Below are 57,671 nucleotides of genomic sequence, written 5' to 3'. Positions count from 1 at the left end.
GCGATGCAGACTACGCTCAACCGGCGCTACGGGGTTGAGGTCACCGGTCGACTGCTGCTGAAAAAAGACAGTCATCTGCCCATCTCTGGCTCCATCAAGGCGCGAGGCGGTATCTACGAGGTGCTGACTCACGCCGAACAGTTGGCGATCAAGGCTGGTCTGCTGCGGGAAGAGGATGACTACCGCAAACTGTTCAGCAACGAGTTTCGCCAGTTCTTCAGCCAGTACAGCATCGCAGTGGGCTCCACAGGCAACCTTGGAATGTCCATCGGCATCATGAGCGCCAAGCTCGGCTTTACCGTCACCGTCCACATGTCAGCCGATGCGCGGGAGTGGAAGAAGCGCAAGCTGCGTGAACACGGCGTCATCGTGGTCGAATATGCCGAAGATTACGGGGTGGCGGTGGAGCAGGGGCGCAAAGAGGCCGAGCGCGATCCCAACTGCTTCTTCATCGACGACGAGAACTCCTGCACCCTGTTCCTCGGCTACTCGGTGGCGGGCGAGCGGGTGAAAACGCAGTTCGACCAGATGGGTATCAAGGTGGATGCCGACCACCCGCTGTTTGTCTACCTCCCTTGCGGCGTGGGTGGCGGCCCGGGCGGCGTGGCCTTTGGTCTCAAGCTCGCGTTCGGAGACAACGTCCACTGCTTCTTCGCCGAGCCCACTCACTCCCCCTGCATGTTGCTGGGGGTCCACACCGGATTGCACGATGCCATTGCGGTGCAGGATCTGGGCATCGATAACCTCACCGCAGCCGACGGCCTCGCGGTAGGTCGCGCCTCCGGCTTCGTCGGCCGCGCCATGGAGCGGTTACTGGCGGGCTTCTACACCCTGAGCGATCAGGAGATGTATGACCTGCTGGGGCTGCTGGCGCGCGATGAACAGATCACACTCGAGCCCTCCGCTCTGGCTGGTATGGCCGGCCCGTGGCGGGTGGCAGCCAATCCCGAGTGGCTAACCGGGCGCGGTTGCGATGCCGCAACCATGGCACAGGCCACCCATCTGGTGTGGGCCACCGGCGGTGGCATGGTGCCCGCCGAAGAGATGGCAAAGTACCTGGCCAGCGCCAAGATCTAGGCTGTTTTGCCACTTTTATCTGCAAATCAACCCGCCATCACGGCGGGTTTTCTGTTGTGGGAACAAGGGGATGGGGCCGTTCTGTCGCAATCCATGGCGACAATTTCCCCAAATTGGTCAGTTTGTGCTAAAATGGCGCTCATTTTTTGACATCTCGCGTCACGTTCGCCGCCAGATGGCCCATCGGGCTCTCTGCCCGGGTCGTGACTTTGCACCATCATGCCTGATGATGTTCCCCCTAGGATGAGCCGACAGGCTTCCGTCAAGGTGGGCACCCTCAAGGGCACATGAGATAAGGAGATCGGGTAATGAAACAATATCAAAGCTGGCTGGGAGATTATCTGATGAGTCGACGTGACGGAGATCACGCGATGGCTTCGGAACTTGCCAACACCATCTGCGCCTTCTGGAAGGCCCAGGGTGATGAAGCAGAAACCAGCAAATGGCAGCAACGCTATCAGCAACACGTAGAGCAGGCGCAATAAGCCCCTTCACTCTTTCGCGATAAAAAAACCGGCGCACATGGCGCCGGTTTTGCGTTTCTGGCAAGCAGCAGATTACATCTGGTCGATCATGTCCTGAGCAAACTGGGAGCAGGAGCGCAGGGTGGCCCCTTCCATCAGACGCTCGAAGTCATAGGTGACGGTCTTGTTGCGGATCGCCGCTTCCATCCCCTTGATGATGAGATCGGCCGCTTCAACCCAACCCATGTGGCGCAGCATCATCTCGGCGGAGAGGATGAGGGAGCCCGGGTTGACCTTGTCCTGACCGGCATACTTAGGTGCAGTGCCGTGGGTCGCTTCAAACAGGGCCACGCCGTCACCGATGTTGGCACCTGGGGCGATGCCGATACCACCAACCTGAGCGGCCAGCGCGTCGGAGATGTAGTCGCCGTTGAGGTTCATACAGGCGATGACGTCATACTCGGCCGGACGCAGCAGGATCTGCTGCAGGAAGGCGTCGGCGATGACATCCTTGATGACGATGGTCTTGCCGGTTTTCGGGTTCTTGAAGGAGCACCATGGGCCGCCATCGATCAGCTGGGCACCGTACTCGTTCTGGGCCAGAGCATAGCCCCAATCCTTGAAGGCACCTTCGGTGAACTTCATGATGTTGCCCTTGTGCACCAGAGTCACGGAGTCGCGATCGTTGTCGATGGCATACTCGATGGCGGCACGCACCAGACGCTCGGTACCGGCCTTGGACATCGGCTTGATGCCGATCCCGCAGGATTCGGGGAAGCGAATTTTCTTCACGCCCATCTCGTTTTGCAGGAAGGCGATCACCTTGTTCGCTTCGGCGCTGTCAGCCTTCCACTCGATACCGGCGTAGATGTCTTCGGCGTTTTCGCGGAAGATCACCATGTCGGTCAGATCAGGACGCTTCACCGGACTCGGGGTGCCATCGTAGTAACGTACTGGGCGCAGGCAGATGTAGAGATCCAGCTCCTGACGCAGGGCCACGTTGAGAGAGCGGATACCGCCGCCGACCGGCGTGGTCAGCGGGCCCTTGATGGCCACGCAGTATTCGCGAATGAAATCCAGGGTTTCGGCCGGCAGCCAGGCACCTTCACCATAAACATGAGTCGATTTCTCGCCGGTGTAGATCTCCATCCAGGCGATCTTGCGCTCGCCCTTGTAGGCTTTCTCGACCGCAGCATTCACCACATTCAACATGGCCGGGGTCACGTCAACACCGATGCCATCCCCTTCGATAAACGGAATGATCGGATGGTTGGGAACCTGCAGCTTGCCGTTAGCATCGACTGTGATTTTCTGGCCCTGGGTCGGGATAACTACTTTGCTTTCCATCGGCATCTCCTAACTTCCGTTTGTTATCAACTTGTTTGTTGCGCGCGGCCATCTTAGCCCATTCATTTTCATAATAAAACGACAAGAAAGCATGTCAGACCAAAGAGGTAGCCACCCGCCAGTGCGCCATCACAACGTCTTGCCGACCGCGCCCCGTTATCCCTCCAGCTCGCTGGCCGCCGCCTGCGGCTGACTCAGGGAACGGTATTGGGAAGGGGTCAAGCCGGTCTTCTGTTTGAACACCCGGCAGAAGTAGTTCACGTCGGTAAACCCGCAGCGATTGGCGACCTCTTCGAGACGGAAGCGATACTTTTTCAGCATGAACTTGGCCCGCTCCAGCCGCACCCAGCTGATGTAATCGGCAAGGCGCATATGACCCTGCTCGCGGAACAGGTGGGAGAGATGGCTGGCCGAGACGTTGAAACGATGGGCGATGGAGTCACGGGTGATGGAGCGGTGAAAGTTCTCCTGGATATAGATGCAGATCCCGTGAAAGAGCTCTGCCCCCCGTGGCCGATCCGTGGCGGACTCCAGCAACAGCTGACGGGCACTCGCCAGCAGAGCCTGCAGCAGGTGATCATCGGTGGGGGAGCGACCGGGATCCTCGGTCAGTACGTTCAGCGCCGCCAAAATGTGTTCGATCACATGGCCCGCCCGCGCCATGATGCTGTGCTTTTGCACATCGAAAAAGTCCGGATCTTCACGGCGCTTGCTCACCAGACTGAACCCCAGCTGGCGTTTGCCAAAGAGCAGGCTCAGCACCGAGCAGTCGGTGGTCCAGAGCGGCTTGTTCCAGCCGTTGGGGGGAATATAGAGCGCCTGCCCTGGTAACACGCTGATCTCTCTGACCCCCTCCTCCCTGTCCCAGATCTGGTTGAGATACTCGCCACTAAAGACCAGCTCGAGGCGGGGAAAGTTGACCTGATAGCTGAAACTGGGTGGCACCCCCTGTTCACTGGCAAACCAGATTTGGTCAAATGGAACCTGTTCGCTCAGGGCTCCGTCGAGCAGTTGGCTGAAGATGAGAGACATGGTGATCCTGATCAAGAGAGAGGCAAGCGGTTGCGGCGCGCACGACCGCCCATGTTATAGTCCGGTCCACAGCAGTAATGCCACCCTTTTCTGCACCCGATTTTCTTCAAACTAGACGAGGCGTCCCTTATGAGCAGTAGCGATCTGCCCTCCTTTCTGTTGATGCAAAACCCGATTCAAGGCTATGACTGGGGCAGTCATGACTCCCTCACCACCCTGTTTGGCATTCCCAACCCGCAAGGCAAACCCCAGGCCGAGCTCTGGATGGGCGCCCATCCCAACGGCTGCTCCGAGGTAACGCTGGCGGGTAGTGTGCAAAAGCTCTCTTCGGTGATCGACAGGGCTCCGGCCGCAGCGCTGGGTGAGGCCACCTTCGCCCGTTTTGGCAGCCTGCCGTTCCTGTTCAAGGTGTTGTGTGCCGAGAAGGCTCTCTCCATTCAGGTGCACCCGAGCAAGGCTCAGGCAGAAGCGGGCTTTGCCAAAGAGGAGGCCGCAGGCATCGATATCAAGGCGAGCAATCGCAACTACAAGGACCCGAACCATAAGCCGGAGCTGGTCTTTGCCCTCACCCCCTATCAGGCGATGAACGGCTTTCGCGCCATCCCGGCCATTCTGGCGCTGTTCGAGCGGGTCAATCTGGCGGTCATCGCCGATCTGACCGCAGCCCTTGCCGCCAGCCAGAATGAAGCGGGCCTGCAGCACTTCTTCCACCAGCTGCTGGTACTGGAAGGGGCGCGCAAGGAGGAGGCGCTGGCGGGGCTGCTGGCCTATGCCGCCGCCCATCAGGATGAGGAGACGTTTGCCCTCATCACCAGTCTGGCGGCCCAGTACCCGGGAGATGTGGGCCTCTTCTCGCCGCTGCTGCTCAACGTGGTGACGCTTGAGCCAGGTCAGGCGATGTTCCTCGATGCCTGTACCCCGCACGCCTATGTACGCGGCACGGGTCTCGAGATCATGGCCAACTCCGACAACGTGCTGCGCGCCGGCCTCACCCCCAAATACATCGACGTGGCAGAGCTCTTGGACTGCACGCGCTGCCAGGCCAAACCGGATGACCAGATCCTGCTAGCCCCCCGCTGTGATGGTGCGGTACAGCACTTCGACGTGCCGGTACCTGACTTCACTTTCAGCGTCTACCCGGCTGGCGATCACCAGCTCACCACTGCCAGCGCCGAGATCCTGTTTGCCATCGATGACACTGTGACTCTCAAGCAGGGCGAACAGTCACTGCGTCTGGAAAAGGGGCAATCTGCCTTTATTCCTGCAGCGACTGGCCGTTATCAACTGCTGGCCGAAGGGCGGGTCGCTCGCGCCGGCAACCGCTGCTAATCAGCATAAGAGTCGACTCTCGTTGGAGGGGGAATATGCCTCCCCCTCCCAACAGAGCAATATGGCCTACCAATCAAGTCCGTCTGTATCTCTACTGCTCTCTTATGCCTACCTTCCTTCAGGCATCTCGCTCTGAAGTCCATCCCTGACTGCATCCTGCCCACAACCAGCTCCACAGGTTTGTCGCCTGAGCTTGGCGCTTCCCCGATGCAGATGACTGGGTCTGCTGGAACGAAGAAAATTCCAGCCTGCACAAGCAACAGCGACACTCTGAGTATCCGAATAAAATGGAGGCACTAAAAATAACAACTCTACTCTCTACTATTTTCACCCCCTGATGAAAACTAAAACAGCACATAGATGCATCGCCATTAAACCTTTCCCAGGCCATCATCATTCGGTCTGTAAACATTTAGCAGCCGTAGTCATACAGAACCATTAATAATGCAAACGAAAGGGATCTCTTTTGAATTTTCGAGATGCGGCCCTATTTTTTAGTCGTTCTATAATTTAATTCCAAGCAGACCATTCGATCTTTGTCGAAAATAACAACTTTAAAAAAACAATAAGAACCTGATATGTAACACATTTTACCTTACACCACACCTTCACTTGACGTAATCCGTAAAAAAAGCCAGGACGCATGAACTGACAATTAAATCAATTTAAACGCAGGGTAATGAGAGATTTAATATTTATTTTTTGATATGCCAACCAAACCTCATTGCAGTAAAGAAATAGACCTTAAATACCCTCTGTGATTAAGATCTCTTTTATTTGATTTATTTTTAAGGTATCACATCTATTCGCCGATATAAATTTCACACAAAGATCCCCTGACAAAAATAGATAAAAGAGGATATATGCTGACAAAAATGACAATTGGGCAAAAGCTGACCATGGCGTTTACCACTCTCGCTTTGTTGATGCTGGGTTTTGCCTGGTTTGCCACTTTACAACTCTCCAATATTTACCGTGACGCCAGTGAGGTCAGCGACAATATCGTTCCCTCCATCCGGGCATCCAGCCAGATGCATGTGTCCTTGCTGGACGCGCGCCGTGCCGAACTGAACATGGTGATAGATGCACTGGGCAAGGATCCCGACTCCCTCAACAGCAGCACACAGTCTTTCGAAGCGGCAAAGAGTCAGTACATGGCTGCCGAGCAACGGTATGGATCTATGCCTTTTGTGTCGGAGCGAGATCGCAACATGTTTGCAGAGCTGAAAACTGCTGCAGCCAAATATTTTTCAGCCCATGGTGACTTGGAAACAGCCATACGGCAGGGAGATATTGCCAAGGTGCAGTCGCTGATCAAAAACGAATCTCGTGCAGCCCTCGAGCAGGCAGGACAGGATGGTCTGGAGCTTCGCAAGGAGAACGATCGGGTCGCCAACCTGCTGACCAAGCAGAGTGAGGCCTCCTATGAACGGGCAAAACTGCTGAGTACTACAGTCGGTACGCTAACCTTGCTGTTCGTCGTTATTGTGGCCTGGCTGCTGATCCGGCAGATCCGCAATCCAGTGATGACCCTGCTGGAGCAGACACGCCAGGTGGCGGCAGGCAACCTCACCAGCCAACTCGACATGAAGCAATTCTCCCATGACGAACTGGGTAAGCTGGCTCAAGGGTTCAACGAGATGCAATCCAATCTGCGCATGCTGGTCAACGAGGTCTCCGGCTCGGTAGTGCAGTTGGGCGCGGCCGCCGAAGAGATCAGCGCGGTGGCACAGCAATCGGCCAACAACATGGGCGCCCAGCAGCATGAGCTCAATCAGCTGGCCACAGCCATGAACGAGATGCAAGCCACGGTACAGGAGGTGGCCCGCAACACCAACGACGCCGCCAGCGCAGCAACGTCGGCCAGCGACACAGCCGCACAAGGCAGCGAGACCGTCAATGACTCAATCGGCAGGATTGAAAAGGTGGCTACCGCCATCGAAGATACTGCTCTGGTGATCCGCCAGCTGGGTGATGACAGCCGAAATATCGGCATGGTGCTTGAAGTCATTCAGGGAATTGCCGAGCAAACCAACCTGCTGGCACTGAATGCGGCAATCGAGGCAGCCCGAGCCGGTGAACAAGGTCGTGGTTTCGCCGTGGTAGCAGATGAAGTCCGCACTCTGGCCAAACGAACCCAAGACTCCACTTCCCAGATCAACCACATCATCTCCGAACTGCAGCAGCGCGCTAACGAAGCGGGCGTCACCATGCAACAGAGTCAGGATATGATGTCCGAGACGGTCCACACAGCTCGCGAAGCGGGAGCCTCTATAGCCGAAATAAGCAGCTCGGTTAACAGTATCTCCCACATGAATATTCAGATTGCCACCGCAACCGAAGAGCAAGGCGCGGTAAGCGAGGAGCTCAATCGCAATGTAGTCAACATCAGCAATGCCTCGGAAGAAGTGGCGACCGGAGCCAAACAAATGGCTCAGGCTTGCAACGACCTCAACCTGTTGGCAACACAACTGCAGGAGGTTGTACGCAAGTTTCGGACATAACGCCCGATTCTCCTCCCCTCATTAATCAGCTCAATAAGGCTGAAGCACTAAACAGCCCGCCATCCATAAAAGTGGCGGGCTTTGTTAAATAAGGGCTCATGCAAAACCCAAGGACACAGATGATGAACATAACAAGTGATCAGTAGATGGATTAACTCACATCAAGAGCAGCCCTCCCTCTTTCTGATTGTTCTCTCAACGCGTTTTGCCAGCACCTTCACATTTTCCGCCCTCAAAGCAGCACACAAATCTCCATACCTCCGAAGGCAAAACCTTTTCGACGCACTCATGCAAGTAGCAAGATGCATTCACAATCAATTGTTTTTATTTAAAAAAATAAAAATATCGGTATGAATTGGCTTTCATGATGATATGCGAGCTGAGTCACATGGTGACTTGCACAGCACAAAAATCCAGTAAACGGCACATTTGTCCGATTTCGGCACAGCGCCAACGGGAGAACAATATCCAGGTCAATTGTTCCCCCCATCATGTGGCTCGGCAACGGAGCCAGGAGTGTAATATGTTACCCACCATGACCAACGGCAGACTCATCTGCCTGGAGTTGAAGGCCACCAGCAAGGAGGCTCTATTCGACGAGATGGCACTGATGCTGGCGCGCGATGGCGCCGTGTCTGATCAACAGCAATTCGTCAAGGATATCTGGGCCCGCGAACAGCTGGACTGCACCGGCTTCGAGCAGGGTGTCGCCCTGCCCCACGCCAAGAGCAAGGCGGTCAGTCGTCCGGCCATTGCCATCGGTGTCAGCCGTCAGGGTATCGAGTACGGCGCCGAAGATGGCAAGCCGACCCAGCTGATCTTCATGATCGCCTCCCCGGATGGCGGTGCCAACCACCACATCGAAGTGCTGGCCGAGCTCTCCACCCGTCTGCTGGAGCCGGGCTTTATCGAGCAGATGAAAGCGGCCACTACCGTTGAGCAAGCGCTGACCCTGCTCAAGCAAGGCCCGAAAGCGGAAAAACCGGCGCCAGCCACCAAACCGGCGGCCACTGCTCCGGTTGAACCCACCGATCGCACCTTCAAGGATCGCCTCAATACCATGAAGCAGCACCTGCTGTTTGGTACCTCCCACATGATCCCCTTTATCGTGGCGGGCGGGGTATTGCTGTCGCTGTCGGTGATGCTGAGCGGCAAGGGCGCCGTGCCGGAAGCGGGCTTCCTCAAAGACATGGCCACCATGGGTATCGCCGGTCTGACTCTGTTTACTGCCGTACTGGGTGGCTACATCGCCTACTCGCTGGCTGACAAGCCGGGCCTGGCCCCGGGCATGATCGGCTCCTGGATTGCCGTTCAGCACTATCAAACCGGTTTCCTCGGCGCCATTCTGGTGGGCTTTATCGCAGGTTTCGTGGTCAATCAGCTCAAACGGATCAAGCTGCCTGACTCAATGACCTCCCTTGGTTCCATCTTCATCTATCCGCTGATCGGTACCTTCCTGGTGTGTGGCATCGTGATGTGGGGGATCGGTGCCCCGATCGCCTCCATGATGGAAGGGATGAACCACTGGCTCTCCAGCATGGCGGGCTCAGGTAAAGTGATGCTGGGTGCCATTCTGGGTGGTATGACCGCCTTCGATATGGGCGGCCCGGTCAACAAGGTTGCGACCCTGTTTGCCCAGACTCAGGTCAACACCCAGCCCTGGCTGATGGGCGGCGTCGGTATCGCCATCTGTGTACCGCCGCTCGGTATGGCGCTGGCGACCTTCATGTCTCCGAAGCGTTACAAGAAAGAAGAGCGTGAATCCGGTAAAGCAGCCGCCATCATGGGCATGATCGGTATCAGTGAAGGTGCCATCCCGTTTGCCGCCGCTGACCCCATGCGCGTTATCCCGGCCATCGTCGCAGGCGGTATCGTCGGCAACATCACCGGCTTTATGATGCACAGTATCAACCACGCCCCCTGGGGGGGCTGGATTGTCCTGCCGGTTGTTGAAGGCAAGATGGGCTACATCCTGGGTACCATCCTCGGCGCCCTGACCACCGCCATCATCGTCAACCTGCTGAAGAAGCCGGTGAGCGAAGAAGATGACGTGACCGCCACCCAAACCAGCTTCGAAGTCATTGAAGCGGAAGGAGAAGCGGACGTACTGGCCATCACTGCCTGCCCGTCTGGCGTAGCCCACACCTTCCTCGCCGCCAAGAGCCTGCAGAAGGCCGCTGCCCAGCAGGGGATCAAGATCAAGGTCGAGACCCAGGGCGCCAACGGCATCATCAACCGCATCACCGCCAAGGATGTCGCAAACGCCCGCTGCGTCATCTTCGCCCACGACGTGGCTATCAAGAACCGCGAGCGCTTCACCGATATCGAGGTCATCGACGTGAAGACCAAGGAGGCGATCCACAATCCGGAAGCACTGCTGGCCCGCACTCAGGGCAACAAGGCAAACGCCGCCTGATAGCAGTCAGACCAACCAGTACAAGGGGCCCATCGCGGGCCCTTTTTCGTTGTCTGCCGAGTAACCGCATATCATCCCACCAACCAAGCCACTGATTTAAAACATATTAACCTGTCACATCACGGATCTTGGCGAGCCGTCACAGAACGGTGACGTGTAAAAAAACAGCAATTGAAGCGCTGGTCAGATCTCATGTCAAATGGCTCCGCCTACTAAACTGGAGCATCACAAAAATGATAAAAATCAATAAATTGGTTCTGGCTGTTACCCTTACCCTCACTACTACCCCCTTGCTGGCGGCCCACTGGACGTGTGGCGAGCACGTGCGCTTTGGTCTGCCCTCCGAATCGGATCAGAAGCTCTGCCGTGAAGGGTATGCGGTCGGCTACAACTACGACTACAAGGTGGCGGACTGGGTCTCCTACCGAATGACCGCCCAGAGCGCACAGGGCACAGTGCCGCGCAAGGATGCCTTCGCCGAGGACAGGGAGATCCCGGTTGCCTACCGCGCCACCCTCTCCGATTACAAGGGCTCGGGCTACGACCGTGGCCATCAGGCCCCGGCGGGGGACATGAAATCGAACAAGAACACCATGAAAGAGAGCTTCCTGCTGAGCAACATGACGCCGCAGATCGGGGTGCTCAACCAGAAGGCGTGGCGCGTGCTGGAGGACAAGGTGAACAAGTGGGCGGTCTCCCGCAAGGATGTGCAGGTGATCACCGGCCCCATCTTTACCGGCTCTGAAGAGTCCATCGGTCAGGGTGTGGCGATCCCGAGCGCCTACTACAAGATCGTGATGGACCCGGCCAGACTGCAGGCCATCGCCTTTATCATGCCGCAGGAAGAGGTGCCCATCAGCCAGATCGCCGACTACCGGGTCTCGGTACGCGAGGTGGAAGAGCAAACCCAGCTCAACTTCTTCAGCGATATGCCCGAAGAGCAGCAAGAGACGCTGGAAGCCCGCATCTCCCCGATGTGGAACTGACTGCAAACACTCGCCAACAGATGGATTGACACCCCATCTCTCTTGAATCGCGATAGAGGAAGGGGCCCGCGCCCCTCCCAGCAGGGGGAGTCACGCCCCCCTGCCCTTTTCAGATGGCAACTGATCCGTTGCGGCCATTTTTGCGGCCACTAGTGTGGCATAACCCGACGACCCGCCCCGACTCACAGTTTGCCGCACCGTTAACTGGTATATTGCCCTCTCTTTGGCACTAACAGACTGAATTGACGCATATTTGCCTTATCCCATCGGCCCACACGCCGGCGCACCACGGCGCGATTCAGCCCGACAGAGGACCTTTGATGAAACAGACCCTTCTTGCCCTCACCCTCGGCGGCCTGCTGGCCCTCTCGCCCCTCGCCCTGCAAGCGGCCGAGAGTTCGATGCAAATGGAGCACGACCTCAATTCCCTGGTCAGCAAGCGCCAGGCGGTGGACATGCTGCTCGGCGAAGCGCTGCAGATCTACAAGTCGCCTGCCAAGATCTCCCACGCCGGTTTTACCGCCAAGATGCCGAGCAATATGGAGCTGGTGACCGAGCGGCTGCTGGCCGCCTACCAGCTGGAACCCTACCGCACCGACCTGCTCATCTCGGCAGCCAACGCCCAGATCTACAACGGCAACCTGAGCCGCGCCATCACCTTGCTGGAGCAGGCGCAGGCCGTCGCCCCCGATGATCTCGACATCAACAGCTATCTCGCCATCTGGCAGTTGGTGAAGGGTAACAAGGAGGCTTCCCGCAGCTATCTGGCGAAAGTGGCGGATCGCAACAGTGGCCGCGCTGCCGATCTGGAGGAGATCATCGCCCGGGTGCAGCGGATCACCGCCGCCCCGCTGCAGACCGAACTGACCGAGGATCAGGTCAAAGCCACAAGGGAGGGCAAACGCGCCATCGTCACCCTGGGCTACGCCCTCAATCCCGACGGCAGCATGGACAAGATCCTGCTGGGCCGTCTGCAAACCACCCTTGAGCTGGCCAAAGCCGACCCGGAAGTGCTGATCATCCTGACTGGCGGCGTGCCCCAGAACCGCCAGACCGAGGGCAAGCTGATGGCCGACTGGCTGGCCAACCACGGCATCGACCGCAGCCGCCTGATTGAAGAGAACTACGCCACCAGCACGGTGGATAACGCCCTCTACAGCGCCTATGCCCTCGCCCGCCACCAGATTGACTATGCGGTGCTGGTAAGCTCCGCCAGCCATGTACGCCGCGGGCAGACGGTGCTGGAAATCGCCTGCGACCAGATTGGCCCGGCCAACATCAAGGTGGCGAGCGTCAGCTACCCCGACAAGCCTCTCAAAGAGCTGGCCACCCCGAGCGAGAGCGAGCTGCTCGGCATCTACCGCGACGCCCTGCGCACCTACGGCATGTGGAGCTACCGCTCCGCCCCGCTGATCGAGCGTTGATCGGCCATCAACACGAAAAAGAGAGGGAGGCGTGATGCCTCCCTCTCTTTTATTGACCGATGATTGGCCAAGCCGCGCCCGTTAACTGACGATAAAGCCCTGCGAGGGGGCCGCTTTGGGATCGTCACCGAAGCGGTTTGGCCCCTGCTGACCGTTGCAAACCATAAAGTAGATAAGCACCAGGGTGCCGATAATGGGGATGAGCCCGAGCAGCAGCCACCAAGCGCTGCGGTCGGTGTCGTGCAGGCGACGGGCCGCTACCGCCAGCGATGGCAGCAGCACCGCCAGCGAATAGATGGAGCTTATCAGCTCATTGTCGCCGCCAATCAGCTTGTCCACCATGCCGAGCAGCAGCATAACGATGACGTTGCACAGCACGAACATCCAGTATTCGGTGCGACGGGCCCGCCCGCTGAATACCGCATATTGCTTGAGGACCGAGATGTACCAGTTCATTGCGCCTCCTGAGTGGCCTTTATGCCTATGAATAAAAAGAGAGTCGATAAAACAAGTAGTTAAGAGCTTAGCGCGATCATCCCCCCGAGTCGACAATGATGCCCGAACGCCTCCCAAACTAATCAGCTGCGGCAATCATTGACCGACCGAGCCGAGAGTTAATTTGCCCTGCAACAGGGCAAATCCCCCCCATCAGCGCATCACTCTCGTCACAAGCAGGAAAATGGTGCTTAATAATCCATTAGCAATCGTATGGACTCAGCGTGAGGATAGCGGTAGATTCGGCGCCCAATCCTGAACAGGATCTGTGTCTCCCTCCCATAATGAATCCACTTATTCATTACTTCTCCTAACACAGGGATAGCCATGAGTATTACACGCAGAGATTTTCTCAACGGCGTTGCCATCACCATTGCGGCAGGCGTCGCCCCCATCAATCTGCTCAAGGCTGCCGAAGGCGGCAGCACGCTGGCGGATAAAACCCTGGCCTACCCGCCCGCCCTCACCGGCCTGCGCGGTAACCACCCGGGCTCTTTCGAACCGGCCCACAGCATCGCCCGTGACGGCAAGCAGTATGACTTCGCCAATATTCCCCTTGAGGGGGAGTACGATCTGGTGATCGTCGGCGCCGGGATCAGCGGCCTGGCCGCCGCCTGCTTCTATCAGCAACTGCTCGGCGCGGATAAGAAGATCCTGCTGCTCGACAACCACGATGACTTCGGTGGCCACGCCAAGCGCAACGAGTTCACCACCCCCGATGGCCTGCGTCTGGGTTACGGCGGCAGTGAGTCCCTGCAATCACCGCGTTCGGTCTACAGCCCGGTGGCGCTCGGTCTGCTCAAGGCGCTGGAGGTCAACATCGACGAGCTGGCCGCCGGTTTCCAGCAGACCTTCTATCCGGATCTGGGGCTGAGCCGCGGCGTCTATTTCGACGAGAAGCACTTTGGCGTCAACAAGATAGTGAACGGGGATCCGGGACACAACGTGGCGGATGACATCCCCCGCGATCGCCTGAACGGCCGGCCGCTGGCAGAGTTTATCGGTGACTTCCCCCTCGATGATGCCGACAAGGCCGCCCTGTTGGCCCTGCACGAATCGAAAATCGACTACCTGAGCGGCATGACCCGCGAGCAGCAGGACGAGTGGGTGACCCGCAACAGCTACACCACCTTCCTGCGCGATAAAGTGGGTCTCAGCGAGCGGGCGATCACTTACTTCCAGCAGCGCACCAACGACTTCCAGGCGGTCGGCATCGACGCCACCGCCTGCGCCGATGCGCGCCTCTGCGCCTTGCCGGGGTTCGACGGCCTCAATCTGACGCCGCTGGATGCCGAGGAGCAGGCGGAGCTGGACGATCCCTACATCTTCCACTTCCCCGATGGCAACGCCGGTCTCACCCGCCTGATGGTGCGCAAGCTCATTCCGCAGGTGGCACCGGGTCACACCATGCAGGATGTGGTGCTGGCCAAGTTTGACTACAGCAAGCTCGACCTGCCGGAGCACAAGGTGCAACTGCGCCTTGGCAGCACGGCGTTGCAGGCCAAAAACGTGCGCCTCGCCGACGGCAAGCTGGCGGTGGATGTCACCTACATCAAGGAGGGGAAACTGCATCGGGTACGGGCCAAGCAGTCGATCATGGCTGGCTACAACATGATGATCCCCTACATGGTGCCCGAGATGCCGGAGCCCCAGAAGGAGGCGCTGCGCCAAAATGCCAAGGCGCCGCTGGTCTACACCAAAGTGGTGATCAAGAACTGGCAAGCCTTCGTCAAGCTGGGGGTGCACGAGGTCTACTCCCCCGCCGCACCCTACAGCCGGGTCAAGCTCGACTATCCGGTCAGCATGGGTGGCTACGAGCATCCCAAGAGCCCGGATCAGCCGATGTGCCTGCACATGGTCTATGTGCCGACCCTGCCGGGCAGCGGCCTCTCGGCCCGCGAACAGTCCCGCAAGGGGCGCGCCATGATCCTCGGCATGCCGTTCGAGCAGCATGAGCAGATGATCCGCGAGCAGTTGCAGGGGATGCTCGGCAGCGCCGGTTTCAACCATGAGCAGGATATCCTCGCCATCACGGTCAACCGCTGGTCTCACGGTTACTCCTATGTCACCAACACCCTGTTTGATGACGAAGCGCAGTGCGAAAAATGGATTGAACTGGGTCGCCAGCCGATCGGCAACATCACCATCGCCAACTCGGATGCTGGCTGGAGCCCCTACGCCCACGCCGCCATCGACGAAGCGTGGCGCGCCGTCAACGAGCTGGTTGCCATGAGCAAGGGAGGTGCCCAATGAGCCGCGTCCTGTCACTGACCGCCAGCGCCCTGCTGCTGGCCCTGCCCGCCCTTGCCGCCAACGCAGCCCCCGCCATGTCTGCGGGGGAATACGTGGCCAAGCTCGGCGATTGCGCTGCCTGTCACACCAGCGAAACCAGCAAGCCGCTGGCGGGCGGCAAAGGGTTCCCGACCCCCATCGGTACCGTATTTGCCACCAACATCACCCCCGACAAGACCCACGGTATCGGCAACTACAGCCTGCCGGAGTTCATCAAGGTGATGCGTGAAGGGGTGGCCCGCGATGGCCATCGCCTCTATCCGGCCATGCCCTACACCGCCTACGCCAAGATGAGCGATAAGGATCTCGAAGATCTCTATCACTATCTGATGAAGGAGGTACAGCCGCTGGCCATCGCCAACAAGGAAAGTGACATCCCCTGGCCGCTCAACATGCGCTGGCCGCTGATGGGCTGGAACTGGGTCTATCACGATGACAGCCGCTTCACCCCGGTCGCAGGCAAGAGCGAAGAGTGGAACCGCGGCGCCTATCTGGTGCAGGGTGCCGGTCACTGCGGCAGCTGCCACACCCCACGCGGATTGGGGATGCAGGAGAAAGCGCTGACCGAGGCGGATCCCGTCTACCTGAGCGGTGCCGCGCTGGATGGCTGGTATGCCCCCGACATTCGCGGCAGCCGTTACAGCAAGCAGGCGCTGATCGATCTGCTGAAAACCGGCCGCAGCCAGCATGAAGCGGTCGTGGGCCCCATGGGGGAAGTGATCACTCACAGCAGCCAGTATTTCAGCGACGCCGATCTGGCCAGCATCGCCACCTATCTGACCGCTCTGAAAGATGAACCGGTGGCGGAGAAAGGGGCCCGCGCCTACGCCAGTGCCAGCGGCAAGGCGGACTACGCCATGTACTGCTCCACCTGTCACGGGGTCAACGGCCAGGGCAATGACCACGTCATCCCCTCGCTGGTCAACAACCGCACCGTGCTGGCGAGCGATCCGTCGAGCCTGATCAACGTGCTGCTGCACGGCGCCGAAACACCGGTCACCCACGACCATCTGGGTTACCACATGCCGGGCTATGGCTGGACCATGGATGACGAGCGGCTCGCCGAGCTGGTCAACACCCTGCGCGCTTCCTGGGGCAATGAAGGCACCGCCGTCAAGGCGGCGGCGGTCAAGGCCCAGCGCGAGCTGCACGGCAAGGAGTAAGGGCGGTCAGCTCTCTCTTGACCAAGTGTCATAAGAAAACGGGCATCCACTGGAGGCCCGTTTGCTATTGATGAACCAGGTTCCGGTACTTAGAGCCGCTAACAAAACCGTTCAACAAAGCGTAGGCAGATAACGGCGCAAGCCAGCGTCAACAAGGCGAGATGGATATCCAACCGTCGCTCGAAACGTATTCGTAGCTTCCCAAAGCCTGCTAGCCAACCATGAGTGCGTTCTACAACCCAGCGATGACAACCCAATCGCTCATTGCTATCGATGCCTCGCCGGGCAATACGAACCTTGATACCCCGTCGCCTCAGATAATCTCGACAACGGCGAAAATCATACCCTTTGTCTGCGTGTAGCTTGTCAGGTCGACATCGTGGTCGCCCTCTCTTACCTGCTAACGCCGGAAGTGCATCCAACAAGGGCTCAAACATTATCGAGTCATGGCGATTGGCGCCTGATACAAGCACTGCGAGCGGTATGCCCTGACGGTCCACCACTATGTGTCGTTTACTGCCCAGCTTGCCTCTGTCTGTCGGGTTACGTCCTGTTTCCTGGCCCCCCGGGGGCTGGCTACGCTCGCGCCATCGAGGCTTGTTCTACTCCAGTCGATGTGGCCAGCTTGATGTAGCTGGCTCAGGAGCGCCACGTGAAGTCGCTGCCAGATGCCTTGAGCTTGCCAATCACGTAGGCGACGCCAGCACGTCATTCCGCTGCCAAAACCCAAAGACTGGGGTAAGTCCTCCCACGGGATCCCGGTAGTAAGGACAAACAGAATACCGTTGAGAACGGCATAGTCATCGAGGCGTGGACGGCCACCCCGTGGCGAAGGCTGGTGAGGTGGCAGAAGTGGCTGCAAGGACTTCCATAGCTGGTTACTGATGATTTTTCGTGTCATGCCGGCTATGTGGGGACTGGTATCGTTCGAATCAACTTAGTTTTGTTAGCGGCTATTATCCCTTGCGGGATTTTGGCCCCGGCAGTGGCGCCGTTGGCTGGCGGTAATCGCCATAGGGGAAGATATTGCGAAACCGCTGGGCCACCGGCTCGGGGATGGATCGGGAGAAGATCAGCTTGACGCCATCGCCATCGCGCTGCCCCACAATGCGACCGCGCACCGTGTCGTGGCGCAGGATCTGCTTGGCATGCTCAATAAAGGCGGGTGACACCTTGCCCTGCTTGACCACCACCTTGCCGGGGGCAAGGCGGATTTCGAACAGGGCACCACGCCCCAGCTTCATCAACCACCAGATCAGGGCTATCGCCACTATCAAGGAAATCCAGGCCATCTTCATCCCTCCCAAGCTCTTGATATAAGGCAGTATAAGCGGCCGTGCGCTCCGATTGTTTGGCGCCGATCACAGCCCCCGCGTCAGCGCAATAGCGCCTCTTAGCTCAGCAATCCTTGCCCCAGCCCACCAGCGTCTCGCGATAGAGCGCCAGCAAGGCTTCATCGCGCACCGCCACCCCGACCTGCTGCGGACGATAGGCTGCCCAATCATCGTGGGAGTGGCGTTTGCCATCGAACTTTTGCAGGGTGTGGCCGATGGCCGGGCCGCTGGTAATCACCCGCACCGGCCCCTCGCGCAGGGTAAAGAGGGTCGGGTCAATGACATAGGCGATGGCGGACGGGTCGTGGACATGGCAACCGGAGAGCCCCAGCTTCTCGGAGTAGAAGCGCAGATAGAAGCGGCTGACATCCCACAGGAACTGGCCCGGCTCCCCCGCCTCGTCGCGCAGCGCATCGAGATAGTCGCCGCTGAAGAAGCTCTGCTGGGTCACGTCCAGCCCGATGATCACCACAGGCCAATCGGCGGTAAAGACCCGGTCGGCGGCATCGGGATCATCGTGAATATTGGCCTCGGCATAGGGGGTCACGTTGCCACGATGGCCGTTGACGCCAAAGGCGCCGCCCATCACTACCACCTGTTTCACCAGCGAGACAATCTCGGGCGCCTGCTGTAGCGCCAGCGCCAGATTGGTCAGCGGGCCGATAGTGACGAGGGTGATCTCCCCCGGCGCGGCTTTCACCGCCTCGACAATATATTGCCAAGCGGGGCGAGGATCCGGAGCAATAGTCACCTCCCCCGCCTCCATGTCGCCAAAGCCGCTCGGGCCGTGGACTATGGTGGTGGGGCCGACCGGCTCGCGCAGCAGCGGGGCTGCAGCGCCTTTGGCCACATCCGCCTTCATGCCGTACTTCTGCTTGAGCCAGAGGGCGTTGCGGGTGCCATTGTCGATGGTGGCGTTACCAAAAACTGTGGTGATGGCGAGCAGCTCGATGGCGGGGTGGGCCTCGGCAAACAGGATAGCCATGGCATCGTCGATACCCGGATCGGTATCCAGAATGATTTTATGGGTCATGAGAAATTCCTACGGTGACAAACCCTGCGACAAAAGGGGGAGTCTACCCGGCTGACGCTCCCATATCCCGGCATGGGATCACAGAGCGGGCCTTTGCTCCCGGCAGCGGGGGCGCTGCTGGCGACAATCTTCACAAAAAACGGCGCGGCCCTGTTGCCGGCGCCGCGCCCTTTATCGTTGTTCATTATCTGCTGTCTGGCACCGATCTGCATGACTACGCTCCTCAGTGCTTGCGATGCCAGCGCGGTGAGGTCGCCTTCTCCCCCCAGGGGGTGACGCAGGGGAGCAGCGCCCCTTCAATCACCATCTCGCTGCCCGCCAGCGCTTCGGCGATCTTCTGGTGCAGCACCCGCAGTATCTTGCCCTCGTGTTCGGCCAGAGAGTGGCCCGCGGCAAAGAACTCCGGCTGATATTGCAGCGCAAGCTTCTGGGCAAATTCGTAAGTGTTGAAGCAATCCGGCATCCGCTCAACCACATCTTCAAGCCGGGCCAACAAGCTGTTCAGTTCCCTGGTCATAGTGCTCTCTCCGTGTAGGTTAATAGCCAAAAACTACCCCTTATTAGATAAGCCACCAACGAGCAAACCACAAAAGTGTGGGGAGACACACAGTTCTCTCTTGCGTCCAGCTCGTGGTGAACGGCAGACAGCTTGCCAGCTTTACATTCCGGTAACAAACAGCTAGATTTAGACCGACTAATCAGTCGGTTATTTTTCATGCGGAGAACAACATGGGTGCGGCGCAGCTTCAACACACTCCTGAGGATATCCTCGCCATCAAATTGTCCCTGCCGGATCAGCTGGCGCGGCTCAAGCGGGCGAGTCTGGCTCACCCCATGCCTACCCTGGCCGAGCGCCGGGCGCAGCTGACCAAACTCAAACAGGCGTTGCTCGCCCACAAGGGACAGCTGTGCAAGGCGCTGGCGGCAGATTATGGTCAGCGCAGCCACTACGACAGCCTGATCGCCGATGTGCTGCCCTGCATCATGCAGATCAACTACACCCAGAAGCGGCTCAAACGCTGGATGCAGCCCCACCGCCGTCACACCGGCCTGCTGCTGGCCCCCGCCAAAGTGGAGGTGCACTTCCAGCCGCTCGGGGTAGTCGGCATTATCGTGCCGTGGAACTTTCCGGTGATGCTGAGCCTTGGCCCCCTTATCACCGCCATCGCGGCGGGCAACCGGGCGATGCTGAAACTCTCCGAGTTCACCCCTCATACCAACGCCGTGCTGCGCACCATGCTCACCAGCGTGTTTGACGAAAACGAGATCGCCATCATCGAGGGAGATGCCCAGATGGCGGCGGCGTTCAGCTCACTGCCGTTCGATCACCTGCTCTTTACCGGCTCCACCATGGTGGGCAAGCTGGTGATGGCGGCCGCCGCGCCCCAGCTCACCCCCCTCACCCTTGAGCTGGGTGGCAAGAGCCCCTGTCTCATCGCCCCCGACATGCCGGTCGCCACCGCGGTCGAGCGGATGATCTTCGGCAAGAGCCTCAACGCCGGGCAGATCTGCGTCGCCCCCGACTATGTGCTGCTGCCCCGCAGCGAGGTGGATAACTTTATCGCCGCCTATCGCCGCCACTTCAGCAAGCTCTACCCGCAGGGGCTCAATAGCGTCGACTACGGCGCCATCATCAACGACCGCCAGTATCAACGTCTCGTCAGCTGGCTCGATGAAGCCGAGCAGGCGGGTGCCCAGCTCCATCCCTGTGGCAGCCCGGCCCGCGACGACCAGCGTCGCCTGCTGGTGCCCCATCTGCTGACCGGGGTGCCGGGTCAGTGTCAGGTAATGCAGCAGGAGATCTTCGGGCCGCTGCTGCCGCTCATTCCCTACGACACCCTGGAGGAGGCGCTCGCCTATGTGGCCGAGCGGCCGCGCCCGCTGGCCCTCTATCTGATGAGCTTCGATCCCGAGTTGCAGGCGCGAGTGACCCGGGAGACCCACTCCGGCGGCATGGCGATCAACGAGAGCCTGTTTCAGGTGGCTGCCGACGATGTGCCGTTTGGCGGCATCGGCGCCTCCGGCATGGGCCACTACCACGGCCACGAGGGGTTTCTTACCTTCTCCAAGGCGAAAACCGTGCTGACCCGCGGCAAGTTCACCACCGGCTCCCTGATCCATCCGCCCTACCACAGCTGGATCCAGAAGCTGATGATGGCCTTCTTCCTGCGCTGATGGAGATGACCATGAACCAGGCTATCCCGCAGCCACAAACCATGACCGACAAGCGCCGCCAGATCCTGGATGCCGCCCTTGCCCTCTGCGCCGAAGATGGCCTGCAGGGGGCCGCCACCGCCCGTATCGCCAAGGCGGCCGGGGTGGCCAACGGCACTCTGTTCCACCACTTTCCGAGCAAGGAGGCGCTGATCCTCGCCCTCTATCAGGATGTAAAGACCCGAATGGGGAGCGCCATCCATGAAGCAGATCCCACCCTTCCGCTGTACGACCAGACCCGCCACTACTGGCAGCTGGCGATGGAGTGGATGCAGGCTAACCCCAATGAGCTCAAATTTGTGCTGGGTTTCTTTCACTCTCCGCTGCTGGCCAGACCGGCCCGCAGCCAGATCCTGAACGATGCCCTGCGCTTTCTGCCTGCCCTGCTGGCAAAGGGGCAGGCCAGCGGCGAGCTGATGCAGGCCCCCGCGCCACTGTTGCTGGAGGTGTGTCAGGGCCAGTTCCTCGCCTGCGCATCACTGTTTGTCGATCAACCGGAGCTGGGAGAGGACGACTACTGGCAAGCCAGTGCGTTCGCCCTCTTCTGGTCAGCCATCTCAGGAGCCAATCCCCATGCAAACAAGGATGTTTGAACCTGCGGCCGCCCTTGGTCGCCGCCTCTGGATCACCACTCTGCTCTGGGTGGTGGGTCGCACCCTCTGCCGCGCCGCCCGCACCGATGAGGCGGTACGCCGCGAATTGGCGCCGTTGCCGGACGGGTTGGCAATCCGCCTCGAAGTGGGCGGCATCGGCTATGCCATGAACATGCACAAGCAGGGTGGGCGCTGGTATCCCGGTGCGCCAGCCGCCCCTCATGCCACCATCCATCCGCTGCGGGTACGCTTCAAACACCCCAATATCGCCTTTCGCGCCCTGAGTTTTCGGCTCGGGGTCAATCAGGCATTTGGCGAAAACCGGCTGCTGGTGGAGGGGGATCTGACCGTTGCCATGCATCTGGTGCGGGGGCTTGAGCAGTTGCAGTCCCTGATCCTGCCCGCCTTTATCGCGCGGCCGCTGCTGCGCCACTATCCCGCCCCGACCAACAAGATCGGCCGGGCCTGCAACATCTATCTGGGTCTGGTGACCGGCTAACGCGCAAGGAGCCTTGAAATGAGCCGCTATTACGATTTCTTCTGCCCGGTCAAACTGCTGGCCGGTGAACAGGCGCTGGAGCAGCTGGCCAGCGAGCTGGCCAGCCTCGGGGCCCGTCGCCCTCTGCTGCTGACCGACAAGGGAGTCAATGCCACCGGCCTTGCCACCCTGCTGGCCAATGTGCTGGCCGAGGGGGAGCTGCCGGTCGCCGCCATCTGGGACGAGATCCCGGCCGACTCTTCCACCGCCGTGGTGGAACGGATCGCCAAACGCTATCGCGAGCTCGACTGCGACAGTCTGGTGGCGCTGGGGGGCGGCTCGGTCATCGACACCGCCAAGGCAGTCAACATTCTCACTTCCATGGGGGGGGATCATCTGCTCGACTACTCGGGCGCCGGTTGCCTGACCCGTCCCCTCAAGCCGCTGGCGGTGGTGCCCACCACGGCGGGCACAGGATCAGAAGTGACATTGGTTGCAGTAATCAAGGATGAGGCGAGCGGGCGCAAGGTGCCCTTCACTTCCCCCTTCCTGCTGCCCCAGCTGGCGGTGTTAGACCCGCGCCTGACCCAGGGGCTGCCCCTCAATATCACCGCCGCCACCGCCATGGACGCCATGACCCACGCCATCGAGGCCTTTATCGGTACCGCCAAGAACCCGGTGAGCGATGCGCTGGCCCTGATGGCAGTGGAGAAGATCGCCAGCGCCCTGCCGCAAATCATCCACGACCCGCAAAACAAACAGCTGCGACTGCAACTGGCGGAAGGCTCCACGCTGGCTGGCATGGCTTTTTCCAACTCCATGGTGGGGCTGGTGCACGCCCTCGGCCACAGTCTGGGAGCCCGCTGCCATCTGCCCCATGGGCTGTGCATGAACCTCTTTTTGCCGACCGTGCTCGACTACAACCGCCCCGAGGTGGATAGCGAGTTGGCCCGGCTGCTGTTGCCGCTGGTGGGGGCAGAGCGCTTTGCTGCCACCCCGGCCCATCAGCGGGCGGAGGCGACCATCACAGCCATTCGCACCCTGCGCGACACCTTGTGGCAAGCGGTCAAGCTGCCGCGCACCATGAGCGAGGCAGGGGTAAGCGATCGCTCGCTACTGACCGAGATCCGCGATCTGGCGATCAACGACGGTGCCCTGCTGTTCAATCGCAAGGACGCCGACCGTGAGCAGTTACTCACCCTGCTGGAGCGAGCCTGGGTCTGATCCCTCCCCTTTGCCAACACTCTTGTGCTGACACAAACGCGGTGCCCGACTCACCATCGGGCACCTTGATCTACATCGCGATATCGATGCGCCCTCTGTCAAAGGGGGATGATATTGACCACGGGCTCTCATTATCTGTTCTATACCTTGGCTAACAGTTATGTTGTGCCGAGAGACCCAACTTTATGCCAGAGGTGCCCACCATGAGCGACATCATCCATCAGGCCAACCAACAGCAGTTCATCTGTATGGTGGAGGGGAAAGAGTCGAGACTGCGCTACCGGCGGCTCGATGCCAAGACCATCGACGCCTACAGCACCTTCGTACCCCCCGAGCTGCGGGTGCAGGGGATTGCCGATCAGCTGGCGCGCGCCTTCTTCAACTGGACTCAGGCGGAGGGGCTCACTATAGTGCCGAGCTGCCGCTACATTGATGTCTGGTTACGCCGCAATGCCAACAACTGAACCTCTGAACACCGTCCTCGAACAGCAATTCCAAGCCAAAACAGAAGCCCTGCTGCGGGCCGAACCGCAGCGGATGGCCTGCCTGCAAGCCGCGGCCGAGCTCAATCTGCCCGACTGGGCGCTGGGGGCCGGTTTTATCCGCAACCTCATCTGGGATCACCTGCACCACAAGGCGGTGCCCACCCCACTCAACGATATCGACCTTATCTATCTCGATAAAACCGATCCGCAAGGGCTGGCCGAAGCGGAGCACGAAGCTTGGCTCGCCAAACGCCTGCCCAGCCAGCAGTGGGAGGTGCGCAATCAGGCCCGCATGCACACTCGCCAGCTGGTGGCGCCATTTGCCAGCAGCCTTGAGGCGCTGAGCCACTGGGTCGAAGTGCCCACCTGCATCGGCGTGCGTCTCACCCGAGATGGCGAGTTCAAGTGGCTTGCCCCCTACGGCTTTGCCATCAACTGGTCGCTGCAAGTGAGTGCCAACCCCAGATGTCGCCAGGACAAACAGATTTTTACCCAGCGCATCAAGGAGAAACGCTGGCAGGCTATCTGGCCTGACCTTCAGGTAAACTGGCCATAACCTGATTGCAATCTTTCGATAACCTTGGGCACACTAGGGGAAAAGCTGGTTGTAACTCAATGGGTTAAATAATGCGCGACTTCTTCTCTCTCGAACGCTGGCTACCGGGCCTCGCCGCCCTGCTGCATTACCAGCGCGCCTGGTTGATGCCAGATCTTCGCGCCGGACTCTCGGTGGCGGCAGTGGCGCTGCCCGTCGCCATCGCCTATGCCGAGCTTGCCGGGGTGGGTGCCATCGTCGGCCTCTACTCCTGCATCCTGCCCATGCTGGTCTATGCCCTGTTTGGCACCTCCCGACAGCTGATTGTCGGCCCCGATGCCGCCACCTGTGCGGTCATCGCCGCCGTGGTAACGCCGCTGGCCGCAGGCGACCCCACCCGTCACTGGCAACTGGTGATGACCATGACCGCCATGACCGGCTTCTGGTGCCTGATTGCCAGCCGCTTCAAGCTGGGAGTGCTGGCGGACTTTCTCTCCCGCCCCATCCTGATGGGGCTGCTCAATGGTGTGGCTATCACCATCATGGTGGGCCAGCTCTCCAAGATCTTCGGCTTCACCTTCAGCGAACGTTACCTCATCGAGCGGATCGCCAGCGGGGCCACCTATATCACCCAGACCCATCTGCCGACCCTGGCCATGAGTCTGGTAGCCCTGCTCACCCTGCTGCTGGCCAAGCGCTACAAACCGGCATGGCCCTCCTCCATGGTGGCCATGGTGGTGACCGCTGCGCTGGTGTGGGGCTTTAATCTCGGCCAGTTTGATATCGCCACCCTGGGGGCGGTGGGTTCCGGCCTGCCCGCGTTTCAGATGCCGGAATTTCCCCCCGGCCTGATGCGGGAGCTGGTGCTGCCCGCCCTTAACCTGGCCATGGTGAGCTTCGTCTCCATGATGCTGACCGCTCGCAGCTTTGCAGCCAAAAACGGTTATGAGATAGACGCGGACAAAGAGTTTCGGGCCCTCGGTATGGCGAACCTCGCCTCGGCGGTCTCGCAAGGCTTTGCCATCAGCGGCGCGGATTCACGCACTGCGGTCAACGACGCCAACGGCGGCAAGAGCCAGCTGGTCTCCATCATCGCTGCGGCGGTGATCGCCCTCATCACCTTCTATCTGACGGCGCCGCTCAAATATATTCCCACCGCTGCCCTCGGGGTGGTGCTGGTAATGGCCTCACTCTCGCTCACCGACTTTCGCGGACTGTGGGCGCTGCGTAACTCCGATCGCTCCGCCTTCTGGCTGGCGCTGGTCACCTTTATCAGCGTGCTCACCATGGGAGTGATCCCCGGGATCACCCTCGCCGTGTTGCTGGGGCTGTTCCAGTTCCTGCGTAATGTGATGCGTCCCACCGATCAACTGCTCGGCATGGATGACGAGGGGGTGGTGCGCACCCTGGGAGACAACGAGCAGGCCAAGGCGATCCCGGGTATTCTGGTCTATCGCTTCAACTCGCCGCTCACCTACTTCAATGCCCCCTATTTCAAGCGGCGGGTGCTGGCCCTGCTGGTGCAGGATCCCCGAGCCCCCAAGTGTCTGGTGATCGATGCGGTCGCCTGCTTCACCCATCAGGACATCAGCGTGATGAGCATGGTGGGAGAGCTGCACAAGGAGCTGAAACGGCGCGGCATCCATATGGTGATGGCGGGTCGCCACGGCCAGATGACCCACTGGCTAAAGCAGGCGGGCGTGCGGGTGGGCGATGAAGGGATCATCCTCTGCCCCGACATGTATCAGGCGCTGCGCCTGACCCGCTGCTATCGCGAGCCGGTGTTCAAGGATGATGCGGTGGTGGAGAGCACCACTGATGCCATCCGCTCGAATTGGCCGCAAGATGATGCCCTGCCCGACTCAGCTCGCCTCACCCTGCCAAGCGAACAGGAGGCGGGCGCCACGCCTGCCTGATACCTTGGCCTGCTCCCCTGGCCGGTGCAATCCTGCACAAGGATTGCACCGGCCTTGGCCTTGGTGTTAAATGCGCCCCCAGAGGGCACTCCCCCGTGCCCTCCCAGCTGTTGGACATGCCATGCAATCTCAATCCCATGCAGGCCCGGGCACGCTCTTTGCGCTGACCTGGCCGCTCTTTATCGATCTCGCCCTGCACTTTCTGACCGGTGCCCTCAACACCTTCATGGTGGGTCACGTCTCCTATCAGGGAGTGGCCGCGCTGGCGGTCGGCAATCAGGTGTTCGATCTCGCCATCACATTGTTCAGCTTCGTCAGTATCGGTACCAGCGTGGTGATCACCCAGTATCTGGGGGCCGGCGATCGGGAGAAGAGTCGGGTGGTGATCCACACCGCCATCGGCTTCAACCTGCTGATCGGTCTGGTAGCGGCCATTGGCGTGATGGCGGGGGCCAGCACCATGCTGGCGCTGATGAACCTGCCTGCCAACCTGATGAGCGACGGGACGCTTTACTTGCAGATCATCGGTCTCTGCCTGTTGCCGGAGGCCGCAGCCCTCTGTCTGGCGGCGACCCTGCGCGCTCACGGCCACACCCGTCAGGCGATGTATGTGACCCTCATCGTCAACCTCATCACCTTCGTCGGCAACCTGCTGCTGCTCTACGGCTGGTTCGGCCTGCCCCAGCTTGGCGTCGCCGGTGTCGCCATCAGCACGGTCGCGGGCCGCCTGATCGGCGTGGTGCTGCTGGTGTGGCTGGTAGCCCGCAAGACCGGCATTCGACTGGTGGTGCGCGATATCGTCCACCCCAGCCGGGAGATGCTGGGCAAAGTGCTCCATATCGGCCTGCCGGCGGCAGGAGAGAACCTCTCCTGGATGCTGCAGTTTATGGTGGTGACAGCCTTTGTCGGACTGCTGGGTGACAAGGCGCTGGCAACCCAGTCCTACTTCTTTCAGATCTGCCTGTTTATCCTGCTGTTTGGCCTTTCCATCGGCCTTGGCAACGAGATCATCATCGGTCATCTGGCGGGGGCCAGACAGTTCGATCGCGCCTATCAGCAGCTGCTCAAGAGCCTCAAGCTGGGGTTGGCAGTTACCTGCGTCATCGCCGTGGCGGCGGCCCTCAATGGCCGCACCATCATCAGCCTCTTTACCGATGATGCCGACATCATCACCCAGGTGGCGCAGCTGTTTCTTATCAGCCTTATCCTCGAACCCGGCCGCACCTTCAATCTGGTGGTGATCAACGCCCTGCGGGCCACCGGGGATGCCCGTTTCCCCCTCTACATGGCGTTGCTCTCCATGTGGGGAATTGCCGTGCCACTCTCCTATTTCCTCGGTATCATGCAGGGTTATGGACTGGTCGGTATCTGGCTGGCGCTGGCCTGCGACGAGTGGGTGCGCGGTCTGGCCATGTTCTGGCGCTGGCGCAGTCGTCGCTGGCAAAACAAAATTCTTGTTGAAACAAAAGCGGAATCACAATGAAGAAGATAGGACTCTTGCTGGCTGCCATCCTGCTCAGCCCCCTGGCCATGGCGCAAACTGCCCCTGCCGCTCCCAAGGCTCAAGCCACCCAGACCTGGTATGTGGCCCCCATCGCCATCGATGAAACCAGCGACGCCCAGAAGGCGCTGACCAAGGACTTCATGGCCCAGATGATCAAGACCATCAAGATCAACGAGTACCAGACCGGCAAGGCGGTGGGCAACACCAAAAAGCCCAAGTGGCTGATCCGCACCAAGCTGATCCCCGCCAGCAACGAGCCGCTGGTCGGCAAGAAGCACCCGCAGGGTCTCACCTACGGCAAGGGCAATCCGACCCAGGAGATCGTCGGCGAGCTGCTGATGAACGGCACCCTGGTGGCCCACATCGGCCAGGGCTGGCGCGAGCCTATCGTCCCGGGCACGCCGGTGGCCGAAAAGCTCTCCATCGCCAACTATCGCTACGCCATCGGGGATCAGGCCAAGTCGGCGGATCTGGAGGAGCTGGCGGCCCAGATTGGCTTTGAAGCGGGCAAGGTGATCCACCGCGATGGCAAGCCGCTGCCCGAGAAGAAAAAGAAAAAAGAGCAGGCGGACGAAGAGAAAGAGTAACGTTGCCTGCATCCATAAAAGGGGCCAGTCGGCCCCTTTTTTGATCCTGCACCCTCACGCCAACACAGCCCCTGTTGTGACTTGTCGCACAGTTTGGCTCACCATTCAGATTGATAAATCACTTATCTTGTTTTGATTCAACAAGTTATAAATATCCCGCCGAATACTCCAAATCATTGCCCCCAAATCCGATCAGGATCACATTTATCCCCGGCACTAAGGGGTAGCTTTGGTCTTACAGGCACAATCAAACGAAACCAAGGAGGCTCCATTACATGTTCCCAGAGTACAGAGAACTCATCTCGAAACTGAAGAGCAGTGATGTCCATTTCCAGAAGAAGTTTGACTTGCACAACGACCTGGATGCGGAGATTAGAAAGTTGGAAAAGCATCACGCCAGCGACTATAGCGCCGAGGTGAGAGATCTGAAAAAACAGAAACTCAAACTGAAAGAGGAGATATACGACATCCTCAAACAACATCCACAATAGATGCCTCGAAGAATATGCGGATAAGCAATTTATCCCCCAGCCCGGCCCACGCGCCGGGCTTTTTGTTTTTTCAGTCAATTAGTTGACACTCTAGCCTACCGATCTTGCCGGTAGTTTGTTACATTTTTCCCTTGGAAATCAGGGAATAATGGTGATGATAACATGAGCAGAAAACGATCTTTTTATCATCTCTTGCTGCTTTGCCTGTTTGCATTGAGCCACCCCCTGCAGGCTCAGGAGCCTGAACTGGAGCTGTGGCACTCCCAGCAAGCCGGTTACGTGATCGACGAAGTGATCGCCCGCTTCAATCAGGAGGGGAACCACAGAGTGCGGGTCACCCAAATTGAGCCGAGCAAGATCAAGGCGGATCTCCTGCTGGCAGCTCAGGCCAGGGGACTGCCCGATTTGATGCTGATCCCTTCCGATTTTATCGGCCTCTATCGCCAGATGACCCTCGCTCCCCTCCCGGCCGAGTGGTTTTCCCCCGCGCTGATGGCCAGCGCCCTGCGTTATGTCACCCTGGATCGGCAACGCTGGGGCATGCCCATGATGCAGGGCAACCATCTGATGCTGTTTTACAACAAGGCGCTGGTCTCGACTCCGGTGACCCAATGGCAGCAACTGACTGCTATCACCCCGGCCCTCAAGGCCAAGGGGGTCTACCCCGTCAGCTGGCCCTATCACGACATGTACTACTTCGCCGCCTTTTTACACACCTTTGGCGGTTCGCCGGTGACCGAAGGGCACATCACCCTCGACAGCCCTGCCATGGTGCAGGCACTGGAGGCCTACCGCACCGTCGCCAGCGAACAGTGGGTCGATCCCGAGTGCGACTATGACACCGCCCTCGCCCGCTTCAATGAGGGCAAGAGCGCCTACCTCATCAATGGGGACTGGGCCTTCAACGATCTGGTGAAGAACATGGGGGATAAGCTGGGCGTTGCCCTGCTGCCCCGCTGGCAAAGCCATCCCATGCACTCCATGAGCGGCGCCTACGTGATGGGAGCCTCCCGCTGGGCGATGGATGATGAGGATCGGCAACCCGTCATCAAAGCACTGATGGCCTTTATCCAGCGTCAGGATATTCAGCAGTTCATCTATCATCAGGGGGCGCTGCTGCCGGTCAATCAGCAGGCTTTTACCGCCATCAACCTCCGTCCCACGCCTCAGGAAAAAGTGCTGCTGGAACAGTTCACCCTCAGTACCCCCATGCCCTCCGACAGCGCCATGTCCATCGCCTGGCAAGCGATGGAGAAAGGGTTCGAGCGCTTTAAAGAGGGGATCAGTGCCGCCGACACCGCCCGCTATATGCAGCAGCTGGCCGATCAGCAGTACCGGCAGGTCAAAGCACCATGAAACATCGCACCTTTCGGCTCGGCCCGACCCTCATCATCATCCTGTTCACCGTCGCCTTGCTGCCGGCCCTGCTGGCCAGCACTGTGCTGCTGATCCGCCAGCACCAGATCATCGCCCAGAGCGAGCAGTCACAGCTGGAGCGGGCCCTCACCAGCATGACCCGCGAGGCCCGCTTTCGCAGCGAGCTGATCGGCACCCAGCTCAATCAGCTCAGCCAGGATCGGGTACTCCATCAGGCCCTCGACAACTTTCTCTTCTCCAGCCATGCCCGGCTGGCGCTGGCCACCTTTGTCAAATCCAACAGCCTGATCACCTCGGCCTACCTCATCGATGACAAGGGGTTGGTGGTGGAGTACATCAATGGTCAGGCCTCCCACCTCGAGTCGAGCAACCTGATGCCGCAGTTGATGGCCTGGGGCAAGACCCGCGAGGCAAAACAGGGCAAGCATCTGCTGCTGCCCGTCGATGATCCCGTGCTGGTCGACGACATGGAGCAAAACCGCAGCGGCGGGCTGGCGCTGGTAGCCCCCATCTATCGCAACCACCAGCGCGCAGGGGTGATGCAGGCTCCTTCCGGCTTCGTGATGGCCATCCTCCCCTGGCGGCAGATGGCCCAGTTGCTGGAACCCTATCTCAAGGGGAGCGAATATCTGGTGATCTCCCAGGGCGAGAACCGTCTCTACGAAGGGGCTCACCAGAGCGCCAACGCCATGGATGACAGGGAGCCAAGCAAGTTGGCGCAGCCCCTGGCCATTGGCTGGCCCCAGCTGGAGCAAGAGATTACCCCCACCATCACCCTCTACAGCTACAGCAATGACAGGGTCAGCGAGCTCAACAAATCCCAGCAGTTGCTGACCGTCAGCATCGCCGTCATGTTGCTGCTGGTAGCCATCGGCTGCGTCTGGCTCACCCGCTGGCTCACCCGACCGCTGCGCTCGCTGGCCGCGCTGGTGCGCAGCTATGGCAAAGGCAACTACCAGCAACGGCAGGCACCGCTGCGCTTTGTGGAGTACGACGAGGTGCGCCAGTTGCTGCAGGAGATGGCCAGCACCATCTCGGATCAGGTGCGGGCACTCTATCAGCAAAATGAACAGCTGCAGCAGGCCAATAGCGAGAAAGAGGCCTTCAACCAGCGGCTGCTCGGCTTCAACGACGAACTGGAGCAAGAGGTTGCCTCGCAAACGACCGCCCTGCGCTCGGCCCTGAGCCGGGAGGAGCGCAGCCGCCATATCCTGCAATCCTGGTTGCAGTTCGGTCTGCACCAGCAGCTGGATATCGATATTGCCGAGCTGGCCAGCTCCGCCCTGCTGCAACTCTCGCAGCTCTATCCTGGCCACCGCTGGGGACTGGCGATCCGCCGCGATGGCCAGCCCCACTACTCCCTGACCCAGGGGGTCGATGCCCCCTTGCGGGATTCCTTGCAGGAGAAACTGGCTCAACTGATGGATGAGGAGGTCAAACACTCCGAATGCCAGTGGGATAACGCACTCTGGAAGATCATGACCCTGCCCGGTAGCCAGAGCGGCGTGCTGTTTGGCTATCTGATGGTGAGCGCCGAAGGGCTGGAGTCCGAAGACAGGGCCATCTTGCGGCTGTTTGCCAAGCAGTTGGCGGTGGGCATCGAGGGGCGCCTCTTCACCGACGAGCTGGCGCGGGTCGCCCGCACCGACAACCTCACCGGGCTGCCCAACCGACAGGCGTTCGAAGAGGCTTTCCATCACTATCAGGCGGTGCTGGCGCGCCATCCGGAGCGTCACCTCGCCCTCTTCATGCTCGACCTCAACGGCCTCAAGCGCACCAACGACCAGTATGGGCACGAGGCGGGCGACGCCCTGCTGATCCAGATGGCTCGCCAGCTGCGCACGCTGTGCCGTCAGGATGAGAAGATTTTCCGCATCGGCGGCGACGAGTTCGTGCTGCTGGCGGAGGCGGATCACCTCGCCAGCCAGCAGCTGGCAGGCAGATTGGAGGCAAGCCAGCAGCACGCCATTGTGCAGCATGGGGAGCACAGCTTCCCGCTGCGATTTGCCATCGGCTGGAGCAGCAGCGACCAGACCCCCTTGGCGGAGCTGAGCCGGGTGGCTGACGACGCCATGTATGCCAATAAGGCGCGCTTCTATCAGGGGCAGCGATAAAAAGCGGAAGTCTGCGGCGGCGTTGGCGAGCCTTTCGCCAACGCCCTGATCAGCTCGCAAAAATGGCGCGCAACGCTAGACGCGGCGCGGACCATGACTAAGATAGGGGCTCTTGATGTCTCGATTTGGAAGGGAGTAGGAAATGGAGTTAGTACTTGGCCCGCTGGAAGCCCGCGTCATCGGCTGTCTGATTGAAAAAGAGATCTGCACCCCGGATCAATATCCCCTCTCCCTTAATGCACTGGTCAACGCCTGCAACCAGAAGAGCAACCGCGAGCCGGTGCTGGAGCTCTCCGAGCTCGATATCCGCGCCGTGGTGGACGAGCTGATCCGCAAGCGGCTGGTGGTCAACACCGCCGGCTTCAACGCCCGGGTGCCCCGCTATCAGCACAGATTCTGTAACACCGAATTTGGCGAGCTGAAATTCAGTGCCCAGGAGCTCGGCATCGTCTGCGAACTGCTGCTGCGCGGCCCGCAAACCCCGGGGGAGCTGCGCTCGCGCACCAACCGCCTCTGCAGCTTCGATGATGTCACCGAGGTGGATGCGGTGCTGACCCAGCTCATCGAGCGTGGCCCCTACGTGGTCAAGCTGCCGCGCGAGCCAGGCAAGCGCGAATCCCGCTACGCCCACCTGTTCAGCGGCGAAGTGGATATTCAGGCGATGATGGATGCCGCTCCCGCCGCGGCCTATGCCTCCCCTGCCGCCGACCGCCTGAGCGAGCTGGAGCAGGAGGTGAGCGATCTCAAGAGCCGTCTCGCCGCCATGGAAGCGCGGCTGGCTGCGCTGGATGGTCAGGGCTGATCGCCTTTACCATCGCCAATCTCTATCAGGGAGCAGGGGCTGATGTCCCCGGCTCCCTGCGTTTTTTATCGTGAGGAAGTGCCCGTGATCACCCTGATTAAAGAGTCTGACCACCAGAAGATGCCCTGGAAAAACCAGCAGGGCACTACCAGCCAGATCCTCATCTCCCCCAAGGGGAGCAACCTTGCCAAACTCGACTTTGACTATCGACTGAGCTCGGCCCCCATCAAGAGCGCGGGCCCCTTCTCCCCCTTTCCCGGCTATCAGCGCATTTTGCTGCCGGTGAGCGGGGCTGGCTTTGTGCTCAATGGTCACCCCTACGCCACCTTCGAGGCGGCGCACTTTAGCGGCGATGAGGAGACCCACTGCGAATTGCTGAAAAAAGAGGTGACCGATCTGGGGCTTATCTACCATCCGGATCGCATCAGCGCCAACGTGCGGGTTCTGAACCTCCCCTTTCCGCTGACCCTTACCCTCGAGCCAGAGAAGACCTACCTCTGTCACCTGCTGAGCGGCCAGCTGGCCGTGCAGGGCAAAGAGGTGGCCATCAACGAGACGCTGGTGGTGACCGGTGAAGAGAGCATTCACTTCGAATGCCAGAAGAAGACCGCCATCGCCTTCTTTACCCTGCAGGCCAAATAGCGCTGGCGTGGGCTCGCAGCCATGCCATGCCACGCCACACACAAACAGCTGTCTAGTCCTGAAATAGGTTTACACATTTTCAACTAGCATTTCTCTACTCAGAACCCCCTATGTACCGCATCGGGGGTTCTGTATTTCAACGCATGATGCGGCCGCTCCGCGTTGTAAATATCCACAGCTTCACGCACCATTTCCCGCGCTTGCGTCAAATCCTGCGGGCTTTGCAACAATAACTCTCCTTTCAAAATCCCGTTCACCCGCTCCGCCAACGCATTCTGGTAACAGTCATACCCATCCGTCATCGAGCATTTCACCCCGTACCGTTCATGTAATGACTGATACAGTCCCGAGCAATACTGCACGCCGCGGTCTGAGTGATGGATGAGTTCACCGTCGCCACGCCGTTGCTTCAGTGCTTTCCTGAACGCCATCGCCACCGACTCCGCGTGCATCCCTTCGTGTACGTGGTGGCCTACTATCTTGCGTGAGTACGCATCCGTCACCAGGCTCAGGTACAGCGGTCCGCTCCTGGCTGGCAGATAGGTGATATCAGCGACCCAGACCTGCTCCGGGGCCACCGGTGTGACCTGCTCTGGCCCCGCCTTGAGCAAGTTGGGATGACGGTAGAAACGGTGAAAACTGTGGGTGGTCTTGTGATAAGCCCGTCTGGGTGGCACCAGCAGGCGGTGCTCGGCCAATATCCGAAACAACCTGTCCCGCCCGACCTTGAGCCCGCCATCATCCTGACCCTGGAGCAGATAATGCAGCTTGCGAGTGCCCACCCGAGGTTGTCGCAGTCGAACCTGACGCACAAAGCGCACCACCTGCAGCCCTTGAGCATGGCGCTCGTCGGCGACCCGATTGCGCTTGTAGTAAGCCTGCCGGCTTATCCCCAGAAACAGGCAAGCCCTGACGATGGTCAGCTTCTCGACTTGCCGCTGCGAGAGGACTTGCCGGGTCGCTTTTTTACGATGGAGACGCCGTAGTCATTCTTCAGTACATCGACGACGGCCTCAAAGAACTGGGCCTTCTGGCTCATCAGCGCCAGCTGTTGCTCAAGTTCCTTGATGCGCTGTTCGGGCGTCTGGTTGTCGGGGTCAGGCATGGTGATGCTCCTGCCGGCGCGCACAGAAGCCCCCTGGCTCCAATCTTGCCGACCATGTTTACGCAACCATACCAGAACGGTGGAGCGGCCCTGAATGCCATAACGCACCTGAGCCTGTTTGTAGGTGAGCTCGCCTTTTTCAATCTGCTCGACCAGTGCCAGTTTAAAAGTCAGCGAGTAATCGCGCTGTGTCCGTTTCACACCTTGTCCCATCGGGTTCTCCATTTATTGGGGGGAAAGGTGTAAACCATATTCAGGACGGGACAAGCAGAAATGAAAAAGCCGGGAAATCCCGGCTTTTGCTATTGAGGCAACCGGCTCGTGCCGGTCAGCGCCTTAGTTGACCTTGAAGGAGCCCTTCATCATGGCGAAGTGGCCGGGGAAGGAGCAGAAGAAGGTGAGATCCTTGCCCGCCAGACCGTCGGTCTTGAAAGTGACGCTGCTGCTCTCGCCGCCGCCGATCAGCTTGGTGTGAGCCAGCACACGGGGATCATCCTTGGGCAGATAGCCGTTCTCGGCCCCGGCGCTCATCCCGGCAGTCGCCACGGTCTGATAGTCGGCGGTGCTGGCCAGCACCCAGTTGTGACCCATGGCGGTCACAGGCAGCTTGCCGGTGTGGTTCAGGGTGACCGTCACCTCCTTGCAGGTGGCCGGCACGCTCATCTCTTTGAGGTTGTACTGCATGGCATCATTGCCTTCGATGACCAGTGCGCACTCATCCGCCAGCACGGGGGCAGCCAGGGTACTCAGAAACAGCAGGGTAATCGCCTTTTTCATCATCTTCTCCTTTGATTGGCAATGGATGGCAACGACTTGGCGGATGCGGTGAACGCTTCGCAAAGATGCCGTCTAAATCGACCTTCATTTTACTCAATTGTCTTCAATCGGCTATGGCTTTTGGCTAAAGCTGCGGGCCAGGTCACCAGACGGTGCTCTACTCGCCACTATCTCCCTCACGGATGGACGATACGACCCGCTCCCGCCATAGGTTCAAACCTGTTTAATTTTTTCTGCTCTTTTCCCTCCGATTGCCCCTATCAGGGCTCGCCCGGCGGGCGCCCCTTGGCTAAGCTAGCGCCCCGATATGAACCTTCTCCAGATGAGAGTGCCGGATGATTGCGATAACCCCCGTGGCGGCCCTGCGCGGCCTGCTGCTGACCCTGCTGCTGGCGCTGGCCGGCTGCCAGCCCACCCCGCCTGCTCAGACCCGAATTCAGGGCAAGACCATGGGCACCTACTATGTGGTGACCCTGAGCGATAGCTACCCCGGTGGGGAGCCCGCCCTCAAAAGCGATGTTGAGAGCCTGCTGGCCCGGATGAACAAAGAGATCTCCACCTACGATCCGGGTTCGCTCATCTCCCGTTTCAATCAGGGGCCCGCCAACACCCCGTTTGCCATCCCGCCCGCCATGGCCATCATAGTCCAGCAGGGGATGGATGCCGGTAAGCTGACCGACGGCAAGCTGGATGTGACCGTGGGGCCTCTGGTCAATCTGTGGGGCTTTGGCCCGGACAAACGGCCGGTCAAGCGGCCCGATGAGGCGGCCATCGCCGCCGCCCGCCACAAGGTAGGGATCGACAAGCTGAGCCTGACCCCGCAGGGGGATCACTTCCTGCTCGAAAAAACGATCCCGGATCTCTATCTCGACCTCTCCACCCTCGGCGAGGGGGCTGCCTCTGACGAGATTGCCGCCCTGCTCGAAGGCAAGGGGGTACACAACTACCTGATCGAAGTGGCCGGTGCGGTGCGCAGTAAGGGCAACAACAGCAAGGGCTCGCCATGGAAAGTGGCCATCGTCGACCCCTCCGATCAGCCGGGGGCGTTTTCCGATATCGTCATCCCCAACGGCATGGCGCTCAGCACCGCGGGCAGCTATCGCAACTACTACGAGATGGATGGCCAGCGTTACTCCCATATCATCGACCCCGCCACCGGCCAGCCGCTCACCCACAAGCTGGTCTCCGCCAGCGTCATCACCCCGACCGCGCTGGAGGCCGATGCTCTCGATACCGCGCTGATGGTGATGGGGCCAGAAGCGGGGATGGCATTTGCCAAACAGCACCAGCTGGCGGTCTATCTCATCATCAAGACCGAACAGGGGTTCAAAGCCGAGTACACGCCGCAATTTGCTCCCTATCTGGCAGAGAAAAAACGGTGAGTTCAAGGCCCTGGCAACAGGGCCTTTTTCTTTCACTCATCGCGGACAAAAGGCGGACAAAAGGCGGACAAACGGAGATGGTTCGCAATCGACAACTTGGCCAATTGCCTCTTCGGGCGCTTTGGTGGCACACTTTCTCCCATCAGCCCGTAGCGCCTCGACCCAGACAGATGCAGACACCTGAACAAGAGCCAGAAAAAAAGAGCCCAGCCAAGCCACAACGCATTCTGATGGTCAATGAGCAGCGCTCGTTTCAGGTGATGATGAAGGCGATGCTGCTCAATCTGGGTATCAGCAACATCACCTACTCCAATACCGCCGAGGATGCGCGGCGCCGCTGCCAGAAGGGCAGTTTCGACATCTATCTCATCGATTACGATCTGGGGGTTGGCGAGAATGGCCGCCAGTTGCTCGAGAGCCTGCGCGACAAAGATCTGATCCCGCCCCAGAGCGTGGTGATCATGGTGAGTGGCGACAGCTCCCGCGCCATGGTACTGAGCGCGCTGGAGGCCGAGCCCGACGAATACCTGATGAAGCCCTTCTCTCAGGAGCAGTTCTCGTTTCGCTTGAAGCGTGCCCTCGCCCGGCGCAATGCGCTGGCCAGCGTCTTTACCGCGCTGGCCGATGACAATCTGGCAGCCCTCATTACCGCCTGTGCCGAGCGGGCCGATGCGGTGCCCCGTTTTGCCAACTACTGCCGCTGCCTGCAGGCCGATACCCACCTCAAGCTGGGTCAGGCACAGGAGGCGCGCTCTTTAATGCGCCAGCTGCTGGCCGGGCAAGAGAACAGCTGGGCCCGCCTGACGCTGGGCAAGGCGTGCAACACCCTGGGGCTCCACGAAGAGGCGGTCAGCCATCTGCAGGCGACCCTCAAAAATACCCCACTGATGGTGGAGGCTCACCTCTGGCTGGCAGAATCCCTGCTGGCCCTTGGCAATGACGAGCAGGCGCAGCAGGAGCTCAGACGGGCAGTGGATATCTCCCCCCAGTCGGTGCAACTCTCCCGACGACTGGCGGAGGTGTGCCTGCAGCGCCACGACTACGCCCAGGCCAAGGATGTGCTGATGTCGCTGATCGACCTGTCGCGCAACTCCATTCACCGCACGCCCCACTATCTTGGAGCCTATATCCAGACCCTGACCCTCTACGCCCTCAACAGCAACGACAGCTACCACATCGCCAACCTGCAAAAGCAGGTCAATTCCGCCCTGTCGCGCATCCGCGACTCGTTGATGATGTCGGAGTTCAACTACCCGGTGTTCGAGCAGATCTGTCAGGCCCGGGTGCAGATTGCGCTGGGCGAGCTGCTCAAGGGCAAGAAGATGCTCTATCGCGCCAACCAGAACTGGCTCGATGAACCGGCCACCATGCCCCCCGCCCTGCTTGGCGAGACCATCCTTGCCCTCTACCAGCTCGGCGAGTTTGAATATGCCGAAAGCCTGCAAGGGCTGCTGGCGGAGGACGAAGATCGGCTGCTCACCACCTGCATTCAGGCAACCCGGGATGACAAGACGGTGCTGGAGCGGCGTCAGCGCTACCAGCAGCTCAACGATCTGGGGATCAAGGCCTATCAGAGCGGCGAGCTGGAGCAGGCCCTCGGCCATTTTCGCGAGGCCCTGCGCCGCGCCCCCGCCAATACCGGTGCGGCTCTCAACAAGATCCAGGTGCTGCTGCAACTGATGCAGAAAAACCGCAAGAGTCCGGAATTTGGTGCCGAGTGCAAAGACACCCTGGACGTGCTCGACGGCATCCCCCTCAACCCGGCCCAGCAGGAGCGTTTTCGCAAGCTGCGTCAGGAGTTCAACCAGTTCAGCTAAGACGCCGCCGCGCCCCCCTTTCCCCGCCTATGCTGAAACCAGTTCGGCAATGCGAGGGAAACGAAGATGGCGATGTGTCGTTATCTGGTGGCCGATGGCCGCCACTGCAGTGAAGAGGCTGGCGAGCACGATCTCTGCCACTGGCATGATCCCCACCATACCCATCAGGGAGCTCACACCGCCGAGGCGCTTGAACAGTACGTCCGCGCTGGCGGACTCTGCCACGGCCTGCAGCTGTCACGGGCCAATCTGGCTGGCCTCAATCTGGTCAACAAGGAGTCCGATCAGGGATTTTTGCTGGAGCAGTGCAACCTCTATCGCGCCAACCTGCGCGGTGGTCACCTCTACGGCCTGCGCATGAAGGGCGGCAGCCTGATGAAGGCCGATCTCAGTGATGCCAACCTCCAGTGCGCCACCCTCGATGACGTCAACCTGCTCGGCATCCGCTGGCACAACACCCGGCTCGACAACATGCAGACCGGCAAACGGGTGATGCAGGATCGCAAGGGGCGCCGTGAACGGGATCCCAAACAGGCGCGCATCTGGTTCAAGGAGGCGGAAGAGACCTACCGGGATCTGCGCAAAGCCTCCGAGGCACAGGGGATCTTCACCATGTCCGGCAACTATATCCAGCAGGAGCTCACCATGCGCCGCCTGCAACTGCCGTTCTGGTCGGCCCAGCGCTTCACCTCCTGGGTGGTCGATCTCTTCTGTGGCTACGGCGAGGCCCCGATGCGGGTAGTGCTCTTCTCGTTGCTGCTCATCTTCATCTGCAGCATTTTTTACTTCTTCTGCGGCCTCAACTTCGCGGGCAACTACCTGATCTACCGACCAGAGGCATCCTTTGAAGAGAACGCCATCTTCCTGCTCGAATGCCTCTACTACAGCGTGGTCACCTTCACCACATTGGGGTACGGCGACTTCACTCCGGTCGGCCTCTCCAGGATCTTCGCCGCCTTCGAGGCCTTCACCGGCAGCTTTACGCTGGCGCTGTTTGTGGTGGTATTCGTCAAGAAGATGACCCGCTGAAAACCTGTCCACGATCCTACTGCGAGGCTGTGATCAAGGCTCATGTGCTGCTCGGAATCCTCATGTATACATATACAATCCGGTTCCTGCGCTGCGCTTCACCTTGCTGACAACCTCTCGCGACGGATCGTGAACAGGTTACTAAGCAGCTGCACCAGTCACAGCCCCCGAACTTGCATCCACCGCCGATTCCTAGTCCAATAGCCACTTATAAAAATGACATGAGCATCCCGGACATGAAGATCATCTCTTTCAATATCAACGGCCTGCGCGCCCGTCTGCACCAGCTGCAAGCCATCATCGACAAGCACCAGCCCGATGTGATCGGCCTGCAGGAGATCAAGGTGCACGATGAAGCCTTCCCGCTGGCCGATGTGGAGGCCATGGGCTATCACGTGGAGTTTCACGGCCAAAAGGCCCACTACGGGGTCGCCATCATGAGCAAGCAGAAGCCGGTCAAGGTGGAGAAAGGCTTCCCCACCGATGACGAAGAGGCCCAGCGCCGGATGATCATGGCCACCTTCGAGCGCGAAGACGGCTCTCTCATCAAGGTGATGAACGGCTACTTCCCACAGGGTGAAAGTCAGGATCACGAGACCAAGTTCCCGGCCAAGCAGAAGTTCTACGAGGATCTGCAGCACTACCTCGAGACCAACCACACCCCGGACGACCAGCTGGTGCTGATCGGGGATATGAATATCTCCCCCACCGATCTCGACATCGGTATCGGCGAGGCGAACCGCAAACGCTGGCTGCGGGATGGCAAGTGCTCCTTCCTGCCCATCGAGCGCGAATGGATGGAGCGACTGAAAGGGTTCGGCCTCACCGACACCTTCCGCGCCGCCAACCCCACCGAGTGCGAGCGTTTCTCCTGGTTTGACTACCGCTCCAAGGGCTTTGACGAGAACCGCGGCCTGCGCATCGACCTCATCATGGCCTCCGACGCCCTCAAGGACAAGGTGACCGAGACCGGTATCGACTACGAGCTGCGCGGCATCGAGAAACCCTCCGACCACGCCCCCATCTGGGCCTGCTTTGCCTGATTCGGCACAAGATTAACCGATGAGCCGCGACGAATTCGTAAACTGTGAAGCGGCTCGCGGTTGCCTGCGATAAAAGGGCGTAAAAAACCCATCCAGACAAGGTGCCTTATGGCACCTTATTTTTTGCAGCAAGGAGTGGCTGGCATGATACGGTTGCGAAGAGCCTTGGCCCGGGATGAACATCCCCGAAGCCCCCCGCCCAAATCGGAAAAGTCAGACTTTTTTCGTCAATCGGCAACCCTAATTGCCACTTTGAGAAGGTTGTGTTCAAGGTTGCCGCCCTATCATCTCCCATTCCAATCATAAATAAGTTGTTTTTTTAATCATGAAGTTAATGATGTGTATGGAGAAACATGCTGAAAGCAGCAGCCGAAATCGATCCAACAGGAGTGTGATGATGAAGGTGCCCAATGCCGGAAGAGAGGTTTACAAACGCAGCTTGCTGACCCTGGCGCTGATCAGCGGTCTGAGCGCCTGTGGCGGCGAGACGACCCAAACGGCCCAGACCATGCCCGCCGTCCCTGTGGTGGTCGCCGAGGTCAAGCTGACCGATGTGCCGCTCACCACCGAGATGGTGGGAGAGACCGCCGGTTTTCGCGAGATCGATGTACGCTCCCGGGTCAGTGGCATCCTGCTCAAGCGCACTTATGTGGAAGGACAGCCGGTTATCGCCGGTCAGGAGCTGTTTTTGATTGACCCTGAGCCCTACAAGGTGGCGCTGGAGCAGGCCAAAGGGACTTTGGCTCAGGAGCAGGCCCGTCTCAACAAGGCCCGTGCAGATCGGGATCGCATCATTCCCCTCTTCAAGCGTCAGGTGGTGAGTCGCAAGGACTATGACGACACCATCGCCAACTATGAAGCGGCCATCGCCAGTCATCAGGCCGCTCAGGCCAAGGTGAAAGAGGCGGAGCTCAACCTCAGCTACACCCAAGTGACCGCCCCCATCAACGGCATGGCGAGCAAGAGTTCCCAGTCCGAGGGGAGCCTTATCTCCACCAGCGGCGACAACGGCCTGCTCACTACCATCACCCAGTTTGATCCGCTCTACGTCAACTTCTCCTACTCGGAGCAGGATCGCCTCAACTTCGAAAACTCGGTAAAAAAAGGGGTGATTGAGGCGAAGGATGCCACCACCTGGCGCACCCATATTCGTCTGGCCGATGGCTCCCTCTATCCGGAGGCGGGCAAGCTCAACTTCTCCGACAACAGGGTCGATCCCCAGACCGGCACCATCCGTGCCCGAGCCATCTTCGACAACAAGGACGGCGTACTGCTTCCCGGCCAGTTTGTCCGCATGACCATCGATCTGGGCACCCGCAAAAACGCCATCGTGGTGCCGCCCCGCGCCATCGTCCAGTCCCAGGCTGACCGCATGGTGATGGTGGTCGATGCCGACAACAAGGTAGTGCCCCGTCCGGTGACCCTGGGCGCAGCGGTCGACTCCGGCGTGCTGATCGAGAGCGGCCTGCAGGCAGGTGAGCGCTATATCGTCGAAGGCTTGATGAAGGCTCGCCCCGGCGCCGTGGTAAAACCTGTCTCTGCCGACGAGATGAAGGCTATCACCGGCAAGGTGGTCAGCCAGTCTGCGGCCAAGTAAGGAGCCCGTATGTTTTCCAAGTTCTTCATAGAACGCCCCATCTTCGCCAGCGTGATTTCGATCATTATCGTGCTGGGCGGGTTGGCGGCGATGCGGGCGCTCCCCATCGAGCAATATCCCCAGATCACCCCGCCGGTGGTCTCGGTCACGGCGTTTTATCCGGGCGCAACCCCGGAGGTGATCTCCCAGACCGTGGCAGCGCCGCTGGAGCAGCAGATCAACGGCGTCGAGCGGATGATCTACATGCAGTCGGGGTCGGCCTCCAACGGCCAGATGAACCTCAACGTCTACTTCGAGATCGGCACCGATCCGGATCAGGCCACCATCAACGTCAACAACCGGGTCTCGGCCGCCATGGCCCAGCTGCCGGAAGAGGTGAAAAAGCAGGGGGTGACGGTCAAGAAGAAATCGACCTCCATCCTGCAGGTGGTTACCCTCCAGTCACCGAACGGCTCGTTTGATACCACCTATCTGTCGAACTACGCCCTGCTCAACATCATCGACGAGCTTAAGCGGATTCCCGGCATCGGTGATACCACCTTGTTTGGCGGTACTGACTATGCGATGCGTATCTGGCTCAGGCCGGATCGACTGGCCCAGCTTGAACTCACCCCGAGCGACGTGATTGGCGCCATTCGCGAGCAAAACACCCAGTTCGCGGCAGGCAAGATCGGCGCTCAGCCCACCACGGCCCCCATCGACTTCACCTATACGGTACAGACCAAGGGGCGTCTTGAGGATGTGAAGGAGTTCCAGAACATCATCGTCCGCTCCATGCCCGATGGCTCCAAGATCCGGGTCCGCGATGTCGCCCGGGTCGAGCTGGGGGGCAAGGATTATGATCTGGTCGCCCGCGCCAACGGCAAACCGGCCATCGGTATCGCCACCTATCTGCAACCGGGTGCCAACGCAGTGGCGGTCGCTGATGCCGTGCACGCCACCATGGAGCGACTCAAGGAGCGCTTCCCGCAGGATATCGAGTACCAGATCCCCTACGACACCACCGAGTTCGTGAAGATCTCCATCGAAGAGGTGGTACACACCCTGTTCGAGGCGATCGTGCTGGTGTTCGTGGTGGTCTACCTGTTCCTGCAAAACTTCCGCGCCACCCTGATCCCCTGTATCGCGGTGCCGGTGTCGCTCATCGGGACCTTCGCCGGCATGCTGGTGCTCGGTTTCTCCATCAACCTGCTGACCCTGTTCGGCATGGTGCTTGCCATCGGTATCGTGGTGGATGACGCCATCGTGGTGCTCGAGAACGTCGAGCGGATCATGAGCGAGAAGAAGTGCTCCGCCAAAGAGGCTGCCATCCTCGCCATGCAGGAGGTCTCCGGTCCGGTGGTCGCCATCGTGCTGGTGCTCTGCGCCGTGTTCCTGCCGGTCGCCTTTATGGGCGGCATGACCGGGGTGATGTACAAGCAGTTCGCCATCACGGTCGCGGTCTCGGTCGCCATCTCCGGTCTGGTGGCACTGACTCTCTCTCCGGCCCTCTGTGCCGTGTTGCTCAAGGAGGGACATCACAAACCGGCCCGCTTCTTCGTCTGGTTCAACGAAAAATTTGACCAGCTGACCCGCGGCTATGTGCGGGGTGTGGCCTTCCTGAACCGTCGGGTGGGGGTCGCCTTTGCCATCATCGGCGTGCTGATCCTCTCCATCTACGGCCTCTTCCTGAAAGTGCCGGGCGAACTGGTACCGAACGAAGATCAGGGCTACCTCATCTCCGCCGTCATGCTGCCGGATGCGGCCGCGATGAGCCGGACCCAGGCGGTGGCGGATCAGTTCGACAAGATCGCCATGGCCAACCCCCATGTGAAGGATGTGATTACCTTCTCGGGCTTTGACATTCTCTCCAATGCCATCATCAGCAACAGCGGCATGACCTTCATTACCCTGAAGGACTGGAGTGAGCGTCAGGGGGCCGGACAGGACTCCTTCTCGCTGGCCAAGACCTTCCAGGGCTTGAGCCTGATGGGGCTGGCGGATGGCTTTGTCGCCTCCTTCAACCCGCCTCCCATTCAGGGGATGTCCACCACAGGTGGCCTTGAGGCCTATCTGCAAAACCGTGGCACCGGCAACGCCCAGGCCTTCTCCGGCGAAGTGCAGCGCTTCCTCGAAGCGGCCAAGGCGCGCCCGGAGTTTGCCAGCGTCACCAGCACCTACCGCGCCAGCGTGCCGCAGGTCTATCTCGACCTGGATCGCGAAAAGGCCAAGGCGCTTGGGCTGCCGATCAACGCGGTATTCGACACCATGCAGGCCACCTTCGGTCAGGTCTATGTCAACGACTTCAACCAGTTCGGCCGTACCTACCGAGTGCAGTTGCAGTCCGAGGCAGACTATCGCGCCAAGAAGAGCGACATCCGCAACGTCTATGTCCGCTCCGACAAGGGGGAGATGATCCCGCTCAGCAGTCTGGTGACGGTGCGTGATGCCACCGGCCCCGAACTGGTCGAACGCTTCAACATCTTCCAAGCTGCCAAGATCATGGCCCAGCCCGCCCCAGGCTACAGCTCGGGTCAGGCCATCGCTGCGCTGGAAGAGGTCGCCAATGAGGCTCTGGGCAACGACGCCAAGCTGGAGTGGACCGGCTCCGCCTATCAGGAGAAAGCGGCCGCAGGCAGCGCAGGCATGGCCTTTGGTTTCGGTATCGTGATGATCTTCCTCATTCTGGCCGCCCAGTATGAACGCTGGAGCCTGCCGTTTGCGGTGATCACCGCGGTACCGTTCGCCCTGTTCGGTGCCCTGCTCGCCACCTGGCTGGTGGGGCTGACCAACAACGTCTACTTCCAGATCGGGCTGGTGACCCTGGTCGGCCTTGCCGCCAAGAACGCCATCCTGATCGTGGAGTTCGCGGTGATGAAGCACGAAGAGGGGATGAGCCTCATCGAGTCGGCACTGGAGGCGGCGCGCCTGCGTTTCCGCCCCATCGTGATGACCTCGCTCGCCTTCATCCTCGGCTGTGTACCGTTGGTCACCTCCAGCGGGGCAGGTGCGGCAAGCCGTCACGCCCTCGGCTGGCCGGTCATCGGCGGCATGCTGGCGGCTACCTTTATCGCCATCTTCTTTATCCCGCTCTTCTTCCGGCTCATCATGCGCCGCTCGGAGAAACGGGCCTGACCACTGCGGTCTCGCTCACCAAGCCCCTCCCTCACGGAGGGGCTTTTTTATGTCACTCCGTTACATCGCAAACAGATAGGCCTTCATCGCCTTGAGGCGTACGGTGGCGGCACCGATGATGTCGATAAAGCCAAGCAGCGGATGGGGTTTATGTGCCGAAATCCAGGCTGAGCCGGTTGCCCCAATTGGCAAGTCCACACCATCCGGCACCAGCATGTCGAGCACCACTGTCCGGCCATGGCTCGACATGTTGTTGCCCACATGCTGCCGTACATCTTGATCCCCCTGCGCAACACTCATCTGGGCCTCCCCCGTGCCAGTAAGTACTGAGTGCACCCGTGCCCGAAAGATGCGTCCTGGATAGGCATCTACATAAAACTCGGCAAACTGGCCTGGTGCTATGTTGCGAAAACTCTGATCCGGAATGCGAAACTCCAGAAACTTGCGAGAAGTGTCGTATAGGTGCATGTTGCCGGTACGGGAACCGCTGGCAATGTTGACTATCGAGACCTGACCATCAAACGGAGCCCTGATCACCTTCTCTTCATTCCGTCGCTCCTGCAAGGCCAGCTCTGTCTCTAGATTCAACACCTGAGCTTCAATCGCCTGAACCTTCGCTTCACTGGCACTCAGTTGCGCCAGATCGCCATCAATTTGGGTCTGCAGCTGGTCACGGCTCTGAATACTGGCAAAGTTACCCAACTGGGTCAGCCGAGCCAATTCCTTGTGATTGAGGTTCAGTCGTGACTGGATCGCTCGCTGCTGGCTTACCTCTGACGCCACCTGGGCATGCTGGGCGTCAATCTGATAGCTCAACGCCTGAGACTTACCGTTACTCTCCCAGTCCGCAAGACTATAAATGGGCTGACCACGCGCAACGCGCTGATTATGCGCAACATAAATCTGATCTATCTGATGAAACTGGTTGATGCCTAGTAAGGGTCCCAACACCGCATGAGGTGCCTTGACCGTCGCCGAATCGGTAAAATCCACCGGAGCCAAATGGCGAGAGGTAGTCAACAAACCAAGCGCCAATAACGCGCCAATTGCGGTACTCCAAAAACCCGTTTTTAGGTTCCAAGGCAATATGTTCAGCTTGACCAGCAACCAGACGATCAGGATATAGGGCAGCAGGATCTCTTTCATGATGCCTCCCCCTCATGACGGCCACGTCGAATACCATGGCCAATAATAAGGCTCATCCGCTCGCTCAGCACATCCCAACGGGCAAAGGCGATGATGACGGCAAGCACCCACCAGGTCTTGTCGATAAACAGTCCGCACAAGGAGAGCGCAAACACCAGGGTGATATGCACCGACTCAGACACCTTGGCACGATGCACAGCGATCTCATGCAGTTGCCACAGCAGATAGACCAGATAGAGGACCACATAGAGAGTGATCACAGTAATCACCCCCATAAAGATCTCGGAATCAAGCAGTACCATGATGGCTGGCAAAGCATGGTTGAACCTGGTCGCCTCAATTGGATCGATGTGGGCACCTTTCGAGAAGAAGACAACCAGAGCGACCGTGACCAATATAAACGTCAGGCGCCAAAGCCACCGCGCTAAGGCAGAGGTTGATTGTGATGACATTTGATGTTGTTCCTTGAGTAACGGATGAGCAAACAAGTGGACCTCACGAGCCACCCAGCTAATAACGCGCCGGATCGGCGCGACGGGCAGGATGGAGAAGCCCCCAATCAGTGAAGGCTTGCAAGGCTCACAACTCAGAACTGGTGTTGCACACCGATATTGAAGAAGTTCAGGTAGCTGTTGTTGTAGCTGCCGGACAAGTGCGGGCGACCGATCCCGTCCTGATCCACTGGCATATCACCCAGCCAGGCCAAGGTATAGCTGGCTTCCACCTTGGTGGCTGGGCTCAACTGATAACTGGCCCCCAGACCCCAGCGCCAACCAGAACCCACTGGAAGCATCACAGTACGGAACTCATCACTTACTGCACTACTGTCATAGCCAATTCCGCTGCTCAAACGCAGTGCAGGGGTGACATCAAACTGAGCCCCCAGGCTGGCATGCCATGTATCCTTGTAATTCATATCAATGGTTTGGCTGCCCATGGCAGATGCCACACCGATATCGCCAAAACGGGACCACTGCTGCCAGTTGGCACTGGCCAGCAAGGCCCACTGGTCGTTGAGCTGGTGATAGCCACTTAGCGTAATGGTCTGCGGAATCATGATCTCGACCCCTAGACCTGCCACATCAGCACGTGGGAAGAGCTGATCTTCCAGCTCCCACTTCAGTTCGGAGAAGTAGCTCAAGCCGATACGGGAGTGCTGATCCAGCTCGTAAAGTACCCCGAAGGAGGCGCCATACGCCCAGTCGCTGTTGGAGAATTCCCGCCCTTCCCCCATCCCAGACGTCAGATCCACAGAGGCTTCCAGCGAACCATTCATGGCGATCAGGCTGGCTCCCACTGACCAATTTGAGTCAATGCGGTACGCCAGACTAGGAGCAAAGGCAATGCCGGTCAGCTTGGCCGACTGGGTATAACCACGACCATCCCAGCCATCGCCATAATCGATACCCAGACCGTGACTGCCAAAGACGCCGAGACCTGCGACCCATTGATCGTCGATGGCATGAGTCAGATAGAGGCTGCCGAGCGGCGCGGTCTGCAGGGCATTTCCGCCGTTGTTACCGCCGTTGTCCAGATCCAGCTCAAGGTCGCCGTATACCACACCGCCATTGACCTGCAACTGGGTACCTTCCAGTTTGGTCATACCGGCCGGGTTGCTTGCGATAGAATCTGCCCCTTGGGCACGGGCGGCAGACCCTGCGTTGGCCAGCGCACTGTTGGCAGTGCTGGTCTCGTATAGGGCAAGGCCGCCAGCCATGGCTGATGGACTCAGCAAAGCGGCAAGCATCAGCGACAGCAGTCGTGGCTGCATTTCAATACTCCTGAATAGTGAACATGGTGAGCACCCGGCAAGGTGTGCTGCTCAAAAACACGGTTTGACTCTTTGATTGTCAGCATCCGGGAGACCTGCGGCTTTATACTGCTCGCTCATGGCATCACGGGATGGATAAGGTCGGCAAGCACTCCTGCCGCAGTCATTTATGCCGGAGCAAAAGAGTGAACCATCACGTCATCGTGGTAACTGACAGGGGGCATCCTAACGGGATGAGGGGCATGCTTCATTAGGGTTGGGCATACGCAATGGTTAAGCATTGCTTAAATATCCCCCCCAACACAGCACCTCTATAACATCACTGGCGCCATTGACCTTCACCTCGTGGCAAGGTTTACAGTCCCACCATCTGCTCCATAAGGATGCTCGGATTGTCACTCACCCAGCTTGCGACAAGATTGCCCTCTGCCCTGCTAGCCCGGCTGCTGCTGGCGCTGCTGCTCGTCTGCAATCTGACTCTCTGCATCAGCTGGCATGGTTCTCCCCTCTCCTCCGAGCCGACCCCAAGCAGCGCCCAATCGATGGTGATGTTCGATTCATCCATGGCGATGGCGGATGGCGATATCTCTCATGCAATGTCCGCTATGGATCACCCGGGCGATGTCATGCCTCTCTCCTGCCATCAGGGAGATGAGGGGTCAGCCATGGGCGATGAGTGCCAGATGCAGACAGGCATCAATGCCCCCTCCTTCAGTGCGATGACTCTGCTTGGGGTACTGGTCGTTCTGCTGCTCTTTCCCTTGCTACTTGGCAACAACGTCGCAGCGTCACTGCTTGATAACTGGTTGCGGGATCCCTTCCTGCGATCACGCGGTACCCATCCTCCCTCCTGGCCACGCCGACATCTGATGCTGTCGGTGTTACGCCACTAGAAAGTCCTTCTCTTGCGGCTCAGGCAAGCTTTAACTTGCCCGTTTCCAGCCGCCTTGCCTGACCCTGTACCCGGTCCGCTCACAGGGAGCCGTGCGCACTGATACAGCTGCGCCCCGTTTGCCGCCAGCCCCTTGGGTGATGCCTTGCACCTCACCCGATCGGCGGCCTGCAAAAGAGAAGACGTATTATGTCACCAGCCCACTTTTCACCGTCCAAGGTTGCTGCCTTCGCGGGCGCCTTATCCTCCTGCACTTTCTGCATGCAGATCCGCGCCGGAGGCCAGTCATGAACAAGACCATCCTGATGTCGGCCCTGCTGCTCGCCCTTGGCGCCGGTGGCGGCTACTGGGCCGCCAAACAGACCTCCGATGGCGCAAGCGCCAAAGAGAAGGCGCCCCTTTACTGGGTCAACCCCATGGATCCCCGCGACAAACGCGACGGCCCGGCCAAGGACAACATGGGGATGGACTTTATCCCCGTCTATGAGGAACAAAAAAACGGCTCGCCGGGCACAGTCACCATCAGCCCCGAGATCCAGCAGAACCTGGGGGTGCGACTTGCCAAGGTGGAGAAGCTGCCTATCCACCAGCAGATCGAGACGGTGGGCTATGTCGGTTATGACGAGGACAGGCTGGAGGCGGTCAACGCCCGCATGGCGGGCTGGATCCGCACCCTCGCCATCAAGAGCGAGGGGCAGCAGGTGAGCAAGGGGAGCCTTATTTACGAGCTCTACGCCCCGGATCTGGTCAACGCCCAGCACGAATACCTGCTCGCCCTCAACACCGCCAACCCACTGCTGCTGCGCGCCGCCGAGGGCAAGCTCAAGTCCCTGCAGGTGCCGGCGGATCAGATAGCGGCACTCAAACGCAGCCGTCAGGTGCGCGAAACCATCAGCATTTACGCCCCCAGCAGCGGTTATGTTTCCGAGCTCAAGGTGCGCGAGGGCCAGTATGTGGAGCCCGCTGCGGCGCTCTTTAACATCAGCACCCTCAAGCAGGTGTGGGTCAGTGCCGAGGTGTTCGAACGTCAAGCCGCCCAGCTGAAAGTGGGGGATCCGGTCACCATGACTCTCGACTATGCCCCCGGCCGCAGCTGGCAAGGTAAGGTGGATTACCTCTATCCGACCCTCGATGCCGCCACCCGCACCCTCAAGGTGCGGCTGCGCTTTGCCAATCCGGACGAGTTCCTGAAACCCAACATGTTCGCCAAGGTGAGCATTCGCACCGGACAGGGAGAACCCCGGCTGGTGGTACCGAGCGAAGCGGTGATCCGCACCGGCAGCCAGGACCGGCTGGTGCTGGCACTGGGGGATGGCAGCTTCAAGTCGGTGGCCGTCACCCTGGGCACCCAGTTTGGCGACAAGGTTGCCATCAAAGAGGGTGTTGAAACGGGGGACAGCATCGTCAGCTCGGCCCAGTTTCTGCTCGACTCCGAATCGGCCATCGATTCGGACTTCCAGCGCATGACGGCGGTGCGCCCTGCCCAGGTGTGGACCCAGGGCGAGGTTGAAAGTATCGATCTGGCCAACCGCACCCTGATGGTCTCCCACCAGCCCATCCCCGAGTGGCAGTGGCCCGCCATGGAGATGGAGTTCACCGTGGCCGACGGGGTCGACATCAGCAAGCTGGCCGAGGGGCAGACTCTGCATCTGCAGGTGATGCAGGAGGGGGATGAGTACCGCATCACCAGCATCCATCAGGAGCAAGCGCCGACAAGCGGCGACACCACCAAGCCTGCGGCAGATGAAATGGAGAAGATGGAAGGCATGGACCATAGCCAGCATCAGATGGCGATGCCCGAGATGGAGAAGAAGTCATGATCCCCTCGATTATTCGCTGGTCCATCGGCAACCGCTTTCTGGTACTGCTATTGACCCTCATGCTCACCGCCTGGGGGCTCTGGTCGGTGAAGCAGACCCCGGTGGACGCCCTGCCGGATCTCTCCGACGTGCAGGTGATCATCAAGACCTCCTATCCGGGCCAGGCGCCTCAGGTGGTGGAGGATCAGGTCACCTACCCGCTCACCACCGCCATGCTGGCGGTACCGGGGGCGACCACGGTGCGCGGCTACTCCTTCTTCGGCGACTCCTTCGTCTATGTGCTGTTTGACGACAACACCGACCTCTACTGGGCCCGTGCCCGGGTGCTGGAGTATTTGAGTCAGGTGGCCCCCAACCTGCCCGCCTCCGCCCGTCCCCAGCTCGGCCCCGATGCCACCGGGGTAGGCTGGGTCTATCAGTACGCGCTGGTAGACAGAACCGGCAAACATGACCTGAGCGAGCTCACCTCACTGCAGAACTGGTTCCTCAAGTACGAGTTGCAGACGGTGGAGGGGGTCTCCGAAGTCGCCACCGTCGGCGGCATGGTGCGCCAGTATCAGGTGCGGGTCGACCCGGACAAGCTGCGCGCCTACGGCATCCCGCTCTCCCTTATCGAGACCGCCATCAAGCAGGGCAATCAGGAGACCGGTGCCTCCGTCATCGAGATGGCGGAAGCGGAGTACATGGTGCGCTCCAACGGCTATCTGAAAAGCGTCGAGGATCTGAAGCAGATCCCGCTCGGTACCACTGTGCGCGGCGCCCCGCTGCTGCTGGGTGACGTGGCGGACGTGGTCACCGGCCCCCAGAGCCGGCGCGGTTTGGCCGAGCTCAACGGCGAGGGAGAAGTGGTGGGCGGCATCATCGTCATGCGCTACGGCGAGAATGCCCAGCACACCATAGACGGGGTCAAGGCGCGGCTCGCCCAGCTGAAAAGCAGCCTGCCGGAGGGGGTGGAGGTGGTCACCGTCTACGACCGATCCGATCTTATCCAGCGCGCCATCGACAACCTCTCCGGCAAGCTGGTGGAGGAGTTCGCGGTGGTGGTGCTGGTCTGCCTCGCCTTCCTGTTCCACCTGCGCTCATCGCTGGTGGTGGTCATCTCCTTGCCCATCGCCATCCTGACCGCCTTTATCGTCATGCACCTGCAGGGGATCAACGCCAACATCATGTCGCTGGGGGGCATCGCCATCGCCATCGGCGCCATGGTGGATGGCGCCATCGTGATGATCGAGAACGTCCACAAGCACATGGAGCGGGAGGCGCTCACCGACAAGAACCGCTGGCGCATCATCACCGAGGCGAGCATAGAGGTCGGGCCCGCCATCTTCTTCTCCCTGCTGATCATCACCATCAGCTTCCTGCCGGTGTTCGCGCTGGAGGCGCAGGAGGGGCGGATGTTCCACCCGCTCGCCTACACCAAGACCTATGCCATGGCGGCGGCGGCCGGGCTCGCCATCACGCTGGTACCGGTGATCATGGGTTACTTCATCCGTGGCAAGGTGCTGGCGGAGCAGGCCAACCCGCTCAACCGCTGGCTAAGCCAGGGCTATGTGCCTTTGCTCAAGGCCGTGCTGGCCCGTCCGAAAACCACCCTGGCCATCGCCGCCGTGGTGACGGTGGCGGGCTTCTGGCCGCTCAAGTACCTGGGCTCCGAGTTCATACCGCCGCTCGATGAGGGGGACATCATGTACATGCCCACCACAGCGGCCAATATCTCGGTGGGCAAGGCGCGGGAGATTTTACAGCAGACCGACAAGCTGATCCGCACCGTGCCCGAGGTGCAGAACGTGTTCGGCAAGGCGGGGCGCGCCGAATCGGCCACCGACCCCGCCGATCTGGTGATGATGGAGACCAGCATCCAGCTCAAACCACGCGACCAGTGGCGCCCCGGCATGACCCCGGAGAAGCTCAAAGAAGAGCTGGATTCCCTCATCCGTTTCCCCGGCCTCACCAACGCCTGGGTGCCCCCCATCAAGACCCGCATCGACATGCTGGCCACCGGCATCAAGACCCCGGTCGGCATCAAGATTGCGGGGCCGGATCTCAAGGTGATCCAGCAGCTCGGCCAGCAGCTGGAACAGATCGTCGGCAAGGTGGAGGGCGCCTCATCGGTCTACGCCGAGCGGGTGGCCGGTGGCCGCTACGTCAAGGTGGATATCGATCGGCTCAAGGCGGCCCGTTACGGCCTCAACATCGCCGACGTGCAGGCGGTGCTCGCCACCGCGGTGGGCGGCATGGAGGTGGGTCAGACCATCGAGGGGCGCGAGCGCTACCCCATCAACCTGCGCTACCCCCAGAGCTATCGCGATTCGGTGGCGAGCCTGGAGCTGCTGCCGCTGGTGACCCCGAGCGGTGCGCGCATCGCGCTGGCGGACGTGGCGCGGGTCTACATCAGCGACGAGGCCCCCATGCTGCGCAGTGAAAACGCGCGCCTCAACGGCTGGGTCTACGTCGACATTCGTGGCCGCGACATCGGCTCTTTTGTGGCAGAGGCCAAGGCCGAGGTGGACAAGCAGCTGGTGCTACCGGCGGGCTACGCCCTCACCTGGTCCGGTCAGTTCGAATACATGGAGCGGGCCAAGGCGCGCCTCGCCTACGTGGTGCCGCTCACGGTCGCCATTATCGTGCTGCTGCTCTATCTGGCGTTTCGCCGCTTCCAGGAGGTGCTGCTCATTCTCACCACCCTGCCGCTGGCGGTGGTGGGCGGGATCTGGACCCTCTGGCTGCTGGACTTCAACCTCTCGGTAGCGGTCGGGGTCGGCTTTATCGCCCTGGCCGGGGTGGCGGTGGAGACGGGTGTGCTGATGCTGGTCTACCTCAACCACGCCTGGGATGACCTCGTAGCCTGCGGCAAGCCGGACAAGGCGGGGCTGCACCGGGCGGTGATCCACGGCGCCGCCCTGCGCCTGCGCCCCAAGATGATGACGGTGGTCACCATCATCGCCGGCCTCTTGCCCATCATGTGGAGCCATGGCACCGGCTCCGAAGTGATGCAGCGCATCGCCGCCCCCATGATCGGCGGCATGGTGAGCGCGCTGGTGCTGACCCTCTTGGTGCTGCCAGCGGCCTATTACCTGTGGCGCAGCCGCAGCCTTGGCAAGGGCGCGAACCCGCAATCCGAATAACCCGATTTCACGATCCATATTGACTGAACGATGAGGAAACCATCATGAACTACAAGACGCTGACCCTGACATTGCTGCTTGGCCTTGCCACCCAGACCAACCTGCAAGCCGAAGAGATGATGCACCATGAAGGGCACGAGATGAGCCTGACGGGTGAGATGAGCGAACAGGCCGCAATGGTGATGACCAAGGGGGTCATTACCCGCCTCGATGAGGGGAGCGGCAAGGTCGGCATCAAGCACGAGGCGATCGAGAATCTCAAGATGCCCGCCATGACCATGGTCTTTCGAGTGGCAGATCCGGCCCAGCTCAAAGGGCTCAAGGTGGGGGATGCCATCCACTTTCATGCCGAAAGCCAGAGCGGCAAGCTCACAGTGACAGCCATCCAGCCGCAATAAACAGCTCTGGCTCGCCGAAGATGTCACGATAGACAGTGACAACGCAAGAGGGAGGCATCGGCCTCCCTCTTTGCTTGGTCAACTTTTTGGTCAACCCCAGCGGTGCGATGGCACTCAGCTGCGGGTTGCCAGCAACTGCTCCACATCTGCAATTACCTGCAATGCCGCCTGCGGGCCGCCGCTCGAAGTCCAGAGCGACCCGTCCACGGCGCCAAAGCGCTTGGCCTTGATCACCGGCAGCTGCTGGAACGCCGGGGTCTGCTCCGCCTGACGCATGGCATCCACCGCATCGCCGGTAGCGCTCAGGGTACCGACCACCAGCCAGTCAGCATCCAGCAGGTTGAGGGACTCCAGACTCAGCGCCGGTGAGTGGGGCGCGCCGGTACCCTGCTGCTTGCTTGGGCGCACCAGCCCCATCGACTCCACTACGCTGCTGGCAAAGGTGCCCTGATACATGAAGCTCGGCCCCTTGGGGTTCCAGCGCACTATGCTGATGCTCTCCCCCTGATGTTTGGCCAGCTTGCTGCGAGCCTGAGTCAACCGCTCGGCATACTGCAGCAAGAAAGTATCCGCTTGCTGGTCGCGGTTAAGGGTGTGGGCGGTGCGGCGGAAGCTATCCTGCCACGGCTCACCCCACTTGCTGGTCACCACGGTCGGCGCGATCTCCCCCAGCAAGGTCAGCAGCTCGGGACGGGTCTGGCCGGTCAGGATAAGGTCGGGCTCCAGCGCAATCAGCGACTCCAGATTGGGGCTGTCGAGATCGCCGATCACCTTGATATCGCTTACCCCTTTCTCCAGCAGGTAACGTGGCATGGTGGGCTGGCCACGGCCATTGACGGCGCCGATGGGGGTCAGCCCCAGGGTCAGAGTGCTGTCGAGTTCGAGCTCGCTCAGCACCACCACCCGCGTTGGCTGGACTGGCACCTGCACCTTCTGGCCAAACGCATCAGTCACTTCACGCATCTCCTGCGCCTGAACCAGCGGCGCGGCCAGCATCAGGATGGCTGCTGCCAGGGCGGCAAAACGCTTCATCATCTCACTCCTTCTCGTTGCACGGCCCGGATAATCGGCCGCGTGAATATACTCGGCGGGCCCACAGAGCAGGCCCATATGACTCAACTCGCCGAACGCAGGGTGCGGCCATGTTCGTGGCGACGGGGCACGATAATGGGCGCCCCGTCGCCGGGGGCATGCAGAATGTCGACACTGGTCTGGTAGAGCCGGTCGATTAGATCCTTGGTCACCACCTCCCGGGCCGGGCCCATAGCGGCAATGGTCCCCTCGCCGATGGCGATCAGCTCGTCACAGTAGCGGGCCGCCATCGCCAGATCGTGGATCACCAGCAGCACGGTTTTGCCCTCGGCGGTGATGCGATGGATCGCCTCCATCACCTCGGTCTGGTGACCGATATCGAGGGCGCTGGTGGGCTCGTCGAGCAGCACCATGTCGCTGTCCTGCGCCAGGATCATCGCAAGCCAGGCCCGCTGCGCCTGCCCGCCGGAGAGGGACGCTGCGCTCTGCTGCCAGATGCTTTCAAGCTGCATCCGCTCGCAGGCAATACGCACCATGCGGGCATCCTCCTCACCCCACTGATTGAACCAGCCCTGATGAGGGTGGCGGCCATACTGCACCAACTGCTCCACCAGAATGCCGGCAGGCAGGGTTGGCCGCTGGGGCAGATAGGCGAGCTCCCGCGCCAGCCCCTTCATGGGGTAGCTGGCAAGCGGCTTGCCTTTGAGCAGGATCTCGCCGCGTTGGGCTTTCATCTGGCCGGATAGCAGCTTGAGCAGGGTCGATTTGCCGCAGCCGTTGGGGCCGACGATCCCCACCAGCTTGCCCCTCGGCACGCTGAAAGAGATGTCCCGCAAAATGGGGGTCTGCTGATAGGCGAAGTGGAGGCGATTTACGGTGAGCGTCATCAGTCAGCCCTCTGGCGATCGTTAACGAGAAGAAACAGCAGCAACAGGCCGCCGAGAATGCGGGTCATGATGCCGGTCGCCACCTCGTGGGGGCTGGCCAGCACCCGGACCAGGGTATCGCTGGCAAGCAGCAGCAGGGCACCGCTGAGTGCTGCCAGCCAGAGCGGCACCACCCGGTCTTTCACCAGCCAGGAGGCAAGAATGGGGGCCGCCATGGCGATAAAGACCACGGGGCCGCCGATGGCGGTGCCGAGCGCTGCAACCAGAATGGCCTGCGCCAGAACGCCCAGCTGCACCCGATCGCCGTTGACGCCAAGCCCTCTGGCCATCTCGGGGCCAAAGCGCAGCACCGCCAGCGAGCGGGAGAGATAGACGATCCACGGGCAGAGCAGCAGCAACAGGATGGCGATGGGGGTGATGGTGCTGTACCCCACGGCGATAAAGCTGCCCATATTCCACAGATAGAGGGAGCTCAAATGCAGCAAGGCCTGAGTGGACATCACAAACTGGCCGAGCGCCTCGAACAGTTCGGAGAGACCGATACCTATCACCACGAACAGATAGCCCTGCTCACCCGGTTTGCGGCAGAGGGCATAGAGCACCAGCGCCGCGAAGATGGCGCCGATGGGGGCAGCCCACCAGGGCCAGCTGCCCACGGTCAGGTAGAGGGAGAAGACGATGATGGCCAGAGAGGCCCCGTTGTTGACCCCCACCATGTCGGGTGTGGCCAGCCGGTTGCGAACCAATGTTTGCACCAGACAGCCCGAGAGCCCCATGGCCGCCCCCGCCACCACCACCCCAAGGATGCGCGGCAGCCGAATCTTGAACAGGGTGAGCTGCTCAAGCCGGGTCCCCTCCCCCAGCAGGGTGTTGACCAC

The 57,671-nt window shown here is 60.1% G+C and carries 48 protein-coding genes (2 of these 48 running past the window's edge); 33 read left to right on the top strand and 15 right to left on the bottom strand.

The features are described 5' to 3' along the window. Positions 1-1,077, top strand: the 3' portion of a protein-coding gene (locus I6L49_RS02000; RefSeq protein ID WP_216950484.1) for a D-serine ammonia-lyase. The gene continues 255 nt to the left of window position 1, outside the view; 1,077 of the gene's 1,332 nt are visible here — the last part of the coding sequence; the start codon falls outside the window, past its left edge; the stop codon is at positions 1,075-1,077. Between the two features lie 308 nt (positions 1,078-1,385). Continuing rightward, on the top strand, positions 1,386-1,562 hold the full coding sequence (locus I6L49_RS01995; protein WP_005337712.1) for a hypothetical protein: 177 nt from the start codon (positions 1,386-1,388) through the stop codon (positions 1,560-1,562). 72 nt (positions 1,563-1,634) lie between these two features. Here the strand turns inward: I6L49_RS01995 and icd are convergent, their stop codons facing one another. After that, positions 1,635-2,888: an NADP-dependent isocitrate dehydrogenase gene (gene icd, locus I6L49_RS01990; RefSeq protein ID WP_005347179.1), complete on the bottom strand. Its 1,254-nt coding sequence runs from the start codon at positions 2,886-2,888 to the stop codon at positions 1,635-1,637. A 156-nt stretch (positions 2,889-3,044) separates the two neighbouring features. Beyond that, on the bottom strand, positions 3,045-3,920 hold the full coding sequence (locus I6L49_RS01985; RefSeq protein WP_216950483.1) for a helix-turn-helix transcriptional regulator: 876 nt from the start codon (positions 3,918-3,920) through the stop codon (positions 3,045-3,047). Positions 3,921-4,049: 129 nt separating this feature from the next. Here I6L49_RS01985 and manA point away from each other — a divergent pair, with 129 nt between their 5' ends. The 5 genes from manA to I6L49_RS01960 all read left to right on the top strand — a co-directional run bounded on the left by manA (position 4,050) and on the right by I6L49_RS01960 (position 12,579). After that, positions 4,050-5,249, top strand: a complete 1,200-nt coding sequence (manA, locus tag I6L49_RS01980) for a mannose-6-phosphate isomerase, class I (RefSeq protein ID WP_216950482.1) — start codon at positions 4,050-4,052, stop codon at positions 5,247-5,249. 863 nt (positions 5,250-6,112) lie between these two features. Beyond that, complete coding sequence (locus I6L49_RS01975) at positions 6,113-7,753, top strand: methyl-accepting chemotaxis protein (protein ID WP_216950481.1); 1,641 nt, start codon at positions 6,113-6,115, stop codon at positions 7,751-7,753. A 523-nt stretch (positions 7,754-8,276) separates the two neighbouring features. After that, a complete protein-coding gene (locus tag I6L49_RS01970; protein WP_216950480.1) occupies positions 8,277-10,169 on the top strand; it encodes a PTS fructose transporter subunit EIIC in 1,893 nt (630 codons plus the stop codon). A gap of 233 nt (positions 10,170-10,402) precedes the next feature. Continuing rightward, complete coding sequence (locus I6L49_RS01965) at positions 10,403-11,155, top strand: DNA/RNA non-specific endonuclease (protein ID WP_101529752.1); 753 nt, start codon at positions 10,403-10,405, stop codon at positions 11,153-11,155. Positions 11,156-11,475: 320 nt separating this feature from the next. After that, positions 11,476-12,579, top strand: coding sequence for a YdcF family protein (locus I6L49_RS01960; RefSeq protein ID WP_216950479.1), 1,104 nt, complete (start codon positions 11,476-11,478; stop codon positions 12,577-12,579). Positions 12,580-12,660: 81 nt separating this feature from the next. Here the strand turns inward: I6L49_RS01960 and I6L49_RS01955 are convergent, their stop codons facing one another. After that, positions 12,661-13,035 carry a DUF805 domain-containing protein gene (locus I6L49_RS01955; protein WP_005337730.1) on the bottom strand — a complete coding sequence of 125 codons (375 nt, stop codon included), beginning with the start codon at positions 13,033-13,035 and terminating at the stop codon, positions 12,661-12,663. A 366-nt stretch (positions 13,036-13,401) separates the two neighbouring features. On the opposite strand from I6L49_RS01955, the gene I6L49_RS01950 reads away from it, so the two are divergent. Next, complete coding sequence (locus I6L49_RS01950) at positions 13,402-15,327, top strand: FAD/NAD(P)-binding protein (RefSeq protein ID WP_043821315.1); 1,926 nt, start codon at positions 13,402-13,404, stop codon at positions 15,325-15,327. Further along, positions 15,324-16,529, top strand: a complete 1,206-nt coding sequence (locus I6L49_RS01945) for a cytochrome c (RefSeq protein ID WP_216950478.1) — start codon at positions 15,324-15,326, stop codon at positions 16,527-16,529. Before I6L49_RS01950 ends, I6L49_RS01945 begins: the two co-directional genes overlap by 4 nt. 98 nt (positions 16,530-16,627) lie before the next feature. Here I6L49_RS01945 and I6L49_RS01940 read toward each other — a convergent pair. From I6L49_RS01940 to I6L49_RS01925, 4 genes are all read right to left on the bottom strand, one after another. Continuing rightward, a protein-coding gene (locus I6L49_RS01940; RefSeq protein ID WP_216949514.1) for an IS5 family transposase occupies positions 16,628-17,430 on the bottom strand; the annotation gives its coding sequence in 2 pieces (ribosomal slippage) (positions 16,628-17,103 and positions 17,103-17,430; 804 coding nt in all). A gap of 55 nt (positions 17,431-17,485) precedes the next feature. Beyond that, positions 17,486-17,821, bottom strand: coding sequence for a DUF3634 family protein (locus I6L49_RS01935; RefSeq protein ID WP_005353195.1), 336 nt, complete (start codon positions 17,819-17,821; stop codon positions 17,486-17,488). Positions 17,822-17,927: 106 nt separating this feature from the next. After that, complete coding sequence (locus I6L49_RS01930; RefSeq protein WP_216950477.1) at positions 17,928-18,896, bottom strand: nucleoside hydrolase; 969 nt, start codon at positions 18,894-18,896, stop codon at positions 17,928-17,930. Between the two features lie 223 nt (positions 18,897-19,119). Next, complete coding sequence (locus I6L49_RS01925) at positions 19,120-19,413, bottom strand: hypothetical protein (RefSeq protein ID WP_139407200.1); 294 nt, start codon at positions 19,411-19,413, stop codon at positions 19,120-19,122. 212 nt (positions 19,414-19,625) lie between these two features. On the opposite strand from I6L49_RS01925, the gene I6L49_RS01920 reads away from it, so the two are divergent. From I6L49_RS01920 to I6L49_RS01855, 14 genes are all read left to right on the top strand, one after another. Continuing rightward, entirely contained in the window at positions 19,626-21,071 is a 1,446-nt protein-coding gene (locus I6L49_RS01920; RefSeq protein ID WP_216950476.1) for a coniferyl aldehyde dehydrogenase, read from the top strand. Between the two features lie 11 nt (positions 21,072-21,082). Next, positions 21,083-21,703, top strand: coding sequence for a TetR/AcrR family transcriptional regulator (locus I6L49_RS01915; RefSeq protein WP_216950475.1), 621 nt, complete (start codon positions 21,083-21,085; stop codon positions 21,701-21,703). After that, positions 21,684-22,202: a hypothetical protein gene (locus I6L49_RS01910; protein ID WP_040094758.1), complete on the top strand. Its 519-nt coding sequence runs from the start codon at positions 21,684-21,686 to the stop codon at positions 22,200-22,202. The genes I6L49_RS01915 and I6L49_RS01910 overlap by 20 nt, the downstream gene beginning before the upstream one ends. 18 nt (positions 22,203-22,220) lie before the next feature. Next, a complete protein-coding gene (locus I6L49_RS01905) occupies positions 22,221-23,405 on the top strand; it encodes an iron-containing alcohol dehydrogenase (RefSeq protein WP_115521101.1) in 1,185 nt (394 codons plus the stop codon). A 203-nt stretch (positions 23,406-23,608) separates the two neighbouring features. Next, positions 23,609-23,869: a GNAT family N-acetyltransferase gene (locus tag I6L49_RS01900; RefSeq protein ID WP_005337747.1), complete on the top strand. Its 261-nt coding sequence runs from the start codon at positions 23,609-23,611 to the stop codon at positions 23,867-23,869. After that, positions 23,856-24,446 (top strand): nucleotidyltransferase family protein, encoded by a 591-nt coding sequence (locus I6L49_RS01895; RefSeq protein ID WP_216950474.1) that lies wholly within the window; start codon positions 23,856-23,858, stop codon positions 24,444-24,446. Before I6L49_RS01900 ends, I6L49_RS01895 begins: the two co-directional genes overlap by 14 nt. A 71-nt stretch (positions 24,447-24,517) precedes the next feature. Next, a complete protein-coding gene (locus tag I6L49_RS01890) occupies positions 24,518-26,341 on the top strand; it encodes a SulP family inorganic anion transporter (protein ID WP_101529743.1) in 1,824 nt (607 codons plus the stop codon). 121 nt (positions 26,342-26,462) lie between these two features. Further along, on the top strand, positions 26,463-27,824 hold the full coding sequence (locus I6L49_RS01885; RefSeq protein ID WP_013723595.1) for an MATE family efflux transporter: 1,362 nt from the start codon (positions 26,463-26,465) through the stop codon (positions 27,822-27,824). Continuing rightward, positions 27,821-28,432: a hypothetical protein gene (locus tag I6L49_RS01880; protein WP_005361671.1), complete on the top strand. Its 612-nt coding sequence runs from the start codon at positions 27,821-27,823 to the stop codon at positions 28,430-28,432. The genes I6L49_RS01885 and I6L49_RS01880 overlap by 4 nt, the downstream gene beginning before the upstream one ends. A gap of 275 nt (positions 28,433-28,707) precedes the next feature. Further along, entirely contained in the window at positions 28,708-28,923 is a 216-nt protein-coding gene (locus tag I6L49_RS01875) for a YdcH family protein (RefSeq protein WP_005337763.1), read from the top strand. Between the two features lie 162 nt (positions 28,924-29,085). Beyond that, a complete protein-coding gene (locus I6L49_RS01870) occupies positions 29,086-30,279 on the top strand; it encodes an extracellular solute-binding protein (RefSeq protein ID WP_216950473.1) in 1,194 nt (397 codons plus the stop codon). Continuing rightward, positions 30,276-32,414 (top strand): GGDEF domain-containing protein, encoded by a 2,139-nt coding sequence (locus I6L49_RS01865; RefSeq protein ID WP_216950472.1) that lies wholly within the window; start codon positions 30,276-30,278, stop codon positions 32,412-32,414. Before I6L49_RS01870 ends, I6L49_RS01865 begins: the two co-directional genes overlap by 4 nt. Before the next feature lie 142 nt (positions 32,415-32,556). Further along, entirely contained in the window at positions 32,557-33,216 is a 660-nt protein-coding gene (locus I6L49_RS01860; RefSeq protein WP_139473807.1) for a YceH family protein, read from the top strand. 84 nt (positions 33,217-33,300) lie between these two features. After that, on the top strand, positions 33,301-33,858 hold the full coding sequence (locus I6L49_RS01855; RefSeq protein ID WP_216950471.1) for a HutD family protein: 558 nt from the start codon (positions 33,301-33,303) through the stop codon (positions 33,856-33,858). Positions 33,859-33,956: 98 nt separating this feature from the next. Here I6L49_RS01855 and I6L49_RS01850 read toward each other — a convergent pair. Further along, positions 33,957-35,176 (bottom strand): IS3 family transposase gene (locus tag I6L49_RS01850; protein WP_216950470.1). Its coding sequence is split into 2 segments (ribosomal slippage): positions 33,957-34,828 and positions 34,828-35,176, totalling 1,221 coding nucleotides; the frame shifts between segments, so codons are not numbered across the junction. Between the two features lie 123 nt (positions 35,177-35,299). Continuing rightward, positions 35,300-35,740: an azurin gene (gene azu, locus I6L49_RS01845; RefSeq protein WP_005337768.1), complete on the bottom strand. Its 441-nt coding sequence runs from the start codon at positions 35,738-35,740 to the stop codon at positions 35,300-35,302. A 335-nt stretch (positions 35,741-36,075) separates the two neighbouring features. Between azu and I6L49_RS01840 the strand changes: the two genes are divergently transcribed. The 6 genes from I6L49_RS01840 (at position 36,076) to I6L49_RS01815 (ending at position 45,722) form a co-directional block, all read left to right on the top strand. Further along, positions 36,076-37,122, top strand: a complete 1,047-nt coding sequence (locus tag I6L49_RS01840; protein WP_216950469.1) for an FAD:protein FMN transferase — start codon at positions 36,076-36,078, stop codon at positions 37,120-37,122. A 170-nt stretch (positions 37,123-37,292) separates the two neighbouring features. After that, positions 37,293-38,939 (top strand): tetratricopeptide repeat-containing response regulator, encoded by a 1,647-nt coding sequence (locus I6L49_RS01835; protein ID WP_042056451.1) that lies wholly within the window; start codon positions 37,293-37,295, stop codon positions 38,937-38,939. Positions 38,940-39,005: 66 nt separating this feature from the next. After that, complete coding sequence (locus tag I6L49_RS01830; protein WP_139493962.1) at positions 39,006-39,968, top strand: ion channel; 963 nt, start codon at positions 39,006-39,008, stop codon at positions 39,966-39,968. Between the two features lie 236 nt (positions 39,969-40,204). Then, on the top strand, positions 40,205-41,011 hold the full coding sequence (gene xthA / locus I6L49_RS01825; protein WP_005337776.1) for an exodeoxyribonuclease III: 807 nt from the start codon (positions 40,205-40,207) through the stop codon (positions 41,009-41,011). A gap of 397 nt (positions 41,012-41,408) precedes the next feature. After that, positions 41,409-42,608, top strand: a complete 1,200-nt coding sequence (locus I6L49_RS01820; RefSeq protein WP_139494058.1) for an efflux RND transporter periplasmic adaptor subunit — start codon at positions 41,409-41,411, stop codon at positions 42,606-42,608. 9 nt (positions 42,609-42,617) lie between these two features. Continuing rightward, positions 42,618-45,722 carry an efflux RND transporter permease subunit gene (locus I6L49_RS01815; RefSeq protein ID WP_216950468.1) on the top strand — a complete coding sequence of 1,035 codons (3,105 nt, stop codon included), beginning with the start codon at positions 42,618-42,620 and terminating at the stop codon, positions 45,720-45,722. A gap of 60 nt (positions 45,723-45,782) precedes the next feature. Here I6L49_RS01815 and I6L49_RS01810 read toward each other — a convergent pair whose 3' ends face one another. The 3 genes from I6L49_RS01810 to I6L49_RS01800 all read right to left on the bottom strand — a co-directional run bounded on the left by I6L49_RS01810 (position 45,783) and on the right by I6L49_RS01800 (position 48,639). Beyond that, a complete protein-coding gene (locus I6L49_RS01810) occupies positions 45,783-46,868 on the bottom strand; it encodes an HlyD family secretion protein (protein ID WP_005361696.1) in 1,086 nt (361 codons plus the stop codon). Beyond that, complete coding sequence (locus I6L49_RS01805) at positions 46,865-47,170, bottom strand: hypothetical protein (protein ID WP_021231217.1); 306 nt, start codon at positions 47,168-47,170, stop codon at positions 46,865-46,867. The genes I6L49_RS01810 and I6L49_RS01805 overlap by 4 nt, the downstream gene beginning before the upstream one ends. 284 nt (positions 47,171-47,454) lie before the next feature. Continuing rightward, positions 47,455-48,639, bottom strand: a complete 1,185-nt coding sequence (locus I6L49_RS01800) for an OmpP1/FadL family transporter (protein ID WP_216950467.1) — start codon at positions 48,637-48,639, stop codon at positions 47,455-47,457. A gap of 392 nt (positions 48,640-49,031) precedes the next feature. Between I6L49_RS01800 and I6L49_RS01795 the strand changes: the two genes are divergently transcribed. The 4 genes from I6L49_RS01795 to I6L49_RS01780 all read left to right on the top strand — a co-directional run bounded on the left by I6L49_RS01795 (position 49,032) and on the right by I6L49_RS01780 (position 54,874). Beyond that, positions 49,032-49,532, top strand: coding sequence for a hypothetical protein (locus tag I6L49_RS01795; RefSeq protein WP_216950466.1), 501 nt, complete (start codon positions 49,032-49,034; stop codon positions 49,530-49,532). A gap of 286 nt (positions 49,533-49,818) precedes the next feature. After that, entirely contained in the window at positions 49,819-51,351 is a 1,533-nt protein-coding gene (locus tag I6L49_RS01790) for an efflux RND transporter periplasmic adaptor subunit (protein ID WP_216950465.1), read from the top strand. After that, positions 51,348-54,476: an efflux RND transporter permease subunit gene (locus I6L49_RS01785; protein ID WP_216950464.1), complete on the top strand. Its 3,129-nt coding sequence runs from the start codon at positions 51,348-51,350 to the stop codon at positions 54,474-54,476. Before I6L49_RS01790 ends, I6L49_RS01785 begins: the two co-directional genes overlap by 4 nt. A 44-nt stretch (positions 54,477-54,520) precedes the next feature. Further along, the gene (locus tag I6L49_RS01780; RefSeq protein WP_216950463.1) at positions 54,521-54,874 is read left to right on the top strand and encodes a copper-binding protein; all 354 of its coding nucleotides are present in this window, start codon (positions 54,521-54,523) and stop codon (positions 54,872-54,874) included. 114 nt (positions 54,875-54,988) lie between these two features. Here I6L49_RS01780 and I6L49_RS01775 read toward each other — a convergent pair whose 3' ends face one another. The 3 genes from I6L49_RS01775 to I6L49_RS01765 all read right to left on the bottom strand — a co-directional run. Next, positions 54,989-55,906 carry an iron-siderophore ABC transporter substrate-binding protein gene (locus I6L49_RS01775; RefSeq protein WP_216951569.1) on the bottom strand — a complete coding sequence of 306 codons (918 nt, stop codon included), beginning with the start codon at positions 55,904-55,906 and terminating at the stop codon, positions 54,989-54,991. An 83-nt stretch (positions 55,907-55,989) separates the two neighbouring features. Next, positions 55,990-56,793 (bottom strand): ABC transporter ATP-binding protein, encoded by an 804-nt coding sequence (locus I6L49_RS01770; protein WP_076495127.1) that lies wholly within the window; start codon positions 56,791-56,793, stop codon positions 55,990-55,992. Then, a protein-coding gene (locus I6L49_RS01765) for an iron chelate uptake ABC transporter family permease subunit (protein WP_139407168.1) crosses the window boundary here: on the bottom strand, positions 56,793-57,671 show its 3' portion. The gene runs 159 nt beyond the window's last position; the window shows 879 of its 1,038 coding nt (coding positions 160-1,038); the start codon falls outside the window, past its right edge; it ends in the stop codon at positions 56,793-56,795. The genes I6L49_RS01770 and I6L49_RS01765 overlap by 1 nt, the downstream gene beginning before the upstream one ends.

The sequence above is a fragment of the Aeromonas sp. FDAARGOS 1419 genome, from assembly GCF_019047045.1.
GTDB classification, from domain to species: domain Bacteria; phylum Pseudomonadota; class Gammaproteobacteria; order Enterobacterales; family Aeromonadaceae; genus Aeromonas; species Aeromonas veronii.
Note: the sequence above shows the minus strand (reverse complement) of the source record. Positions and strands in the feature narration are given on the sequence as shown.

Excerpts from the sequence above, each read along its gene's own strand:
- I6L49_RS01955 (WP_005337730.1), bottom strand. The coding sequence starts at position 13,035 with ATGAACTGGTACATCTCGGTCCTCAAGCAATATGCGGTATTCAGCGGG.
- I6L49_RS01970 (WP_216950480.1), top strand. The coding sequence starts at position 8,277 with ATGTTACCCACCATGACCAACGGCAGACTCATCTGCCTGGAGTTGAAG.
- I6L49_RS01810 (WP_005361696.1), bottom strand. The coding sequence starts at position 46,868 with ATGAAAGAGATCCTGCTGCCCTATATCCTGATCGTCTGGTTGCTGGTC.
- I6L49_RS01900 (WP_005337747.1), top strand. The coding sequence starts at position 23,609 with ATGAGCGACATCATCCATCAGGCCAACCAACAGCAGTTCATCTGTATG.
- azu (WP_005337768.1), bottom strand. The coding sequence starts at position 35,740 with ATGAAAAAGGCGATTACCCTGCTGTTTCTGAGTACCCTGGCTGCCCCC.
- I6L49_RS01800 (WP_216950467.1), bottom strand. The coding sequence starts at position 48,639 with ATGCAGCCACGACTGCTGTCGCTGATGCTTGCCGCTTTGCTGAGTCCA.
- I6L49_RS01860 (WP_139473807.1), top strand. The coding sequence starts at position 32,557 with ATGGAGTTAGTACTTGGCCCGCTGGAAGCCCGCGTCATCGGCTGTCTG.
- I6L49_RS01790 (WP_216950465.1), top strand. The coding sequence starts at position 49,819 with ATGAACAAGACCATCCTGATGTCGGCCCTGCTGCTCGCCCTTGGCGCC.
- I6L49_RS01780 (WP_216950463.1), top strand. The coding sequence starts at position 54,521 with ATGAACTACAAGACGCTGACCCTGACATTGCTGCTTGGCCTTGCCACC.
- I6L49_RS01805 (WP_021231217.1), bottom strand. The coding sequence starts at position 47,170 with ATGGTACTGCTTGATTCCGAGATCTTTATGGGGGTGATTACTGTGATC.
- I6L49_RS01920 (WP_216950476.1), top strand. The coding sequence starts at position 19,626 with ATGGGTGCGGCGCAGCTTCAACACACTCCTGAGGATATCCTCGCCATC.
- I6L49_RS01910 (WP_040094758.1), top strand. The coding sequence starts at position 21,684 with ATGCAAACAAGGATGTTTGAACCTGCGGCCGCCCTTGGTCGCCGCCTC.
- I6L49_RS01885 (WP_013723595.1), top strand. The coding sequence starts at position 26,463 with ATGCAATCTCAATCCCATGCAGGCCCGGGCACGCTCTTTGCGCTGACC.
- manA (WP_216950482.1), top strand. The coding sequence starts at position 4,050 with ATGAGCAGTAGCGATCTGCCCTCCTTTCTGTTGATGCAAAACCCGATT.
- icd (WP_005347179.1), bottom strand. The coding sequence starts at position 2,888 with ATGGAAAGCAAAGTAGTTATCCCGACCCAGGGCCAGAAAATCACAGTC.
- I6L49_RS01840 (WP_216950469.1), top strand. The coding sequence starts at position 36,076 with ATGATTGCGATAACCCCCGTGGCGGCCCTGCGCGGCCTGCTGCTGACC.
- I6L49_RS01945 (WP_216950478.1), top strand. The coding sequence starts at position 15,324 with ATGAGCCGCGTCCTGTCACTGACCGCCAGCGCCCTGCTGCTGGCCCTG.
- I6L49_RS01770 (WP_076495127.1), bottom strand. The coding sequence starts at position 56,793 with ATGACGCTCACCGTAAATCGCCTCCACTTCGCCTATCAGCAGACCCCC.
- I6L49_RS01985 (WP_216950483.1), bottom strand. The coding sequence starts at position 3,920 with ATGTCTCTCATCTTCAGCCAACTGCTCGACGGAGCCCTGAGCGAACAG.
- I6L49_RS01935 (WP_005353195.1), bottom strand. The coding sequence starts at position 17,821 with ATGGCCTGGATTTCCTTGATAGTGGCGATAGCCCTGATCTGGTGGTTG.
- I6L49_RS01960 (WP_216950479.1), top strand. The coding sequence starts at position 11,476 with ATGAAACAGACCCTTCTTGCCCTCACCCTCGGCGGCCTGCTGGCCCTC.
- I6L49_RS01820 (WP_139494058.1), top strand. The coding sequence starts at position 41,409 with ATGAAGGTGCCCAATGCCGGAAGAGAGGTTTACAAACGCAGCTTGCTG.
- I6L49_RS01925 (WP_139407200.1), bottom strand. The coding sequence starts at position 19,413 with ATGACCAGGGAACTGAACAGCTTGTTGGCCCGGCTTGAAGATGTGGTT.
- I6L49_RS01785 (WP_216950464.1), top strand. The coding sequence starts at position 51,348 with ATGATCCCCTCGATTATTCGCTGGTCCATCGGCAACCGCTTTCTGGTA.
- I6L49_RS01830 (WP_139493962.1), top strand. The coding sequence starts at position 39,006 with ATGGCGATGTGTCGTTATCTGGTGGCCGATGGCCGCCACTGCAGTGAA.
- I6L49_RS01905 (WP_115521101.1), top strand. The coding sequence starts at position 22,221 with ATGAGCCGCTATTACGATTTCTTCTGCCCGGTCAAACTGCTGGCCGGT.
- I6L49_RS01865 (WP_216950472.1), top strand. The coding sequence starts at position 30,276 with ATGAAACATCGCACCTTTCGGCTCGGCCCGACCCTCATCATCATCCTG.
- I6L49_RS01965 (WP_101529752.1), top strand. The coding sequence starts at position 10,403 with ATGATAAAAATCAATAAATTGGTTCTGGCTGTTACCCTTACCCTCACT.
- I6L49_RS01880 (WP_005361671.1), top strand. The coding sequence starts at position 27,821 with ATGAAGAAGATAGGACTCTTGCTGGCTGCCATCCTGCTCAGCCCCCTG.
- I6L49_RS01895 (WP_216950474.1), top strand. The coding sequence starts at position 23,856 with ATGCCAACAACTGAACCTCTGAACACCGTCCTCGAACAGCAATTCCAA.
- I6L49_RS01950 (WP_043821315.1), top strand. The coding sequence starts at position 13,402 with ATGAGTATTACACGCAGAGATTTTCTCAACGGCGTTGCCATCACCATT.
- I6L49_RS01775 (WP_216951569.1), bottom strand. The coding sequence starts at position 55,906 with ATGAAGCGTTTTGCCGCCCTGGCAGCAGCCATCCTGATGCTGGCCGCG.
- I6L49_RS01815 (WP_216950468.1), top strand. The coding sequence starts at position 42,618 with ATGTTTTCCAAGTTCTTCATAGAACGCCCCATCTTCGCCAGCGTGATT.
- I6L49_RS01975 (WP_216950481.1), top strand. The coding sequence starts at position 6,113 with ATGCTGACAAAAATGACAATTGGGCAAAAGCTGACCATGGCGTTTACC.
- I6L49_RS01870 (WP_216950473.1), top strand. The coding sequence starts at position 29,086 with ATGAGCAGAAAACGATCTTTTTATCATCTCTTGCTGCTTTGCCTGTTT.
- I6L49_RS01930 (WP_216950477.1), bottom strand. The coding sequence starts at position 18,896 with ATGACCCATAAAATCATTCTGGATACCGATCCGGGTATCGACGATGCC.
- xthA (WP_005337776.1), top strand. The coding sequence starts at position 40,205 with ATGAAGATCATCTCTTTCAATATCAACGGCCTGCGCGCCCGTCTGCAC.
- I6L49_RS01875 (WP_005337763.1), top strand. The coding sequence starts at position 28,708 with ATGTTCCCAGAGTACAGAGAACTCATCTCGAAACTGAAGAGCAGTGAT.
- I6L49_RS01995 (WP_005337712.1), top strand. The coding sequence starts at position 1,386 with ATGAAACAATATCAAAGCTGGCTGGGAGATTATCTGATGAGTCGACGT.
- I6L49_RS01890 (WP_101529743.1), top strand. The coding sequence starts at position 24,518 with ATGCGCGACTTCTTCTCTCTCGAACGCTGGCTACCGGGCCTCGCCGCC.
- I6L49_RS01915 (WP_216950475.1), top strand. The coding sequence starts at position 21,083 with ATGAACCAGGCTATCCCGCAGCCACAAACCATGACCGACAAGCGCCGC.
- I6L49_RS01835 (WP_042056451.1), top strand. The coding sequence starts at position 37,293 with ATGCAGACACCTGAACAAGAGCCAGAAAAAAAGAGCCCAGCCAAGCCA.